The sequence below is a fragment of the Verrucosispora sp. ts21 genome, assembly GCF_002879555.1.
Classification (GTDB): domain Bacteria; phylum Actinomycetota; class Actinomycetes; order Mycobacteriales; family Micromonosporaceae; genus Micromonospora; species Micromonospora gifhornensis.
The window spans coordinates 1-56,512 of record NZ_PNOZ01000022.1 but is presented as its reverse complement, the minus strand read 5'-3'; the positions used below and the strand labels follow the sequence as shown (position 1 = coordinate 56,512).

Annotated in this window: 54 protein-coding genes and 1 tRNA gene (1 of these 55 cut by a window edge); 34 read left to right on the top strand and 21 right to left on the bottom strand. The window is 70.9% G+C overall.

All coding sequences use genetic code 11. The features are described from left to right. Positions 1-1,201: the 3' portion of an SseB family protein gene (locus tag C1A38_RS12190; RefSeq protein WP_233196784.1), read on the top strand. The gene continues 1,778 nt to the left of window position 1, outside the view; 1,201 of the gene's 2,979 nt are visible here — the last part of the coding sequence; its start codon lies beyond the left edge, outside the window; it ends in the stop codon at positions 1,199-1,201. Beyond that, entirely contained in the window at positions 1,198-1,563 is a 366-nt protein-coding gene (locus tag C1A38_RS12185; protein ID WP_102657949.1) for a UCP033725 family protein, read from the top strand. Before C1A38_RS12190 ends, C1A38_RS12185 begins: the two co-directional genes overlap by 4 nt. On the opposite strand, the gene C1A38_RS12180 is transcribed toward C1A38_RS12185, so the two are convergent. From C1A38_RS12180 to acs, 3 genes are all read right to left on the bottom strand, one after another. Next, a complete protein-coding gene (locus tag C1A38_RS12180; RefSeq protein WP_102657948.1) occupies positions 1,564-2,496 on the bottom strand; it encodes an alpha/beta fold hydrolase in 933 nt (310 codons plus the stop codon). 138 nt (positions 2,497-2,634) lie between these two features. After that, positions 2,635-5,040, bottom strand: coding sequence for an immune inhibitor A domain-containing protein (locus C1A38_RS12175; protein WP_102657947.1), 2,406 nt, complete (start codon positions 5,038-5,040; stop codon positions 2,635-2,637). 285 nt (positions 5,041-5,325) lie between these two features. Further along, entirely contained in the window at positions 5,326-7,320 is a 1,995-nt protein-coding gene (gene acs / locus C1A38_RS12170) for an acetate--CoA ligase (RefSeq protein ID WP_102657946.1), read from the bottom strand. A 426-nt stretch (positions 7,321-7,746) separates the two neighbouring features. Here acs and C1A38_RS12165 point away from each other — a divergent pair, with 426 nt between their 5' ends. Beyond that, positions 7,747-8,493 carry a Fic family protein gene (locus C1A38_RS12165; protein WP_102657945.1) on the top strand — a complete coding sequence of 249 codons (747 nt, stop codon included), beginning with the start codon at positions 7,747-7,749 and terminating at the stop codon, positions 8,491-8,493. Between the two features lie 142 nt (positions 8,494-8,635). Here C1A38_RS12165 and C1A38_RS12160 read toward each other — a convergent pair whose 3' ends face one another. The 3 genes from C1A38_RS12160 to C1A38_RS31755 form a co-directional block, all read right to left on the bottom strand. Then, complete coding sequence (locus C1A38_RS12160; protein WP_102657944.1) at positions 8,636-9,442, bottom strand: HAD family hydrolase; 807 nt, start codon at positions 9,440-9,442, stop codon at positions 8,636-8,638. Between the two features lie 464 nt (positions 9,443-9,906). Then, positions 9,907-10,110: a hypothetical protein gene (locus C1A38_RS30820; protein ID WP_146017526.1), complete on the bottom strand. Its 204-nt coding sequence runs from the start codon at positions 10,108-10,110 to the stop codon at positions 9,907-9,909. 180 nt (positions 10,111-10,290) lie between these two features. Beyond that, complete coding sequence (locus C1A38_RS31755) at positions 10,291-10,998, bottom strand: VHL beta domain-containing protein (RefSeq protein ID WP_233196783.1); 708 nt, start codon at positions 10,996-10,998, stop codon at positions 10,291-10,293. A gap of 449 nt (positions 10,999-11,447) precedes the next feature. Here C1A38_RS31755 and ssd point away from each other — a divergent pair, with 449 nt between their 5' ends. From ssd to C1A38_RS12120, 7 genes are read left to right on the top strand one after another with little or no spacing between them, the layout of a single operon-like run. Beyond that, positions 11,448-12,545, top strand: a complete 1,098-nt coding sequence (gene ssd / locus C1A38_RS12150; RefSeq protein ID WP_102657943.1) for a septum site-determining protein Ssd — start codon at positions 11,448-11,450, stop codon at positions 12,543-12,545. Beyond that, on the top strand, positions 12,542-13,792 hold the full coding sequence (locus C1A38_RS12145) for a TadA family conjugal transfer-associated ATPase (protein WP_102657942.1): 1,251 nt from the start codon (positions 12,542-12,544) through the stop codon (positions 13,790-13,792). The genes ssd and C1A38_RS12145 overlap by 4 nt, the downstream gene beginning before the upstream one ends. Beyond that, complete coding sequence (locus C1A38_RS31355) at positions 13,789-15,066, top strand: type II secretion system F family protein (RefSeq protein WP_199180184.1); 1,278 nt, start codon at positions 13,789-13,791, stop codon at positions 15,064-15,066. The genes C1A38_RS12145 and C1A38_RS31355 overlap by 4 nt, the downstream gene beginning before the upstream one ends. Continuing rightward, complete coding sequence (locus tag C1A38_RS12135; protein ID WP_102657941.1) at positions 15,066-15,818, top strand: type II secretion system F family protein; 753 nt, start codon at positions 15,066-15,068, stop codon at positions 15,816-15,818. The genes C1A38_RS31355 and C1A38_RS12135 overlap by 1 nt, the downstream gene beginning before the upstream one ends. Before the next feature lie 32 nt (positions 15,819-15,850). Continuing rightward, entirely contained in the window at positions 15,851-16,009 is a 159-nt protein-coding gene (locus tag C1A38_RS12130; RefSeq protein ID WP_013731057.1) for a DUF4244 domain-containing protein, read from the top strand. A 47-nt stretch (positions 16,010-16,056) separates the two neighbouring features. Then, the gene (locus tag C1A38_RS12125; RefSeq protein ID WP_486348001.1) at positions 16,057-16,374 is read left to right on the top strand and encodes a TadE family type IV pilus minor pilin; all 318 of its coding nucleotides are present in this window, start codon (positions 16,057-16,059) and stop codon (positions 16,372-16,374) included. Continuing rightward, positions 16,371-16,724: an Rv3654c family TadE-like protein gene (locus tag C1A38_RS12120; RefSeq protein WP_102657939.1), complete on the top strand. Its 354-nt coding sequence runs from the start codon at positions 16,371-16,373 to the stop codon at positions 16,722-16,724. Before C1A38_RS12125 ends, C1A38_RS12120 begins: the two co-directional genes overlap by 4 nt. Before the next feature lie 89 nt (positions 16,725-16,813). Here C1A38_RS12120 and C1A38_RS12115 read toward each other — a convergent pair whose 3' ends face one another. The 4 genes from C1A38_RS12115 to C1A38_RS12100 form a co-directional block, all read right to left on the bottom strand. Next, positions 16,814-17,230, bottom strand: coding sequence for a hypothetical protein (locus C1A38_RS12115; protein ID WP_233196782.1), 417 nt, complete (start codon positions 17,228-17,230; stop codon positions 16,814-16,816). 185 nt (positions 17,231-17,415) lie between these two features. Next, positions 17,416-17,994: an LURP-one-related family protein gene (locus C1A38_RS12110; RefSeq protein ID WP_013731061.1), complete on the bottom strand. Its 579-nt coding sequence runs from the start codon at positions 17,992-17,994 to the stop codon at positions 17,416-17,418. Between the two features lie 92 nt (positions 17,995-18,086). Beyond that, positions 18,087-18,293, bottom strand: a complete 207-nt coding sequence (locus C1A38_RS12105; RefSeq protein WP_013731062.1) for a hypothetical protein — start codon at positions 18,291-18,293, stop codon at positions 18,087-18,089. Between the two features lie 126 nt (positions 18,294-18,419). After that, entirely contained in the window at positions 18,420-20,867 is a 2,448-nt protein-coding gene (locus C1A38_RS12100; RefSeq protein WP_102657970.1) for a DEAD/DEAH box helicase, read from the bottom strand. A 142-nt stretch (positions 20,868-21,009) separates the two neighbouring features. Here C1A38_RS12100 and C1A38_RS12095 point away from each other — a divergent pair, with 142 nt between their 5' ends. From C1A38_RS12095 to topA, 6 genes are all read left to right on the top strand, one after another. Next, positions 21,010-21,351, top strand: coding sequence for an STAS domain-containing protein (locus C1A38_RS12095; RefSeq protein ID WP_013731064.1), 342 nt, complete (start codon positions 21,010-21,012; stop codon positions 21,349-21,351). Next, positions 21,351-21,785, top strand: a complete 435-nt coding sequence (locus C1A38_RS12090; RefSeq protein WP_013731065.1) for an ATP-binding protein — start codon at positions 21,351-21,353, stop codon at positions 21,783-21,785. The genes C1A38_RS12095 and C1A38_RS12090 overlap by 1 nt, the downstream gene beginning before the upstream one ends. A gap of 325 nt (positions 21,786-22,110) precedes the next feature. Next, complete coding sequence (locus tag C1A38_RS12085) at positions 22,111-24,492, top strand: sodium-translocating pyrophosphatase (protein ID WP_102657937.1); 2,382 nt, start codon at positions 22,111-22,113, stop codon at positions 24,490-24,492. Between the two features lie 120 nt (positions 24,493-24,612). Beyond that, on the top strand, positions 24,613-25,155 hold the full coding sequence (locus C1A38_RS12080) for a hypothetical protein (protein ID WP_043722676.1): 543 nt from the start codon (positions 24,613-24,615) through the stop codon (positions 25,153-25,155). Continuing rightward, on the top strand, positions 25,146-25,934 hold the full coding sequence (locus C1A38_RS12075; RefSeq protein ID WP_102657936.1) for a hypothetical protein: 789 nt from the start codon (positions 25,146-25,148) through the stop codon (positions 25,932-25,934). Before C1A38_RS12080 ends, C1A38_RS12075 begins: the two co-directional genes overlap by 10 nt. 376 nt (positions 25,935-26,310) lie before the next feature. Beyond that, positions 26,311-29,130, top strand: a complete 2,820-nt coding sequence (topA, locus tag C1A38_RS12070) for a type I DNA topoisomerase (RefSeq protein ID WP_102657935.1) — start codon at positions 26,311-26,313, stop codon at positions 29,128-29,130. A 60-nt stretch (positions 29,131-29,190) separates the two neighbouring features. Here the strand turns inward: topA and C1A38_RS12065 are convergent, their stop codons facing one another. After that, positions 29,191-30,504, bottom strand: a complete 1,314-nt coding sequence (locus tag C1A38_RS12065) for a D-arabinono-1,4-lactone oxidase (protein ID WP_102657934.1) — start codon at positions 30,502-30,504, stop codon at positions 29,191-29,193. Between the two features lie 222 nt (positions 30,505-30,726). Between C1A38_RS12065 and C1A38_RS12060 the strand changes: the two genes are divergently transcribed. Further along, a complete protein-coding gene (locus C1A38_RS12060; protein WP_013731073.1) occupies positions 30,727-31,371 on the top strand; it encodes a TetR/AcrR family transcriptional regulator in 645 nt (214 codons plus the stop codon). 91 nt (positions 31,372-31,462) lie between these two features. Here the strand turns inward: C1A38_RS12060 and C1A38_RS12055 are convergent, their stop codons facing one another. Beyond that, the gene (locus C1A38_RS12055; RefSeq protein ID WP_102657933.1) at positions 31,463-32,671 is read right to left on the bottom strand and encodes an amino acid deaminase/aldolase; all 1,209 of its coding nucleotides are present in this window, start codon (positions 32,669-32,671) and stop codon (positions 31,463-31,465) included. Positions 32,672-32,984: 313 nt separating this feature from the next. Between C1A38_RS12055 and tmk the strand changes: the two genes are divergently transcribed. The 7 genes from tmk to C1A38_RS12020 all read left to right on the top strand — a co-directional run bounded on the left by tmk (position 32,985) and on the right by C1A38_RS12020 (position 39,211). Continuing rightward, positions 32,985-35,081 (top strand): dTMP kinase, encoded by a 2,097-nt coding sequence (gene tmk / locus C1A38_RS12050; RefSeq protein ID WP_102657969.1) that lies wholly within the window; start codon positions 32,985-32,987, stop codon positions 35,079-35,081. Continuing rightward, positions 35,081-36,289 (top strand): DNA polymerase III subunit delta', encoded by a 1,209-nt coding sequence (locus C1A38_RS12045; protein ID WP_102657932.1) that lies wholly within the window; start codon positions 35,081-35,083, stop codon positions 36,287-36,289. The genes tmk and C1A38_RS12045 overlap by 1 nt, the downstream gene beginning before the upstream one ends. 132 nt (positions 36,290-36,421) lie before the next feature. Next, positions 36,422-36,751, top strand: coding sequence for a YbaB/EbfC family nucleoid-associated protein (locus C1A38_RS12040; protein ID WP_013731077.1), 330 nt, complete (start codon positions 36,422-36,424; stop codon positions 36,749-36,751). 1 nt (position 36,752) lies between these two features. Beyond that, complete coding sequence (locus C1A38_RS12035) at positions 36,753-37,055, top strand: hypothetical protein (protein WP_102657931.1); 303 nt, start codon at positions 36,753-36,755, stop codon at positions 37,053-37,055. Further along, complete coding sequence (locus C1A38_RS12030) at positions 37,055-37,750, top strand: hypothetical protein (RefSeq protein WP_102657930.1); 696 nt, start codon at positions 37,055-37,057, stop codon at positions 37,748-37,750. The genes C1A38_RS12035 and C1A38_RS12030 overlap by 1 nt, the downstream gene beginning before the upstream one ends. Before the next feature lie 105 nt (positions 37,751-37,855). Beyond that, positions 37,856-38,722 carry a PSP1 domain-containing protein gene (locus tag C1A38_RS12025; protein WP_102657929.1) on the top strand — a complete coding sequence of 289 codons (867 nt, stop codon included), beginning with the start codon at positions 37,856-37,858 and terminating at the stop codon, positions 38,720-38,722. A gap of 48 nt (positions 38,723-38,770) precedes the next feature. Beyond that, a complete protein-coding gene (locus tag C1A38_RS12020) occupies positions 38,771-39,211 on the top strand; it encodes an Rv0361 family membrane protein (protein ID WP_102657928.1) in 441 nt (146 codons plus the stop codon). A 57-nt stretch (positions 39,212-39,268) separates the two neighbouring features. On the opposite strand, the gene C1A38_RS12015 is transcribed toward C1A38_RS12020, so the two are convergent. Continuing rightward, positions 39,269-41,089 (bottom strand): metallophosphoesterase family protein, encoded by a 1,821-nt coding sequence (locus C1A38_RS12015; protein WP_233196781.1) that lies wholly within the window; start codon positions 41,087-41,089, stop codon positions 39,269-39,271. Positions 41,090-41,214: 125 nt separating this feature from the next. On the opposite strand from C1A38_RS12015, the gene C1A38_RS12010 reads away from it, so the two are divergent. Further along, positions 41,215-41,288 (top strand) — tRNA-Thr (locus C1A38_RS12010). Between the two features lie 17 nt (positions 41,289-41,305). Here C1A38_RS12010 and C1A38_RS31350 read toward each other — a convergent pair. Then, complete coding sequence (locus tag C1A38_RS31350) at positions 41,306-41,500, bottom strand: hypothetical protein (RefSeq protein ID WP_199180186.1); 195 nt, start codon at positions 41,498-41,500, stop codon at positions 41,306-41,308. Between the two features lie 360 nt (positions 41,501-41,860). Between C1A38_RS31350 and C1A38_RS12000 the strand changes: the two genes are divergently transcribed. Both C1A38_RS12000 and C1A38_RS11995 read left to right on the top strand, forming a co-directional pair. Then, a complete protein-coding gene (locus C1A38_RS12000) occupies positions 41,861-42,301 on the top strand; it encodes a DUF6228 family protein (RefSeq protein WP_146017525.1) in 441 nt (146 codons plus the stop codon). Positions 42,302-43,010: 709 nt separating this feature from the next. Continuing rightward, the gene (locus tag C1A38_RS11995; protein ID WP_146017524.1) at positions 43,011-43,976 is read left to right on the top strand and encodes a YxiH-YxzG fusion protein; all 966 of its coding nucleotides are present in this window, start codon (positions 43,011-43,013) and stop codon (positions 43,974-43,976) included. 197 nt (positions 43,977-44,173) lie between these two features. Here C1A38_RS11995 and C1A38_RS30815 read toward each other — a convergent pair whose 3' ends face one another. Then, on the bottom strand, positions 44,174-44,374 hold the full coding sequence (locus tag C1A38_RS30815) for a hypothetical protein (RefSeq protein WP_146017523.1): 201 nt from the start codon (positions 44,372-44,374) through the stop codon (positions 44,174-44,176). Positions 44,375-44,597: 223 nt separating this feature from the next. Here C1A38_RS30815 and C1A38_RS11990 point away from each other — a divergent pair, with 223 nt between their 5' ends. From C1A38_RS11990 to C1A38_RS11970, 5 genes are all read left to right on the top strand, one after another. Then, positions 44,598-45,245 (top strand): 2'-5' RNA ligase family protein, encoded by a 648-nt coding sequence (locus C1A38_RS11990; protein WP_158244891.1) that lies wholly within the window; start codon positions 44,598-44,600, stop codon positions 45,243-45,245. A 228-nt stretch (positions 45,246-45,473) separates the two neighbouring features. Next, positions 45,474-46,031: an MFS transporter gene (locus C1A38_RS11985; protein ID WP_102657924.1), complete on the top strand. Its 558-nt coding sequence runs from the start codon at positions 45,474-45,476 to the stop codon at positions 46,029-46,031. 165 nt (positions 46,032-46,196) lie between these two features. Further along, entirely contained in the window at positions 46,197-46,682 is a 486-nt protein-coding gene (locus tag C1A38_RS11980; protein ID WP_102657923.1) for a DUF2231 domain-containing protein, read from the top strand. A gap of 14 nt (positions 46,683-46,696) precedes the next feature. Next, complete coding sequence (locus C1A38_RS11975; RefSeq protein WP_102657922.1) at positions 46,697-47,215, top strand: Hsp20/alpha crystallin family protein; 519 nt, start codon at positions 46,697-46,699, stop codon at positions 47,213-47,215. A 6-nt stretch (positions 47,216-47,221) separates the two neighbouring features. Continuing rightward, entirely contained in the window at positions 47,222-48,331 is a 1,110-nt protein-coding gene (locus C1A38_RS11970; protein ID WP_102657921.1) for a glycosyltransferase family 9 protein, read from the top strand. A gap of 45 nt (positions 48,332-48,376) precedes the next feature. On the opposite strand, the gene C1A38_RS11965 is transcribed toward C1A38_RS11970, so the two are convergent. Together C1A38_RS11965 and rfaE2 are read right to left on the bottom strand one after the other, a co-directional pair. After that, positions 48,377-49,246, bottom strand: a complete 870-nt coding sequence (locus C1A38_RS11965) for a glycosyltransferase family 2 protein (RefSeq protein WP_102657920.1) — start codon at positions 49,244-49,246, stop codon at positions 48,377-48,379. Then, the gene (rfaE2, locus tag C1A38_RS11960; protein ID WP_102657919.1) at positions 49,243-51,129 is read right to left on the bottom strand and encodes a D-glycero-beta-D-manno-heptose 1-phosphate adenylyltransferase; all 1,887 of its coding nucleotides are present in this window, start codon (positions 51,127-51,129) and stop codon (positions 49,243-49,245) included. Before rfaE2 ends, C1A38_RS11965 begins: the two co-directional genes overlap by 4 nt. Before the next feature lie 155 nt (positions 51,130-51,284). Here rfaE2 and C1A38_RS11955 point away from each other — a divergent pair, with 155 nt between their 5' ends. Together C1A38_RS11955 and C1A38_RS11950 are read left to right on the top strand one after the other, a co-directional pair. After that, positions 51,285-51,833, top strand: a complete 549-nt coding sequence (locus C1A38_RS11955; protein ID WP_102657918.1) for a type 1 glutamine amidotransferase domain-containing protein — start codon at positions 51,285-51,287, stop codon at positions 51,831-51,833. A gap of 125 nt (positions 51,834-51,958) precedes the next feature. Next, positions 51,959-53,635 (top strand): MDR family MFS transporter, encoded by a 1,677-nt coding sequence (locus C1A38_RS11950; protein WP_102657917.1) that lies wholly within the window; start codon positions 51,959-51,961, stop codon positions 53,633-53,635. Positions 53,636-53,686: 51 nt separating this feature from the next. On the opposite strand, the gene C1A38_RS11945 is transcribed toward C1A38_RS11950, so the two are convergent. The 4 genes from C1A38_RS11945 to C1A38_RS30810 all read right to left on the bottom strand — a co-directional run. Further along, positions 53,687-54,178 carry an NUDIX domain-containing protein gene (locus C1A38_RS11945; RefSeq protein ID WP_102657916.1) on the bottom strand — a complete coding sequence of 164 codons (492 nt, stop codon included), beginning with the start codon at positions 54,176-54,178 and terminating at the stop codon, positions 53,687-53,689. A 284-nt stretch (positions 54,179-54,462) separates the two neighbouring features. Next, positions 54,463-55,473 (bottom strand): NADPH:quinone reductase, encoded by a 1,011-nt coding sequence (locus C1A38_RS11940; RefSeq protein ID WP_102657915.1) that lies wholly within the window; start codon positions 55,471-55,473, stop codon positions 54,463-54,465. 80 nt (positions 55,474-55,553) lie between these two features. Further along, a complete protein-coding gene (locus tag C1A38_RS11935) occupies positions 55,554-56,207 on the bottom strand; it encodes an HAD family hydrolase (RefSeq protein WP_102657914.1) in 654 nt (217 codons plus the stop codon). A 93-nt stretch (positions 56,208-56,300) separates the two neighbouring features. After that, the coding region (locus C1A38_RS30810) for a helix-turn-helix domain-containing protein (protein ID WP_502696932.1) at positions 56,301-56,512 on the bottom strand (212 nt) is incomplete at its 5' end.

The window sequence follows — 56,512 nt, the reverse complement described above, 5'->3', positions numbered from 1 at the left end:
TGCGTCGGAGTCGACCCACTCCGAGACGGTGCAGCCGCCGGCGACCGGGTCCTCGCTGTTCGACCCTTCACCGTCGCGTACGGACGCCGACGGACCGAGCGCCGTCGCCCCGGGCTTCGAGGACGCTGCGGCGACGACGCAGCGGATGGCCACCCCCGATGCGCCGGTGTCGTCGTCACCTGTCGATTCCGCCCCGGAGCCCACCGCCCCCGAGCCCATCGCACCGACGGCGGCCGGGTTCGAGCCGGCCAACGAGGTGGAGGAGAACCTGCTCGCCGCCGCCGGGACCGCGAACACCGACACGTTTCTGTCGACGCTGCTGCTGGCGTGGGTCCTCATGCCGGTCGCCGTCGACTCGGCCCCCGGCAGCCGGCCCGGTGATCCGGGGTACGTCTGGCCGACGGTGGACCTGGACGATCAGACGTTCGTGGTGGTCTACACCTCGTCGCAGCGACTCGCCGACCATGCCGACCCGACAGCCAAGACGATCAAGGTCCGCTTCGTCCAGCTGATCCGCTCCTGGCCCGACCTGTCGTGGTCGTTCGCGGTCAACCCGGGCACCCCGGTCGGCGCGAAGCTGCCCGGCGAGCAGATCGTCGGGCTGGCCAACTGGGCAGCGGAGCTGGGACTCGGTGACGAGAACGAGCCGGAACCGAGCGTCGACAAGCCCACGTCGACAAGCAGTCCACAGAAGACGACGTCCGCGGCCGACCCGACCCGTCCGATCGTGATGCAGAAGGCGATCGCGCCCAGTCAACTGGGCTACTACCTGGAACGCGGCTACGACCGGGTCTCCGGCTTCGTGCACCGGGCCACCGAACTGGCCCACCTCACCACGCCGGCACAGCTCTACCGCGCGCTCGGGCTCAGCCATCCGGAGTCGCCGTTCGCGCCGGACGCCGAGGAGATCTACGTGTTGCGGTGGCCGGCGTACCGGCCGAGTCTCTACCGCATTCCCTACGGTGGGCAGAGCGAAGCCGCGATGCGGGCGATGGAAGGCTGGGTCATCGAACGCGCCCCGTTCCGGGGCAACGGCTTCGCGCCCGGGGAGAGCAGTGAGGTGCTGGCCGAGTTCAAGGTGGACAGCGTCCGGCTGCCACACGGCGCACAGCTGCTCCGCCTCGGTGCGGACGGCACCGAGCGGCTGGTCGCCGTCTTCGACGCCGACACGCTCGGCTGGCGTGAGGTCGGTGAGCAGTGACCCGCGACGGTTACGTGGCCCGCTGGCACGGCCGGGAGTACCAGGCCAGCCCGGACGGCGGCGACGTGCGGCTGTACCAGGCGGAGCCGGGTGACGGCTTCGTCGAGGTGCGGCCCGGCCGGTACGTCCGGGTGGTGCCGGCCGCCGAGGTCGAGGAACTGGCCTACGTGCGTACGACGTGCACCTGGAAGGGGCAGCCGTTCATCGTGCTCGGTGAGCACGACGGATGGTTGCGGGTCGAGTACACGGGTGGGCGTTGGCCGGTGGCGCAGGCGATGCGGCTGGAGGCCTTCGACTTCGGCGTCTATCAGGGATGGGCGCCCGTCGGAGAGGTCACCGACCTGCGTGAGCAGCGGGTCTGATCACGACTTCGCCCAGCGTAGGATCTCGCCGAGCACCAGCTCCGTGGCCTCCAGGTGCGGGAAGTGGCCGACCTGGTCCAGCAGTCGCCACTCGTACGGCCCGCTGACGTAACGGCCCGAACCCTGGGCGGTACGCGGCAACGAGGCCACGTCCAGAGCGCCGTGCAGATGCAGGGTCGGTGCGACAAGCGGTCGTTGCATCAGCTTGACGAACCGGTAGCCGTGCAGCCGCAGCACCGACCGGAACGCCCAGCGATAGCCCTCCAGCGCGCAGAACGCCGCCTGCGGGATCCGCATGGCCTGCCGGTAGCGCCGCGCGTAGTCGGCGAATTCCGGGCCGGCGACCCAGCGGGGCCCACCCCAGCGGCGCAGGATCTCCTCCACCGCCCGGCCCTCGTCGCGGGTGAGGACATGCTCGTAGCGGGGCAGCTGGAACTTCAGCGTGGGGGTGGAGGCGGCGAACTGCCCACGAGGGTCGGCGAAGATGGCCGCCCGTAGCCGCAGCGGGTGTGGCGCACCGAGCACCACCAGCCGACGTACAAGCGTGGGATGGAACGACGCCACGGTCCAGGCCACCATGCCGCCGGCACCGGTGCCGACCACTGTCGCCGAGCGTTCACCAAGCGCCCGGATCATCCCGGCGACGTCGGCGGCGAGGGTGTATCCGTCGTACCCCCGGGGTGGTTTGTCGCTGGCGCCGTAGCCGCGCAGGTCGACGGCGACCGCGCGGAAACCGGCGTCGGCGATTTCGGGGAGCATCCGGTGCCAGGCCCACCAGTGCTCGGGGAAGCCGTGCAGGAAGAGCACCATCGGCCCGGTGCCCGCCTCCACGACGTGGAACCGGCTGCCGTTCGCGCCGACGAACCGGTGCGTCCACGGCCCCTCGGTGAGGACGCAGGACTCGTCGACGGCATCGCCGCGCTGCTCGGTCATGACGACAGCCTATGACCCCGCCGCCGGTCGCCCCGTCCGGCGGCGTCGGCGATGTGAGGTGGGCCGGGGAGAGCTGGGACAGGGCGATGCCCCGGGCAGGTCACCTGCCCGGGGCATCACCGGTGTCGCGTCGGTGGTTCAGGAGAAGCGGACCTTGGTGTTGAGGCCCTTCTGCTCCAGCACCTGGATCTTGGTGCCGGTGGCCGGGAGCTTCACACCGTGGTTCGGCAACTCGGGGAACCAGTACTGCTTGGTGTCGTCGAACAGGGGCTGCGCCGCCTGGCCGCGGATGTACTGCGGCTGGCTGTTGAGGTGCAGCGTGAACGAGTCCGCCTTCTTCAGGCTGAACGGCGCGTCGTAGACCTGGATCCGGGCCCGCCACGGCTGGCCGGTCAGGTTGTAGATCGGCCGGGGCCGGGAGTCGATGATCAGGTTCCGGCCCTCACCCGGGTGCGCGAACGTGTCGTTGTCCGCCCACCGGGTGTTCCAGTACGAGATCAGCAGACCCTCCTGGTACGCGTAGTGGTCCACGTAGTCCGGCTTGGTGTTGGCGTACCCGAAGAAGTACGGGCCGGTCTTGAGGTACTTGTCGTACGAGATGTACTGCCGCGTGCCCGCGATGTAGTAGTTCGCGAACTTGCGGGTGTAGCTCTCCTCGACCACCTCGAAACCACCGGCCAGCGTCCAACCGGCCCCGCCGTCCTCGGCACCGTCGGTGAAGACGGTGGCGCCGTCGGCGGTCAGCGTGACCGCGTCGCCGAAGAAACCGCCCTCGGAGACCGCACCGTCGGTCTGGTACCGCAGCCGGAAGCCGACCTGGTTGCCGACGACCCCGTCCAGCGGAATCGTGACGTCCACCCACTCGTCGTCGGAGCTGCCGTCCAGCGCGAAGCGTCCGGGGGAGATCTCCTTGAGCGGCTGGCCGCCTGCGGTGCCGGGCTGCGGCGTCCAGGTCTGTCCACCGTCGATCGAGGTCTCGAAGAACAGGTAGTCGTACTCCGCCTCAATGCTGTAGCGGCCCTTCATCGACAGCGTCGCCGACGACTTTCCGGTCAGGTCGAACGTCCTGGTCATGGTGCTGTTCAGGTCGTCCGCGTTGCCGGAGAAGAACTGCTTGCTGCCCTCGAACGGCGCACCGTTGTCGAAGGTGTACTCCCGCTCGGGCAACACCACCACGGCGGCCTGGGCCTCCTTGGTGTTGTATTCCTGCGGGCCGAGCACCAGGGTGCGCTTCTGACCGGCGACGATCACCTCGTAGTCGAGCCAGCCGAGCTGGAGCTTGTTCCAGGCACCCAGGTCACCGCCGCGCTCACCGATGCCGCCGTCGTTCTTGGCACCGAGTCGGCTCTGCGCCATCAACGTCCAGTGCTCGTTGTTGTTGTCGCCGCCGCTGATGACGTTGTAGTCGTCCGGCAGGCCGAGGTCGTGGGCGTACTCGTGGTAGAAGACGCTGCGACCGCCGTTCTCCGGCTGGATCGTGTAGTCGCCGATCCAGATGCCGGTGTCGCCGATCTGGGTGCCGCCGGCCGGGAAGTTCGGCGGGCCGGTACGTCCCTGGTCGGAGGCGTACGCGTACCAGCGGTGGCTCCAGATGGCGTCCTCGCCGTAGATCGGGTCACCGTCGGCCATGTCGCCGCCGGCGTGCACGATCTGGAAGTGGTCGATGTAGCCGTCGGGCTCGTTGAAGTCGCCGTCACCGTCGTGGTCGTAACGGTCCCACTGGTCCATCGCCCGGACGTCGGCGGCGATCTGCGCGTCGGTGCGGCCGGCGGCCTTCTGGTCGGCCACCCACTGGTTGGCGGCGTCGCGCACCAGCGCCCAGACGTTGGAGCAGACGATCGAGTCGCACGGGTAGCCGTTGGAGCGGCCGTACCGGGCCTGGTTGTAGTTGACCTTGACCCAGTTGCTGACCACGCCGTCGACGCTGTAGCGACCCGAGGACTGCGCCTCGTAGTACTGCTTCACGGACTCGTCGCCCGGGGCGGTGCCGAAGTAGAGCTTCCTGAAGTGATCGGCGTCGTAGTCCGGCTGCCAGACGGTCGAGTTGTCGACCCGCCGGTCCGGCTGCGGGATCTCGTTGTGCATCGGCCCGTCGAACCGGGCGGGCCCCGGAACGTCGGGGTCGGTGTCCTGGTCGGGGTAGTCCGGGTGCCGCTCGTTGCCGAACTCGGCCAGGATGACGAAGATCTGGTCGGTCTTCTCCCGGGAGAGCTCGACGTACTGCTTCTCGGTCGGACCCTTGCCGCCCTTGGGGGTCTTGGCGTTACGGCCGGCCTTGCCACCACGGACGGCCCGGTCGCCGACCTTGGCCACCGTGCTGCCGTTGATCCGCTCCGTCTTGACCCGGCCCGAGAGCACCTCGCTCAGGCCTTCCTGACGCAGTGCGCGACGCTTCTCTTCCAGCGGGTTCGGCAGGTCATGTTCGGCGTGGGCGGGCTCGGCGATCGACGGCGCGGCCGTCGGCGGCTCCGCGATCGGCGCGGCGGCGGCCGAAGCTCCGACCGTCAGCCCTGTCGCCGTCATCGAAAGCCCGAGCAGACCCACTGCGACTTTCCGCACGTGGTACCTCCGGATTGAGGGAACCGGCCCATCGGGGGTTGCAAGCCGGTGAGATCGGCCCCTACGGATATGGGGCCACTGGTGAACTTAGGCACTAGTGGGGCCCCTGGGAAGGGGTAGTCATCGATTTTATGGCAGTGAATTGCCTACAGGTCCCTTCACTGTCACAACCCGTGCCGGCCGCCACCCGCCATCCCCGCAGGTCCGGACAGACGACGACGGGTGGCGGTCCGCGCCGGACCACCACCCGTCGAGAGGTACGCCTGCCGGTCAGTCCTCGTCCGACTTGCCGCCACCCATGCCGGAGGCGATCAACTCCATCACCGAGGAGTCCTGCAACGTGGTCACGTCACCGAGCGACCGGTTCTCCGCCACGTCCCGCAGCAGCCGACGCATGATCTTGCCCGACCGGGTCTTCGGCAACTCCGGCACCAGCATGATCTGCCGGGGCTTGGCGATCGGCCCCAGCGTCTTCGCCACGTGGTTACGCAGATCGGCGATGAGCTGCTCACCTGCCTCACCGGAGATGTCGGTGCTGCTGCGCGGAATGGCGAACGCGACGATCGCCTGACCGGTGGTCGGATCGGTGGCACCCACCACCGCCGCCTCGGCCACCGACGGGTGCGAGACGAGCGCCGACTCGACCTCCGTGGTGGAGATGTTGTGCCCGGACACGAGCATCACGTCGTCCACCCGACCGAGCAGCCAGACGTGCCCGTCGTCGTCCTTCTTCGCCCCGTCACCGGCAAAGTAGATCCACTCGTCGCCGCCGGTGCCGCTCGCGCCCGCACCGAACCGGGACCAGTACGTCTCGATGAACCGGTTGTCGTCACCCCAGATGGTGCGCAGCATCGACGGCCACGGCTCCCGCAGCACCAGGTAGCCGCCGCCACCGTTGGGCACCGACTGGCCCTGGTCGTCGACCACGTCTGCGCTGATGCCGGGCAGCGGGGTCATCGCCGAACCTGGCTTGGCGGCGGTCACCCCCGGCAGCGGCGAGATCATGATGCTGCCGGTCTCGGTCTGCCACCAGGTGTCCACGATCGGCAGCTCGCCCCGCCCGACGTGCTGGCGGTACCACATCCACGCCTCGGGGTTGATCGGCTCACCGACGCTGCCGAGCAGCCGGAGCGTGGAGAGGTTGTACTCGGCGGGGATGTCGTCGCCCCACTTCATCATGGTGCGGATCAGCGTCGGCGCGGTGTAGAGGATGGTCACCCCGTACCGGTCGACGATCTCCCAGAACCGGCCCTTGTGCGGGGTGTCCGGGGTGCCCTCGTACATCACCTGGGTCGCGCCGTTGGAGAGCGGACCGTACACGATGTAGGAGTGGCCGGTCACCCAGCCGATGTCCGCGGTACACCAGTAGACGTCGGTCTCCGGCTTCAGATCAAAAACCGCATGCGAGGTGTACGACGTCTGGGTCAGGTAGCCACCGGTGGTGTGCAGGATGCCCTTCGGGCGGGCCGTCGTGCCGCTGGTGTAGAGGATGAACAGCGGGTGCTCGGCGTCGAACGCCTCGGCGGTGTGCTCGGTCGACGCCTGCTCCACCGTCTCGTGCCACCAGTGATCCCGCTGCGACCAGTCGACCGACTCGCCGGTCCGGCGGACCACAAGCACGTGCTCCACCGACGGGCAGTTCGCCACCGCCTCGTCGACTGTCGGCTTGAGCGCGGACGGCTTGCCCCGCCGGTAGCCGCCGTCGGCGGTGATGACGACCTTGGCAGAGGCGTCCTGGATCCGGTTGGTAAGCGACTCGGCGGAGAACCCGCCGAACACCACGCTGTGCGTGGCACCGATCCGGGCGCAGGCGAGCATCGCGACCGCCGCCTCCGGGACCATCGGCATGTAGATCGCCACCCGGTCACCGGCGACCACCCCGAGGTCGGTGAGCGCGTTCGCCGCCTGGCAGGTCATCCGGTGCAGGTCGGCGTAGGTGATGGTGCGGGTGTCGCCCGGCTCGCCCTCCCAGTGGATGGCCACCTTGTCGCCCCGACCGGCCTCGACATGCCGGTCGAGACAGTTGTACGCCACGTTCAGCTGCCCGCCGACGAACCACTTGGCGAACGGCGGATTCGACCAGTCCAGCACCTGGTCCCACTGCCTCGCCCAGGCCAGCCGCCCCGCCTGGCGCTCCCAGAAGGCCAGCCGGTCGGCCTCGGCCTCGGTGTACGCCTCAGCGGTGACGTTGGCACTGGCGGCGAGTTCCGCCGGCGGCGGGAACTGGCGCGTCTCGTTCAGCAGATTGGCCAACGCCTCGCTCATGCCAGCACTCCGCTTCGCTCCGTGCTGTCATGAGGCACCAGCGCGCTGTATCGATGATCCACTCGCTGCCGCTCGCTCATGCGGTGCTCCTCGTCGTCGGGGTGACCTGCGCCTCTTCGGGGCAGGTTAGCCGGGGCTGCCGACCATGGCGACGGAACCCACCCGCCTGCGTCGCCCAGTGGACCCTCTCGCGCGCCGAGGTGCACAACGCTCTCGATGAACGCCGCTGGTCCTCCCGGCGGCGGCTACCGCAGACAACCGCCCGGCGTCGGTCGGTCCACGCCGCGCGGTGTCGGTCGGTCCACGCCGCGCGGTGTCGGTCGGTCCACGCCGCGCGGTCGGTCCCGGCGCGGCAAGCGGGTGGTGCCCGTCGCGTTGCCGGTGACTGGGGCACGGGCCGACCAGCGGGCTCGATAGCGTGACGAGGTGACGACCGACCCGCTCGCACCGCTGCTCGCGCTCGCCGACGTCGCCGACGCCGTCGAGCAGGCCCGGATCCGCTTCGACACCGCGCTCGGCCACCGGGCGCTGCGCCGGCACGGCGGTCAGGTGGCCGCCGAAGTGAGCCTGCGATCTGCGGTCGCCAGCGCCGCCCTGGAGGGCCGGGTCCACGAGCGCGAGGCGGTCCGGGCCGGCACGGTGACAGACCCGGTGTTGCAGGGCGCGCTGCGGGTCGCCGGGGCACTTCCCGGGCTCAGCGACCGCTGGCCCAGAGCACCCCGGCAGGTGCTGGCGAAGCTGCACGTGCTCGCCAGCAGGGACGTGGTCGGCGCGGCCGAACTTGGCCGCCCCGTCGAGGACCCGGTGGTCTCCGCCCGGCTGGACGCCCTGGTCGGGCTCGTCGCCGGCGGCACGAAGGTCCCACCACTGGTGCTGGCCGCCGTCGTACACGGGGAACTGCTCAACCTGCGTCCGTTCGCCGGCCCGTCCGGCGTGGTGGCCCGCGGTGCCGCCCGCCTGGTGCTGCTCTCCAGCGGATTCGACCCGCGCGGCCTGCTCGCGATCGACGTCGGCCACCGCGAGCGCGAACCGGAGTACGTCGGGGGTGCCGGTGCCTTCGCCACCGGCACCCCCGACGGGCTACGGTCCTGGCTGCGGCACTACATGGCCGCCGTCGAGATGGGCGCCGACCAGTTGACCGAGATCGGCGACGAGGTCCTGGCCGCGAGCTGAACCCGGTAGCGGGCCCGGTGCGGCGGGCCGGACTGGCGGCGCGGGCTGTTGGCGTGGACCTGAATGCTGGCGTGTGCCGGACTGGCGGCGTGAGCCGGACTGGCGTCGTGGACCGGGCTGTTGGCGCGGATCGGCGACGGGGTCAGGCCGGGGTGGTCGAGGCGCGGGTGCGCCGGTGGCGGCCGTACCAGGCGATACCGATCGCCACCCCGACACCGACCCCGATCGCGGCAGCGGCGACCGGCACCGCCGGCCGCTCCCGCAGCCGGCGACCCAGCGGAATCGGGTGCCGGAACTCCAGCACCGGCCAGGCGTTCTCGACGGCCAGCCTGCGCAACTGCCGATCCGGATTGACCACGGTCGGGTGGCCCACACACTCCAACAACGGCCGATCACTGTACGAGTCGGAGTAGGCGTACGAGTCGTCCAGGTCGTACCCGCGCTCGGCGGCCAGCTCGCGGACCGCCTCCACCTTGCTGGGCCCGGCCGCATAGAACTCGACCTCGCCGCTGTACCGCCCGTCCACCACCGCCATCCGGGTGGCGATCACGTCGGTGACCCCGAGCAGCACCCCGATCGGGCGCACCATCTCCTCGCCGGAAGCCGAGACCAGCACGACGTCCCGGCCGGCTGCCTGGTGCTCCTCGATCAGGGCGGCAGCCTCGGCGTACACATAAGGGTTGATCAGCTCGTGCAGCGTCTCGGCGACGATCTGACGGACCTGCTCCACCTGCCAGCCCTTACAGAGCGTGGCAAGGTAGTCGCGGGTGCGGGCCATGGTCTGCTCGTCGGTGCCGCCCAGCCGGAACATCAGCTGCGCGTACGCCGACTTGACGACATCGCGTCGAGTGATCAGGCCATCCCGGTAGAACGGCCGACCGAACGCCAAGGCGCTCGACTTGGCAATGACGGTCTTGTCGAGATCGAAGAAAGCGGCACTTCGGCCCACGGCGCGAAAGTCTAGCCCGATGGTCTATGGTCGGCGGGTGCCCGGGGGCCGAACGCCCCTCGGACCTGCGGGACAGCCCCCACCACGCTTGCAGACAGTGATCGCGGTCACACTCTGCGAACAGGTTTTCGCGGGGAGTGGAGGCTACACCACTCGACGTACACAGGTTCACTCAGGCAGACTTGTCCACAAGGCGAGTATTCATATCGCGAACGACCGGCAGACTCTCGGCGGTTGCACCCCCCCCGTGACCGCTGAGCAGGTTCGGCTCGACCCCCCCGGAGCCGAACCTCCGACGACCCCCGTCTCCCCCCGACGGGGGTCGTCCCTTTGGCAGGTAAGCGCTGCCACGCAGGTCTCGCACCGTCCCCGACAGGTTCTGGTCACCGGCGCCCTCGACCCAGCCCTACCGCTCCCGCTCGGTCCGGCATCGGTCGGCGCGGCGGGCCAGGAGACAGCGGCGGTCAGGCGTCATCGGTGTCGTCGTCACCGTCTTCGTCGCGTAGCAGGCGATCGAGATCCTCCGGTCTCATCCGCTTGATCTCGGCTTCGAGTTTGCGGCTGTAGCGACGGTCGTTGGGGTCGCTGCCGTTGCTGGCCGCCACACGTCCGTACGCCTTCATGAACGACCCGATTTCACGTCGAATTCGATCCTGACGACGCCCCATGGTGCGACGGTAGGAGGCTGCCATCGCCTTCTCACAGCGATTTACGCGTCGACGAGGTGGCTCAGGTCGACGCTGGTGTCGTCGCGATCGCGACGATCATGAAGGACCGGGCAGTTGGACGATCGGCTATCCCCGTGGTCATCCTGACATGCCGGGTTTCCCGTGGGAGGGGCTTCCCGGTCAGCGGATCACGGCGCGGGCGGGGGCGGCGGTGGGCTCGAAGCAGACCAGTGACCTGCCTCGGCGGTCGGTCACCACCCACGGATGCCCGACGTAGGTGTGCTGCTGGTACGACTCGGACGGCTCAAGTACCGCGTACTGCTGTCTGTGGCCCTGGTGGTCCAGCCAGTACACGATCACCGACCGTGACCTGTGGTTGACGAACTCGATGCTGGTCTCCCGGCCACCGCTCACCGAGCGCAGATTCCGCTCCCGCCAGGGTGGCAACGGCGTCAGTTCTCGCGGTTCGGCGGGTCGAGGGCTCGGGGTCGGTCGTACCGTCCGGCTTGGTGACGCACCGGGTGCGGTTGGGCTGTCGGTGCGGGTGGCGGTCGGGCTGGTTCTGGTCGCCACCGTCGACGGCGATCGGGTGGGTGACGACACCTGGCTGGGTGCGACCGGGCGGGTGGAGGAAACGCCGCCCACGGACGACGAGGCCTGCGGGGCGGAGGGTGTCAGGGTGCCGGAGGGTGGCAACGGCAGGTCGGGGGCATGGGGCCAGCCGAACCGGCCGGACGGAGTCGGCGGTTCGGCGACCGGGGACGGCGGGGTGGTCGGCCAGAGTGCGGTCAGCAGGAGGCCGAGCACGGCGGTACCCACACCCGCCAGGATGAGCCGGTGGGAGCGGCGTTCGGTGGGGTGCGGTGTCGAATCGATCGGTACGACCATCGGCTCGGATGGTGATGCCTGGTGGCCGGGGAGGTCCGGGTACGTCGACAGTGCGGGCCTGACCGGTGTCGCCGAGATGGCGAGGCGCGTCAGCGGCATGGTGTCCGAGTCGGGGTCGGGCAGCCACGGGCCGATCCGAAGACGCGGTTGCCTGCTTGCGTGGTCGTGATCTGGCGGCTGAGTCATGACCCCGATCCGGCGAGGGTTTGCCGTCTCGCCGACGACAGAGGAAGTCGATTATGCGTGGTGGGCATCACTCCCGTCACGGGGGTATGACCGAAGTGGACGGTCTGTGAGCATCCGCGTACGCATAGCAGATCAACGAGCGTTGCGGGCGTTGTCCACAGAAGCGTTTGTTGTCCACAGGGCAGGCGTTCGGGGCGGCGTTCGTCGCACCACGGGAGGCAAGGTTCGGCCCAGCGAACCCGCGCCGACCGTTGGAGGCCGCGATGCCGTCCCGTACCTCCGTTCCACCGCACCGGCGACCACCACTGGTGGTCACCGCCGACGGTGACCTGCTCGACGACCTGCTCCGGCTCGCTGCCGCGGGTGACGTCGAGGTGGAGGTCGCCGCCGATCCGGCAGCCGCCCGTACCCGATGGCAGCCGGCCCCGCTGGTGCTTGTCGGTGCCGACCAGGCGCAGCCCTGCCTGCGGGCGCGGCTGCCCCGACGCTCCCGGCTGGTGCTCGTCGGTCGGGCCGAGGACCTTGATCCCGGGTGGCAGGTCGCCGACCTGCTCGGCGCGGAGCATGTGGCCGTGCTGCCGGCGGCCGAGCCGTGGCTTGTCGACCGGTTCGCCGAATGCGGCACCGACGGCACTGCTCAAGCCCGGGTCGTCGCCGTGGTGGGTGGGCGCGGCGGAGGTGGAGCAAGCATCCTGGCGGCCGGGCTCGCGGTTACCGCCGCCCGGGGGCGGCTGCGGACCCTGCTGCTCGATGCCGATCCACTCGGCGGCGGCCTCGATCTGGTGCTCGGCTGGGAGCAGTTGGAAGGGCTGCGGTGGCCGGCGCTGTCGGGCGCCGACGGGCGGGTCGATCCACCGGCACTGGTGCGGGCGCTGCCGAGCCGAGGTGACCTGGTGGTCCTCTCCTGGGACCGGGGTGATCCGGTGGCCGTGCCGGCCGAGGCGATGGCCTCCACCCTGACTGCTGCTCGGCGTGGTCGGGATTTCGTCGTCGTCGACCTGCCCCGACAGTTCGATGATGCGGCCGTCACCGCCATGCAGGCGGCCGATCGGGTGTTCGTGGTGGTGCCGGCCGAGCTTCGGGCGACGGCCGCCGCGGCGCGGGTGGTGGCGGTGGCCGCGCCGAACTGTCAGGACCTGTCGGTCATCGTCCGTGGGCCTGCTCCCGGGCGACTTCGTGCAGCGGAGGTGGCTCGGGCACTCGGGCTGCCACTGGCCGGGACGCTCCGTCCGGAGCCGGGACTGTGCCGCGGGCTTGAGCGGGGCGAGGCCCCGGCGGCTGACGGACGCGGCCCGCTCGCGGAACTCTGCCAGCGGATCGTCGCCGACCTGACCGGCCGAACGGTTGCGGGTGCGGCATGACCGGGCAACCGTTGGCGGCCCGGGTCCGGCAGCGAATCGCCGCAGCCGCGACGCCGGTCACCCCGGCCACGATCGTCTCGGCGGTACGCGCCGAGGCCGACACTGCCGTCCTCGGTGACACCGCGCTGCTGCGGATGGCCGACCAGGTGCGCGACGACCTGGTGGGTGCGGGCCCGCTGGCCCCGCTGCTGGCCGACCCTGAGGTCACCGACGTGCTGGTCAACGGCGTTCGGGTGTGGGTCGACCGAGGGCAGGGGCTGCATCAGGTTCCGGTGCCGGTGGGCACCGTGGACGACGTCCGTCGGCTCGCCCAGCGCCTCACCGCCGGTGCCGGTCGCCGCCTCGACGACGGCTCGCCCTGCGCCGACGCGCGGCTGGCTGATGGCACCCGGCTGCACGCCGTACTGCCGCCGGTGGCCACCGACGGCCCCTACCTGTCGCTGCGCACCTTCCGGCAACGGCCGTTCAACCTGGATGAGCTTGTCGCTCAGGGAGCTGTTCCTCGTCCGGCTGCCGCGGTGCTCGCCGCCGTCGTCGCGGCCCGGCTCGCCTACCTGGTGATCGGTGGAACCGGGTCCGGCAAGACGACCCTGCTGAACACGCTGCTCGGCCTGGTGCCGAGCACCGAGCGGATCGTGCTGGTCGAGGACGCCGCGGAGCTGCGGCCGTTGCATCCGCACGTGGTGGGGTTGCAGGCCCGTACCGCGAACGTCGAGGGGCAGGGCACGATCGGCCTCAGTGAGCTGGTCCGGCAGGCGTTGCGGATGCGGCCGGACCGCCTGGTGGTCGGTGAGTGTCGCGGTGCCGAGGTGGTCGACCTCCTCGCGGCACTGAACACGGGCCACGACGGTGGTGCCGGGACACTGCACGCCAACGCTCCGTCGGACGTACCGGCCCGGTTGGAGGCGCTCGGGTTGCTCGGCGGGTTACCCCGTCCGGCGTTGCATGCCCAGCTGGCGGCAGCCCTGCAGGTGGTGGTCCAGATCCGGCGTACTGCGCAGGGGCGAGCCCTGGAGTCGATCTGCCTGCTGCTGCCCGAGGGGCCTGAGCGGCTGGTCAGGGCGGTACCGGCCTGGGTTCGGGGCCGCGGTGTCGGCCCGGCGGGACCGGCGTTGGCCGCCCTGATTCGCAGCCGGGACGTGCCGGTGCCGCCGATCCTGAACGAGCCCTGGCCCGGATCAGCGGGGCCGGACGAGCACCTCGCGGCGACGCCGCGGGACGACACGCAGCCCGGAGCGTCGAGATGAGCGGCCTGTCCTGGTGGATGCCGGCGCTGCTGGGCCTGATCACCGTCGTGGCGCTACCGGTTCGCAAGGTGGTGGTCCGGAAGCTTCGCTCGCGCCGGGTGGACGGCGACGAGGCGCTCGTCGACTGGATCGTCGCCCTGCGCAAGGCCGACGACGCGCCGATCACACAGCCATCCGTGGTGCGACCCGCCGGTCTCGACTGCGCCGTACGCGAGCGGGCCGTTGCCCGCGCATCGACCACCGGACCATCGGCCTCGACCCGGCCGCCGCAATGGCGTGGAAGCCGGCGTCCGTCGACCTCAAGCCGTACGCCCTTCGTGCCGAACGGCTCCGGCCTGGAATCTGCTGGCCCGACGGACGATGGCTCCGAGCGCGGGTTGCGGCCGGGGTCGAGCCCGCCGATCTGGCCGGTGTCGAATCCGCCGACGCGGCCGGTGTCGGGCCCGCCGAGCCGGTCGAGCCCGCCGAGCCGGGCGGCGGCGATGCGGGCGGACACCACCGGAGTGTCCCGCTGGTCGACCTTGCAGCCGCGCTATCTGCTCCTTCTTCTGCTGCTCGGCTCCGGGGTCGCCGGACTGCTCGCCGGGCCGGTGGCGGCGGTCGCCTGCGGCGGGTACGGGGCGCTGGGCTTGCGGGCGTGGCACCGGCGTGGCGCGACGGTGCTCCGGGTTCGGGTACGGCGGGAACGACTGGACCAGCTGTGCGCACTCGCGGCGGACCTGAGGGCCGGGCTGCCGGTGCCGGTTGCGGCAGAGGCATTGGGGCTCGTCCGCCCGGTGTCGACAGTCCGTCGGGAGTTGGCGGCATCGGCGACCGGGCAGACGGCAAGGGCACAGCGCCTGGACAAGCCGGCGTTGCCTGACCCGGTGCTGCCTGGAAGCAGCACCTCGACGGGTGATCTCTCCGAGTCGGCTGGCCGCCTCGCTGCGCCGGACCGTCCTGGGCAGTTGGCCCAGGCGGCGGTGCGGCTCGCGGATCGTACGGGGGCACCGCTGGCCGACCTGATCGAGCGGATCGAAGCCGACGCCCGCTCGGCCGACCGGGCAGTGGCCGCCGCTGCCGCGCAAGCGGCCGGAGCTCGCGCGACGGCCTGGCTGTTGGCTGCCCTGCCGTTGGGCGGCATCGCCCTGGGCTACGGCATCGGAGCTGACCCGCTTCAGGTTCTGCTGCACACCCCGATCGGTGGCGCGTGCGCGGTCACTGCCATCGCCTTACAGGTGGTCGGGCTGCTCTGGGCGGACCGCCTCGGCACGGTGCCGGACGGAGGAAGCTGATGTCAGGTACCGCCCTGGCAGCAGGTTGCCTGGCCTGCGCCGCGTTGCTCGCCGTGATGGCCGTCAGCCGACGCCGACCCCGGCGACGACTACGCCGGTTGACCGGTCACGACCCCGCCACCGTCGACCGGGCACCCGCCCGTACACCCACCAGCCGCCGACTGGACCGCATCCGCCTGGCCGCTGCCCTGGCCGGGGTGGCCGTGGCGGTACTGGTCGAGGGATGGCCGGGCGTGGTGGCGGCGCTGGTCACCGCGGTGCTGCTGGATCGGCAGCTGCGGCGGATCGAGCCGCCCGCCGTCCGGAACCGGCGGCTGCGGGCCGCCGCGGATCTGCCGTTGGCCGCCGATCTGATGGCGGCGACCCTGCGGGCCGGCGCACCGGTGGAGCGTTCGGTGATCGCGGTGGCCGACGCGCTCGGCGGCCCGTTGGCCGACCGACTCCGGCGGGTCGGTCGGACGCTGCAACTCGGCGGGCTGCCGCAGGAGGCCTGGGCGCATCTGGCGGAGGTGCCGGGCGGGCAGCGGATCGCCACCGCCGCCGTTCGCTCGGCAAGCAGCGGGGCCGCCCTGGCCGGGGCCCTGGTGCGACTCGCCGATGACCTGCGCGCCGACCGGGTCACCACGATCGAGGCGGCCGCGCGCCGCTCGGGTGTGCTGATCGTGCTGCCCCTGGGCCTGTGCTTCCTGCCCGCCTTCATTCTCGCCGGCCTGGTGCCGGTGATCGTCGCCGTGCTCGGCGACGTGCTGTGAATCCATAGAGAAGGGACGACCAAGTGCGCAAAATGCTCGCCCGCCTGCGCGGGGACGCCGGCATGAACACCGCCGAGTACGCCGTCGGGACGCTCGCGGCAGTGGCCTTCGGCGGCATCCTGCTCAAGGTACTGACCTCCGACAGCGTCCAGTCGGCGTTGGCGGCCGTCATCGACCGGGCGCTGAAGTGACCGGGCGCCGGCTGGCCGGTCGTGACCGAGGCTCGTTCACCGCCGAGATGGCGGCCGGTCTGCCGGCGCTGCTGCTGTTCCTGCTCACCGGCCTGACCGCCGTCAACGCGGTCGGCACCAGGTCGGCCTGTCTGGATGCGGCCCGGGAGGCGGCGCTGGCCGCCTCCCGGGGCGAGGACGGCACACGCGCCGGCAACCGGTACGCACCACCGGGTGCGTCGGTCACCGTGGTGGTGGAGGGCGATCTGATCCGTACGACGGTCCGCGCCCCGGTACGGGTTCTCGGCGGTGACCTTCCGGTGATCACCGTGGTGGGTGGGGCCGTGGCGGTCGCCGAGCCGGGCGTACCGGAGCCGCAGTCGTGAGGACCGACCGGGATCGTGGCGGGGCCACCATCTGCCTCTTGGCGGCGGGGCTGGTGTTCGTCCTGGCCGGCCTGTTCGGTGCCGGCGTCGGTGCCGCCCGGATGGCTCGCCAACAGGCCCGGGTGGCCGCCGACTTCGGTGCCTTGGCCGGTGCCGCCCGGGCCCTGCAGGACGAGCCGACGGTGTGCAGCCGGGCTGCCGAGATCGTCGCCGCGAACGGTGCCCGGTTGGTGCGGTGTCACCTCGACGGGCTGGACGTCCTGGTCACCGCCGAGTTGACCGTGGAGCCGCTGCCCGGGCTGCGCCGGGTCGCCACGGTGACCTCCCGAGCCGGGCCGCTGCGCGGCTGATCACCAACACGCCGACGACCATCCTGCTGCCAGGCCAGCCGCCAACGCGAACAGCCTGCGGAAGCCACGATCGCAGGCTGGGGAAGGGGTCAGCTCAACCGGCTGAGAGCGTCGGTGATGGCCGTACGGAGTTGGTTGCCGTACTCGTCTGCCGGTAACGCGACGACGTGTTCGGCCGCTCGCTCGAAGGCGGCGCGTGCGGCACCGGGATCGCCCAACCGTTCGTGCGCCATTGCCACGCTCACGTGCAGCGACGGGTACAGGGCGCTGACTGCGGTATCACCGACCGCATCGGCCTGCCGCAGGGCCTCCTGGTTCCAGCGCAGGACCTCCTCGGGGTCGTCCTGTTGCCGGGCCAGGTAGTGCGCCGCCACGCAGGCGTCGTAGCTGTCGGTACGCCTGGACCAGGCCTGCTCGAACAACGCCCGCGCGTCGGCCGGTCGGCCCTCCGCCTCCGCCCGCATCCCGTCCTGGCACAGCTTGAGCACCGGATTGTCGAGGTCCATCATCGCTCCCGTTGATCGTCACCTGGCTGACGCGACGATCCTCAGGTCTCAACCAACATGAGAATCAAGCGGCAGCGTCCCCGAGGCACGACGGGGCGGGTGCCGGGGCGACTCCTTCGGCGCGCAGCCGCGACCGGGCAATTCGCCCGGGACTGTGCGCGGCGAAGGAGTCGCCCCGGGAACGGTCAGCGGCTCTGGAGGGCGTCCAGCGCGATCGCCATGGCGATCACCAGGCGACGGTCGATCTGCGGGTGCTGGATCTGGACCACGTAACGGTCGCGCAGACCCCACTTCTTGATCACCGAGAAGACCGGCTGACCGCCGGCGACGAAGTCGAAGTGGTACGGCAGCCAGGACAACGAGTCGACGAAGCGGCGCAGCAGGGCCACCGGCATGCTGCGTTCCTGGCCGGTGACGGCGGGCAGGCCCGCCTGCTCGACATGCCAGGTGGACCGGAGCAGCGACTGCGCGAAGTCCTTGCGGAACAGGCCGATCGGGTTGCCGGCGTGGTCGGTGACGTCGTACGTGGCGGCGAGGTCGAGGCGCTGTCGGGCCTTGAACCCGAGCAGCGGATGCTGCTTCGAGTCGTCGGTGTAGATCGTCACCTGCTCCTTGAAGGCGAGCCGCTTCTGCTGGGCGAACGCCAGCAGGCCGCCCTCGGTGCCGTCCGGGGCCACGCTGTGGACCTCGTACTGGTTGACCATGAGACGGATGCGTTGGCGGACGTGGAACTGGTGCTGCGACTGCAGGCTGTCGAGCTGCATGAAGTCTCCTCAACTCTGATGCGCCGGAGTGTCGCACAGCCCGGCAACGGCGGCACTGAGCGGGCACGACGCGGGCGGCGCTGAGGGGCGGCTCAGCGAATCCCGTCGACGGTCGACCGGTGCGTCGCGTTGGTGAGCAGCTGCTGGATGCTGCGCAGCCGTTCGTTGATCTGATCCAGCCGTTCGGCCTGCGCCAGGGTGGCGAGCGCCGTGCTCAGGGCGATCTGCTGATCGACGCTGAGCTTCTCCTGGTCGATGGTGTAGAGCAGGTCGACGGTCTCGGCGATGGTGTCGGCCACGGCCCCTCCTCACGTACGCGGGCGAACAGCGAACAGCGAACAGTGAACAGCGAGCGCAGCCCAACGAGCATCGATGGAAGCGCTCCCACCGTTCTTGCCCGTACGCCCGGGGTTTTATGCCTGGTGTCAGTGCGGCAGGTTGTTCAGCACCACGTCGAGCACCCGGACGGCGCCCGGCTTGGACAGCGGGTTGTTGCCGTTGCCGCACTTGGGTGACTGCACGCATGACGGGCAGCCGGCTTCGCAGCCGCACTCGTCGATGGCGTCACGGGTGGCCTTGAGCCAGGCGGCGGCGGTGCCGTACGCCCGCTCCGCGAAACCCGCCCCGCCCGGGTGACCGTCGTAGACGAAGACCGTCGGCGCCTCGGTGTCCGGGTGCACCGCGGTGGACAGCCCACCGATGTCCCAGCGGTCACAGGTGGCCAGCAGCGGCAGCAGCCCGATCGCGGCGTGCTCGGCGGCGTGCAACGCCCCCGGCACGTCGGCCGGATCCACGCCCGCCTCGGCCAGCGACTCCGGCGAGAGGGTGAACCAGACCGCGACGGTACGCAACTCCCGGGTCGGCAGGTCCAGCGGCCGGGTGTCGATCACCTCGCCGGTGGCGATGCGTCGCCGCTGGTACGACACCACCTGGCTGGTCACGTCCACCTCGCCGAGGAACAGCCCGACCGGCCCGGCGTCGACGTACGAGCGCACCGACACCACCGACAGCGAGGTGACGTCCCGCGCGTGGGTGGACCAGTCCGGCTCCTCGGGGTGGACCAGCGCGCAACTGTCCTCCAGGTCGAGGGAGTCGACCACGTAGGACACCCCCTGGTGCAGGTAGACCGCGCCGGGGTGCAGCAGGAAGTGCGACGAGCCGCCGTCGACGGTGCCGAGCAGCCGGCCGGTCGCCGCCTCCACCACGCAGACCGGGGCACCCCCCTCGCCGCGCAGATCCACCTCGGGCCGTTCCCGGTGCCGCCAGTACCAGCCGGTCGGCCGCTGCCGCAGCGCACCCGCCTCGACCAGCGCCTCGACCGTTTCCTTCGCGCTGTCGCCGAAGAGTTCCAGATCGGCGGCGGTCAGCGGGGCCTCGGCCGCCGCGCAGGCCAACTGCGGCCCGAGCACGTACGGATTGGCCGGGTCGAGCACGGTGGCCTCCACCGGCGTCCCGAAGAGCGCCTCCGGATGGTGCACCAGATAGGTGTCCAGCGGGTCGTCCCGCGCGACAAGCACCGCGAGGGCTTCCTGCCCGGAGCGTCCGGCCCGGCCGGCCTGCTGCCACAGCGACGCCCGGGTGCCCGGGTACCCGCAGATCAACACCGCGTCCAAGCCGACCAGGTCGACGCCCAGCTCCAAGGCATTTGTCGAGGCGAGGCCGAGCAGGTCGCCGTGCAGCAGCGCCCGTTCCAGCGCCCGCCGTTCCTCGCGCAGGTAGCCGCCGCGGTAGGCGGCCACCCGGTCGCCGAGCCCGGGCACCGCCTCGTCGAGGCTGCGCCGGGCGCTGGTCGCCACCACCTCGGCGCCCCGCCGGGACCGGACGAACGCCAGCGTCCGTACGCCGGCAGCGACGCTGTCCGCGAGCAGGTCGGCGGTCTCCCGCAGCGCCGACCGACGGACCTGGGTGAGGTCGCCCGGCTCGGCGTCGGGACCGGGCGGCGCGGTAGGTCGGGGGGCGTCCGGAGCACGGCGCGGCGCGGGCGCGGCGGTGGTGGGTGACGACGCGGACGCCTCGGCGGGCAGCAGCGGCGGTTCCCAGAGCGCGAAGGTCACCCCGGCCCGGGGCGAGGTGTCCTCGGTGACCGCCGTCACCGGCAGGCCGACCAGTCGACCGGCCGTCGCCGCCGGATCGCCCGAGGTCGCCGAGGCCAGCACGAACGTGGGGCCGGCGGTGTTGCCGTACCGGGCGCACTGGCGGCGCAGCCGACGCAGCACGTGGGAGACGTGCGAGCCGAACACGCCCCGGTAGACGTGACACTCGTCGATCACCACGTACCGCAGCCGGCGCAGGAATCCCGACCACTGCGCGTGGCCGGGCAGGATGCCGTGGTGCAGCATGTCCGGGTTGGTCAGCACGAACCGGGAATGCCGTCGGATCCACTCCCGCTCGGCGCGGGGGGTGTCACCGTCGTAGCAGGCCGGGCGTACGCCCTCGATCTCCAACTCGGCGACGGCGCGCAACTGGTCGGCGGCGAGCGCCTTTGTCGGCGCCAGGTAGAGCACGGTGGCGCGGGCATCGGCGAGCAGGGTGGCCAGCGCGGGCAGTTGGTACGCCAGCGACTTGCCGGAGGCGGTGCCGGTGGCGACGACGACGTGTCGCCGGTCGTGGGCCAGCTCGGCCGCCTCGGCCTGGTGCCGCCAGGGCGCGCTCACCCCGCGTCGGGCGTACGCGGTGCGCAGTTCCTCAGGGGCCCAGCCCGGCCACGGTGCCGGCGTCCCGGCCCGGGACGGCACCCGTTCGACATGGGTGACCGGATCGGTGGCGTGCCGTCGCCGCAGCTGGCGTAGCAGGTCGCCGGGCGCGGTGGCCGGAATCGGGGCGGGGCCCGGCTCACGGTCCCGGCCGGCGGATACGCTGGCTGCCGAGGTCACGTCCTGCACTCTCGCACTGGTGTTCGGAAATGGGAAATTGACCCACCGGTGCGGCGAGTCCGGCCCCCGGTGAGTCGTCGGGAGGCCTCGGGGGTAGTGGTTAGATGCCCAATGAGCTTACGGCCGCGTCGAGGGAGGACCGATGGAGCTGTCGCTGGCGACCCGCACCGTGGGCGAGCACACGGTGCTCGAGGTCGGCGGTGAGGTGGATGTCTACACCGCCCCTCGGCTGCGCGAGCGGCTGCTGGAGTTGATCGACTCCGGTGCCCGGCACGTGGTGGTCGACCTGGGGCGGGTCGACTTTCTCGACTCCACCGGGCTGGGCGTGCTGGTCGGCGCGCTGAAGCGACTGCGGACCGCCGACGGCACCTTCTCCCTGGTCTGCGACAAGGAGCCGCTGCTCAAGATCTTCCGGATCACCGCGTTGGACCAGGTGTTCCCACTGCATCCCACGGTCGAAGCAGCGACCGGCGCCGGCGCGTGATGGCGACGGTACGGCTCTCCTTCTCCCCGGCGCCGGTGCACGTGCGTACCGCTCGCCTGGTCGGGGTGGCGGTCGCCCGGCGGGCCGGGGTCCGCGAGGATCTGCTCGACGAGGTACGCCTGGCCATCGGTGAGGCGTGCACCCGCGCGGTCGCCCTGCACCGCCAGTACGGAGTGGCCGAACCGGTGCTTGTGGAGATGTCCGACTCCGGGACGTACGCGGTGCGGGTGGTCGACCGGGCGCCGATCGAGGCGAGCATCGGCCTGGCCGCGCTCGATGCCGACCAGTTGGCAAACGAGTCGCTCAACGAGGACGACCTCACCACCGGGGTGGGCTTCGCCCTGCTCGCCGGTTTCGTCGAGGACCTCCAGGTGCGCCCGGTCGACGACGGCATCGGCACCGAAGTCCGGATGGTCTGGCCGCTGAACCGCTAGCCGAACTGATTCGCTGACGCCGCCGCCTTCCCTGAGCAGGGAATGCGGCGGCTTCGTCATGGATCCGGCCCTATATCAGATTCCGCCCCATAACACAGCGACGAAGATCATCGCGGCGCGCCGCCACCTCGCTGTGACCTCGGACACTGCGGAGGGCTAGAGTACGCGGGTTGTCAGCAAGTGATCCCTCGGACAACCAGCGCGGCTGGGCCTGGCGGCGCGGGTCCACCGGGGGTGGCTCAGCGCGCACTTGCGAAATTCGCATCCAGGCGCAGGTCGGTGCGTCTCCACCGGCCGGCGCGTTGTTCGGCACAGGAGGACACAGATGTCCGACAGCTTGGCCGCCGAGGGCGGCGGCGCGATCTCCCTCACCGGAGCCAATGTCACGTACGTCGTCATCGCTGCGGTGATCGCGCTGGTAGCGCTCGCCTTCGCCGCCGCGTTGACGAAGGCCGTGCTGGCCGCCGGCAAGGGCACCGAGAAAATGCAGGAAATCTCCGGGGCCGTGCAGGAGGGCGCTTCGGCCTACCTGATCCGGCAGTTCCGGACCCTGGCGATCTTCGTGGTGATCGCCGTAGTACTGCTCTTCCTGCTGCCGGTGCACCAGACCGACGGCAGCGAGACCGCGGTGAAGATCGGCCGTTCGCTCTTCTTCGTGGTCGGTGCGCTGTTCAGCGCCTTCATCGGCGGCGCCGGCATGTGGCTGGCCACCCGGGCCAACCTGCGGGTGGCCGCCGCCGCCCGGGAGCGGGAGGGCGGCCGGGAAGCGGCCATGAAGATCGCCTTCCGGACCGGTGGTGTGGTCGGCTTCCTCACCGTCGGGCTCGGCCTCTTCGGTGCCGCGCTGGTGGTGCTGATCTTCCGGGGTGACGCGCCGACGGTGCTGGAGGGCTTCGGCTTCGGCGCCGCGCTGCTGGCCATGTTCATGCGGGTCGGCGGCGGCATCTTCACCAAGGCCGCCGACGTCGGCGCCGACCTGGTCGGCAAGGTCGAGCAGGGCATCCCCGAGGACGACCCGCGCAACGCGGCCACCATCGCCGACAACGTCGGTGACAACGTCGGTGACTGCGCCGGCATGGCCGCCGACCTGTTCGAGTCGTACGCGGTCACGCTCGTCGCCGCGCTGATCCTGGGTCGCGCCGCCTTCGGCACTGACGGCCTGGTGCTGCCGCTGATCATCTCCACCATCGGTGTGCTGGTCGCCATCATCGGCGTCTTCATCACCAAGCTGCGGGCCTCCGACCGCAACGGTCTGACCGCCATCAACCGGGCCTTCTACCTCTCCGCGCTGATCTCGGCGGTGCTGGTCGGGGTGGCCACCTTCGCCTACCTCCAGCCGTCCTGGGCCGCGCAGCTCGGCGACGACTGGCGGACCGCGCTCGGCGTGGACGGCGGCGACCCGCCGTTCGGCCCGCGTGGTGTGGTCATCGGCGCGGTCGTCATCGGCATCGTGCTGGCCGCCGCCATCCAGGCGCTGACCGGCTACTTCACCGAGACCAACCGCCGTCCGGTGCAGGACATCGGCAAGAGCTCGCAGACCGGCGCGGCCACCGTCATCCTCGCCGGCATCAGCGTCGGCCTGGAGTCGGCGGTCTACTCGGCGCTGCTCATCGCCGCCGGTGTCTTCGGTGCCTTCCTGCTCGGTGGCGGCTCCATCACCCTGTCGCTGTTCGCCGTGGCGCTGGCCGGTACCGGTCTGCTCACCACCGTCGGCGTGATCGTGGCGATGGACACCTTCGGACCGATCTCCGACAACGCCCAGGGCGTGGCCGAGATGTCCGGCGACATCGACGAGCACGGCGCCCGCACGCTCACCGAGCTGGACGCGGTGGGCAACACCACCAAGGCGATCACCAAGGGCATCGCGATCGCCACGGCGGTGCTGGCCGCGACCGCGCTGTTCGGCTCGTACACCGACACCCTGCGCATCGCGTACGCCGACGCCGGGGTGACCGACGTCGGTGCCGAGATCCTGAACGCGCTGAACGTGTCCAACCCGCAGAACCTGGTCGGTCTGATCATCGGTGCGGCGGTGGTGTTCCTCTTCTCCGGCCTGGCCATCAACGCGGTCTCCCGCTCGGCCGGTGCCGTGGTGATGGAGGTCCGCCGGCAGTTCCGTGAGCTGCCCGGCATCATGGACGGCACGCAGCGCCCGGAGTACGGCAAGGTCGTCGACATCTGCACGCGGGACGCGCAGCGCGAGCTGATGACCCCCGGTCTGCTGGCGATCATGGCACCGATCGCGGTCGGCTTCGGCCTCGGGCCCGGCGCGCTGGCGTCGTACCTGGCCGGTGCGATCGGGGCGGGCACGCTGATGGCGGTCTTCCTGGCCAACTCCGGTGGCGCCTGGGACAACAGCAAGAAGATGGTCGAGGACGGCGCGTACGGCGGCAAGGGCTCCGACGCGCACGCCGCCACGGTCATCGGCGACACCGTCGGTGACCCGTTCAAGGACACCGCCGGCCCGGCCATCAACCCGCTGCTGAAGGTGATGAACCTGGTGTCGCTGCTGATCGCGCCGGCCGTGGTGGCCTGGAGCATCGGCGACGACCGCAACGTCGGTCTGCGGGTCACCATCGCGGTGGTGGCGACGCTGATCGTGGTCGCGGCGGTGGTGTTCAGCAAGCGCAAGAGCATCGCGCTCGACGAGGGCTCCGACAGCGGATCCGGCACCGCGGACCCGCGCCCGGCGGAGATCAAGGCCTGACCCTGCGGTCGGCATCACCGGTCCCCGGGCGGCGACACCGTCGCCCGGGGACCGGTCGTCGCTGCGGGGCGGTCCGCCTGACCGGTGCCGACCGGCAGCGGAGGCCGTACGCTGCAACGCATGCGTACGTGCCGGGCGGACGCCGCCAGAATGCTGACGGTGGTCCTGGCTACGTCGGTTCTGTTGGCGGGCTGTGGGTCCAGCGGTCCCAGTCCCCGGGCGTGGGCCGCCTCGGTGTGTTCGGCGTTGACCCCGTGGCGGGCCGAGATCAGCAAACTGACCAGCAGCACCGACCAGCAGATGACCGCGCAGACCACTCCCGCGCAGGCAAAGGAGAACCTGGTCCGGCTCTTCGGCGGTGCCGAACAGGCCAGTGAGGACGCTCGCCGCAAGGTGGAGCAGGCCGGGGTACCCACGGTCGAGAACGGCGCGGAGATCTCCGAGGGCTTCCGGGCCTCCCTCGCGTCCATGCGCGACGCCTACGGCCGGGCCCGGGCCACGATCGACGGGCTGAGCACCGGTGAGCCCCGCGTCTTCTACGACGGCGTGCAGACGGCGGTGGAGACACTGCAACAGGACTACGACGCCAGCGCGCTGGACACCAGCCGGCTGAACTCGGAGGAGTTGAAGCGCGCTTTCGACGAGGTGCCCGAATGCCATTGAGCGGCTCCGGTGAGACATCGGCGGCGCAACCGCTGCCGATGTCCTTCCCGCTGCCTGCTGCGGCACCACCGACCGCCCGACGCCCCCGCGCACGGGCGGTCGCTTCCGATCCGACCGAGGAGACAACCGCCGGGGAGGCACCGGACGAGGAAACACGGGCCGGGGAGGCGCGGACCCGGGAGACACGGACGCCGGTCGGGGACCGGCAACTGGTCTTCTTCGGCGCGGAGACCGCCGAACCCTCGGTCGCCGACCTCGCCGGCCTGCTCGCCGGGCCCGGCGAGGTGCACCGGATGGGCGGTACCGCCCGGTTGTCGGTGGTGGTGGACGCCGGGTGGCGGGTGCACGTGCTCGTCGCCGAACTGGCCCAGCGCGGGGTCCGGGCCACCTGGACGCCGACCGAGGACCAGCGCTACGCCGTGCGGACCGCGTACACCCGGGCGATCGTGCCGCTCGCGGCCGCGTGGCTGCGCGGCCCGACGCAGCAGCCACCGGCCGGCTTCCAGTTGGACGGCCGGCGGCTGCGGCTCTGGCTCGCCGCGGCCGGGGTGGTCGACCCGCCGGAGATCCTGCTGCACCTCGGGGGCGTCGATCCGGGCCGCTGGTCGGTGGTCGGGGCGGCCCTGATCGCGGCCGGGCTGGTCGGCGAACTTGTCGAACCGGGCGCGGGCGGTCCCGCGTACCGGATCAGCGGTCGACGCCGGGTGTCGCGGCTGGCGGAACTGGTCGGCGAACCGCCACCCGCCGCGCCGCCCGGCGCCTGGCCGGTCCGCGACTGACCGTCCGTGGGTCCCGGCCGGGCCCCAACGTCCCGGGCCTGACCGGCTCCTCGAAGTCCGCCCGGTCCGGACCGGGCGTGCGACAGCTGTCCGATCTGGGACAGCCGGGCGTCAGCGCACACCGGGAGAAACGGCCGGGTTCCACCTCCACCGAGGGGCTGCCATGGTCACAGTGGCACGCTTTAGACCCTACCCAGGGTGTACGGTGACGCCGTTCGGCGTGAGCATGGATCGTCCGTAGCGGATTGCCGCCCGCGAAACCCGAAACACGGACGGCGCGTTACGTTGGACATCCGGACCGCCGGGTATCGGGGGGTCGAGCGTGCCCCGAACCGGACAGGCGCGGCCATCGAGTGGGAATGAGGTCGAAACCGAAGTGCCGAGCAACGCTGGAACCACCCGTCTGGTCATCGTCGAGTCGCCGGCGAAGGCCAAGACGATCTCGGGCTACCTGGGCCCGGGGTACGTCGTGGAGGCCAGCTTCGGGCACGTCCGCGACCTGCCGCGCAACGCCGCCGATGTGCCCGCGAAGTACAAGGGCGAGCCGTGGGCCCGGCTCGGCGTCGACGTGGACAACGGCTTCCACGCCCTCTACGTCGTCTCCGCCGACCGCAAGCAGCAGATCAGCAAGCTGACCAAGCTGGCCAAGGAGGTCGACGAGATCTTCCTGGCCACGGATGAGGACCGCGAGGGCGAGGCGATCGCCTGGCACCTGGTGGAGACCCTCAAGCCGAAGGTGCCGGTCCGGCGGATGGTCTTCCACGAGATCACCAAGCCGGCCATCCAGGCGGCCGTGGCCAACCCGCGCGAGATCGACCGCAGCCTGGTCGACGCCCAGGAGGCCCGCCGCATCCTCGACCGGCTCTACGGCTACGAGGTCTCCCCGGTGCTGTGGAAGAAGGTCATGCCGAAGCTGTCGGCGGGCCGGGTGCAGTCCGTGGCGACCCGGATCGTGGTCGAGCGTGAGCGGCAGCGGATGGCCTTCCGCACCGCCGAGTACTGGGACATCCTGGCCACCCTGGCGGTGGCGAACGCGGGCGAGGGCCCGCGTACCTTCAACGCCACCCTGGTCGCGCTCAACGGCGACCGGATCGCCACCGGCAAGGACTTCGAGCCCACCACCGGCAAGGTGCGCGCCGGGGCGGGCGTCGTCCACCTGGACTCCAGCGGAGCGCGAGGGCTGGCCGCCCGCCTCGAAGGGCGACCGTTCACCGTCACCCGGGTCGAGGAGAAGCCCTACCGGCGCCGCCCGTACGCGCCGTTCATCACCTCCACGCTCCAGCAGGAGGCGGCCCGCAAGCTGCGGTTCTCGTCGCAGCAGACGATGCGCACCGCGCAGCGGCTCTACGAGAACGGCTACATCACCTACATGCGTACCGACTCGGTGAACCTGTCGGAGACCGCCATCGCGGCGGCCCGCCGGCAGATCGTCGAGCTGTACGGCGAGCGCAGCGTGCCGCCGGAGCCGCGCCGCTACACCGGCAAGGTGAAGAACGCCCAGGAGGCGCACGAGGCGATCCGCCCGGCCGGGGACAACTTCCGCACCCCGGGCGACGTGGCCAAGGAACTCTCCGCCGAGGAGTACAAGCTCTACGAGCTGATCTGGCGGCGCACCATCGCCTCGCAGATGACCGACGCGGTCGGCTCCAGCGTCTCGGTGCGGATCCGGGCGACCACCAACGCCGGTGAGGAGGCCGACTTCGGCGCCACCGGCAAGACCATCACCGACCCGGGCTTCCTGCGGGCGTACGTCGAGTCCAGCGACGACGAGAACGCCGAGGCCGAGGACGCCGAGCGTCGACTGCCCAACCTGGTCAAGGACCAGCCGCTGACCGCCGACGAGCTGGCCGCCCAGGGCCACCACACCCAGCCGCCCTCCCGCTACACGGAGGCGTCGCTGGTCAAGGCCCTGGAGGAGCTGGGCATCGGGCGTCCGTCCACGTACGCCTCGATCATGCAGACCATCCAGGACCGCGGGTACGTCTTCAAGCGCGGCCAGGCGATGATCCCGTCGTTCCTGGCGTTCGCGGTGATCGGGCTGATGGAGCGGCACTACCCGCGCCTGATCGACTACGACTTCACGGCCAGCATGGAGAACGAGCTGGACGAGATCGCCGGTGGGGATCACGCGGCTGTCGACTTCCTCACCGCGTTCTACTTCGGCACCACGAACGGTGCCGGCGACCAGGACATCGCCCGCTCCGGTGGGCTGAAGAAACTGGTCACCGAGAACCTCAGCGACATCGACGCGCGCAGCGTCAACTCGATCCCGCTGTTCACCGACGACGAAGGTCGTGAGGTGGTGGTGCGGGTCGGCCGGTTCGGGCCGTACCTGCAGCGGGCGCTGCCCGGCGAGCAGCCCGCCCCGAAGGCGGAGGGCGAGGAGGGCGGCACCCCGGGCGACCGGGCGCCGATCCCCGAGGGCCTCGCGCCGGACGAGCTGACCCCGGAGAAGGTGCACGAGCTGTTCCTCGGCGGTGGGGGCGAGCGCAAGCTCGGCGACGACCCGGCGACCGGCGAGCCGATCCTGCTCAAGTCCGGCCGCTTCGGCCCGTACGTGGCCAGCGGGGACCGCAAGTCGTCCCTGCTGCGCTCGCAGTCACCTGATTCGCTCACCCTCGACGAGGCGCTCAAGCTGCTCAGCCTGCCGCGCCTGATCGGCGTGGCACCGGACGGTGCCGAGGTGTTCGCCAACAACGGCCGCTACGGCCCGTACGTCAAGCGGGGCGACGAGTTCCGTTCGCTGGACTCGGAAGACAAGATGTTCACCGTCACCCTCGACGAGGCGCTGGCCCTGCTGGCCGCCCCGAAGACCCGTCAGCGTCGGGCCGCCGCCCCACCGCTGCGGGAGATGGGTGCCGACCCGCTGACCGAGAAGCCGCTCGTCATCAAGGACGGCCGGTTCGGCCCGTACGTCACCGACGGGGAGACCAACGCCTCCCTGCGGCGAGGCCAGACTCCGGAGGAACTGACCCTGGAGGAGGCCTCCGAGATGCTCGCCGAGAAGCGAGCCAAGGGCCCCGCCCCCAAGAAGACCGCAGCAAAGAAGACCGCAGCCAAGAAAACCACCGCGAAGAAGACCACAGCCAAGGCCACCGCGACCAAGGCCACCAAGGCCACCGCAGCGAAGGCCGCAAAGGCCACCCCCGCCAAGAAGGCCGCCCCCAAGAAGGCCACCTCCGCGCGCTCGGAGTAACCACTGGCGATCTTGGTACGAAAGTGCCCCTCCAAGGGCCGTTTCGTACCAAGATCGGATTCAGCCGAGGAGTGTGGTGAGGTGGGGGGTGGTGAAGGTGTGGTGGGGGTCCAGATGGGTGCGGATGCGCTGGAAGTCCTGCCAGCGGGGGTAGGCGTCGGCCAGGGAGGCGGCGTCGCGCCAGTGGAGCTTGCCCCAGTGGGGGCGGCCGCCCAGCTCGGTCGCCACCTGCTCGAAGGCGCGGAAGTACGGCTCGTAGGGCATGCCGACGTACTGGTGCAGGGCGACGTACGCCGACTCGCGCCCGTACGAGTGGGACAGCCAGATCTGGTCGGCGGCGGTGAAGCGCACCTCGACCGGAAAGAGCACCCGGAACGGCAGGCGGTCGATGATCCGGCGCAGGGCGTCCAGCGCCTCGGGCAGGGCGTCGCGCGGTAGCGCGTACTCCATCTCCACGAAGCGGACCCGGCGCGGGGTGCAGAAAACCGTGTCGGAGCGGCCGGTGTAGATGCGTTCGCTGAGCGCGCGGGCGGAGACGGCACTGATCGTCGGGACCAGGGCCGGCATCGCCCGGCCGAGCCGGCAGGCGCCGGCGAAGACGGTGTTGGCCAGGAAGTCGTCGTCGAGCCAGCCGCGCCAGCGGGGCAGCGGGCGATCGTCGTCGGGCACCCGGTCGTTGACCTTCAGCTGGGCCTGGCTGCTGTACGGGAACCAGAAGAACTCGACGTGATCATGGGTGCCGATCAGGTCGGGCAGGTCGGCCAGTACGGCGTCCAGGGCGGCCGGGCGTTCGTGGGCCCGCAGCACGAAGGCGTCCACGCAGCGCAGCGTCACCTCGACCAGTACGCCGAGCGCGCCGAGCGAGATCCGGGCCGCGTCGAACACGTCGGGGTGCTCGTCGGCGGAGCAGTGCAGCACCTCGCCGGTGCCGGTGACCAGGGTGAGCGCGGCGACGAAGGTGGCCAGCCCGCCGTACGCCGCGCCGGTGCCGTGGGTGCCGGTGGAGATCGCCCCGGCCACCGTCTGCGCGTCGATGTCACCGAGGTTGGGCAGCGCCAACCCGTGACTCGCCAGTAGCGCGTTGAGCTGCCGCAGAGTCATCCCGGCCGGTACGGTGACAAGGCGCCTATCGACGTCCACCTGTACGTCGATGGCGAGTCCGGCCAGGTCCATCCGGCTACCGTCGCCGACCGCGACGGGCGTGAAGGAGTGGCCGCTGCCGACCGGGCGAATCCGGGCACCGGCCTCGGCGGCGGAGCGGACCTGCTCGACGACTTCGGTGACGGTGGTGGGGCGCAGAACCGTCGCCGTGCTGTGCTGGTTGCCGGCCCAGTTCGACCAGGCGATGGCGTCGCTGACGCTGCTTCCCCGCATCGGCGCTCCTTCAGATGGATATGAACCGAGTTCATATCAGGAACGTTGTTCCTGGTAAACACCGCAATCGAGATTCGCTCGTTGTACCGGTAGTCACGAACCGGTGACTTGTAGATATGTTCATCCGTCGAGAGGGGGTGGCGAGTGTCCACTTCAGCCGCCACGACTGGGCCGCTGCGCCGGGTTCCGGTGCAGGGTCGTAGTGTCGCGCGGGTCCAGCGGATGCTGGACGCTTGCGCCGAACTCGTCGACGAGGTGGGGTACGAAGGGCTGACCACCACCCTGCTCGCCGAGCGGGCAGAGGTGGCGATCGGGTCGGTCTATCAGTTCTTTCCGGACAAGCGGGCGATCGTGCAGGCGTTGACGCTGCGCACGATGGAGGCGTACCTCCAGCGGCTCGACGAGCGCTTCGCCTCGGACGACCTGACCCACTGGTGGGACGGGGTCGACGCGGGCATCGACGAGTACATCACCATGCACCGCACCGTTCCCGGATTCCGTACCTTGCACTTCGGCGACGTGGTCGACCTGCATCTGCTCGATGAGCAGCGCGACAACAACGGGGTGATCGCGGACCAATTGGCACGCGTGCTCACCGAGCGCTTCGGCCTCGCCGACGTGCCCGACCTGCAATTCCATCTGGAAATCGCGGTGGAGGTGGCCGACGCGCTGATCAAGCTCGCGTTCCGGCGTACGTCCGACGGCGACGAGCGGGTGCTGGTCGAGGCGAAGGCGCTCATCCGCGACTACCTGCACCGCCAGGTGGACGCTCGGGGCGATGCCGGGCACCGGCCGGTCGTGCAGCCCGCGAAGCCGGCCGACGATCAGATCATCGATTCCGCGGAACCCGCGGCCCAGCCCGCCTGACACCCGCCCTCCCGCCCGGCGCGGCCCTGCGGTCACCCCGCTCCGCCCGCCGAACCCGTCAGGTGCGTACCCCAGCGGCTGGCGGCGGGTTTCACAGGAAGGCGTGGCCCTCGCCCCGGTAGGTCGGCACGGTGGCCACCACCTCGTCGCCGTCCACCAGGTGCAGTTCGTTGACGTGTTCGCACAGCTCGCCCGACTTCGCGTGGCGGAACCAGACCCGGTCGCCGATGCGCAGCGTGGCGGCCGTGCGGCCGGCCAGCGGGGTCTGCACCTCGCCGGCCCCCTCGGTGCCGACCAGCTTGAGTCCGGCGGGCAGCCACGGTCGGGGCAGCCGGCTGCGGCTGGCCGATCCGGAGGCGATCCAGCCGCCGCCGAGCACGGTGGCGAGCCCGGGTGCCGGCCGGCGGACCACCGCACAGGCGAAGAAGGCCGCCGGGGTGGGACGCCAGTCGCGATAGGCGTCGAACAGCGTCGGCCCGTACAGCCCCGATCCCGCGGTGACCTCGGTGACCGCGGGATCGGCGCTTGTCGCGGCCACGCTGCCGGTGCCGCCGCCGTTGACGAATTCCAGGTCGGCGTGGTCGCGCACGGCGGCCACCGCCGCGGCGCGGCGCGCCAGCAGTTCGCGGTACGACCCGCGCTGGGCCAGCCGGATCACCGCGCCGAGCGCCGTCTGTCCGGGTGGCGCGTCGCCGACCCCGGCGATCTGTGCCTCGTACGACATCAGGCCGACCAGCCGGAAGCCGGGCCGGGCGGTGATCGCGGCGGCCAACCGGCCGGCGGCCTGGGCGCTGTGCACCGGTGAGCGGCGGACGCCGACGTGCATCCGGCCGCCCAACAGTCGCCACGAGGCGTCCAGGTCGAGACAGATCCGCAGCTCAGCCCGGCTCCCCGGCGACTGCACTGTGTCGTGGAAGTCCAGCTGATCGGGGTCGTCGACCATCAGGGTGACGGCGGCGGCCAGAGCCGGATCGGCGCCGAGCTCGGCAATCGCGCCCCGGTCGACGGTGGGGTACGCCACCAGCACGTCGTCCGTGACACCGGTACGCACCAGCCAGATCGCCTCGGGCAGGGTGAACGCCATCACCCCGTGCCAACCGGGGCGGGCCAGCGCCCGGGCGATCAGCTCGCGGCTGCGCAGCGACTTGCTGGCGACCCGCAGGGGCTTTCCGCCGGCCCGGTCGACGAGCGCGGCGGAGTTCGCATCGAAGGCGGTCAGGTCGACCACGGCGTACGGGGGATCGAGATGCCGGGTCGCCCGGTCCAGCCGGTGGCGCAGATTCTCGCTGTCGGTGGCCACGTGTGCACGCTAACTGTGAAACGGTGAATGCGAAACACCCTCGCGTCCGGCCTGCGCACCATGAGTTGGCCACAGCGGCCTAGGCTCGGCGGGCAAGGCGAGGCGTGACGGGGGTAGGTCCCCGCAGGTCTAGAGTGTTCCACCGGGGGTGCCCAGTGATGGGCCGGCACGTGGAGGTACGGCCATCGAAAGCCAATTCAACGGCGAGTCGTCCGGCGTGTCGCCGTCCACGAACCAGCCCACCGGCCAGGCCGGCCGATCCGGCGGCACGACCGGCCAGGCTGACCTGACCGGTTACCCCGCCATCCGCTCGGTGCTGCGCATCCGCCCCTTCCGCCGGCTCTGGATCGTGCTCAGCGCTGCCTCCTTCGGTGACTGGCTCGGCCTGCTCGCCACAAGCATCTTCGCCGCCGCCCAGGTGGAGGGCAGCACCGCCAAGGGCGCCGCCTTCGGTGGCGTGATCGCCATCCGGCTGCTGCCCGCGTTGCTGCTCGGGCCGATCGCCGGCGTGTTCGCCGACCGGTTCGACAGGCGCTGGACCATGGTCATCTGCGACCTGCTGCGGTTCGTGCTGTTCGCCTCCATCCCGCTGTACGCGCTGACCGGCGCCAGCGGTGCCCGGGTGGTCAGTTGGGCGGCCATCGCCACCTTCCTGATCGAGACGGTCACGCTGCTCTGGATCCCGGCCAAGGAAGCGGCGGTACCGAACCTCATCCCGCGCGCCCGGCTGGAGACCGCCAACCAGCTCACCCTGATCACCACGTACGGCCTGACGCCGATCTTCGCCGCGATCGTGCTCGCCTCGCTCGACGGCATCGTCCGGGGTGCCACCGGCGGTGAGATGCCGTCCTGGGCCGAGCCGGCCCAACTCGCGCTCTGGTTCAACGCGTTCTCCCGGCTCGCCACCGCCCTGGTCGTCGCCTTCGGCATCAAGGAGATCAGCCAGGGGCAGCGCCAGCGGCAGGAACAGTCCGAGCAGAGCATGCTGCGCCAGTTCAACGAGGGCTGGCGGTACATCGGGAAGACGCCACTGGTCCGTGGCCTGGTGCTGGGCATCTTCGGTGCCTTCGCCGGCGGCGGCATCGTGATCGGCACTTCCCGGTTCTTCGCCAACTCGCTCGGTGCCGGTGACGCCGCCTTCTCCCTGCTCTTCGGGGCGATCTTCTTCGGCCTGGCGATCGGCATCGGGCTCGGCCCGATGATCGTGCGGGACATGTCCCGGCGTCGCTGGTTCGGCATGAGCATCGTGCTGGCCAGCGCCTCGGTGATGACCCTGGCCTTCGCCATCCACCTGTCCATGGCGCTGGTCGGCGCGGTCCTGGTCGGCGCCGGCGCCGGAATGGCCTTCCTCTCCGGCACCACCCTGCTCGGCGGCGAGGTCGCCGACGAGGTACGCGGCCGGGTCTTCGCCGTGGTGCAGATCGGCACCCGGCTGGTGCTGATCCTGGCGATCGCGCTGGGCAGCCTGCTCGCCGGTGTCGGTGGCTCCCGGAAGCTGGAGATCGCCGACCTGGGAATCTCGATCTCCGCCACCCGCCTGCTGCTGCTCGTCGCCGGCGCGGCCGGGATCTTCGCCGGAATCAGCGCGTTCGGCCAGATGGACGACAAGAAGGGCGTCCCGGTCCTGGCCGACCTGTGGGGATCGATCCGGGGCCGTCCGCTGATGCCGGCGGAACCGTTCGTCTCGGCGGGACTCTTCGTGGTCTTCGAGGGCGGCGAAGGCGCCGGCAAGTCGACCCAGCTGGCCCAGCTCGCCGAACGGCTGCGCGCCGAAGGACGGGACGTGGTGGTCACCCGCGAGCCGGGCGCAACCGGCGTCGGCACCCGCATCCGGTCCCTGGTGCTGGACAACAACACCGACGACGAGGCGCCCTCGCCACGCGCCGAGGCCCTGCTCTACGCCGCCGACCGGGCGCATCACGTGGCCACCGTGGTCCGGCCCGCCCTGTCCCGGGGTGCCGTCGTGATCAGTGACCGGTACGTCGACTCCTCCCTGGCCTACCAGGGCGCCGGTCGTACCCTGCCGGTCGACGAGCTTTCCTGGCTCTCCTCCTGGGCCACCGGCGGGCTCAAGCCCGACCTGGTGGTGCTGCTGGACATCGACCCGCGTGCGGGGCTGACCCGGGTGGCCGAGCGCAGCCGGGCCGCCGACCGGTTGGAAGCCGAGTCGCTGGCCTTCCACGAGCGGGTTCGGTACGCCTTCCTCGACCTCGCCGCCGCCGACCCGAAGCGCTACCTGGTCCTCGACGCCGGCCACCCGGTCGACCAGATCGCCGAGCGGGTCGCCGACCGGGTGACGGAACTGCTCGCCCCCGGCGGTGCCGACCACCCGGGGCCGGCAAGTGGCCCGGACACCTCGGTGCAGCCTGAGTTATCCCCAACAGAGCTGGTGACGACGGAGCGGACTTGATGCCGGACGCCTTCGCCGACCTGGTCGGCCAGGACGAGGCGGTGGACACGTTACGTCGGGCTGCGGCCGCCGCAGCCGCCGTGCTGCGCACGCCACAGGAAGCGGTGGGCGGAGCAGATCCGGGTGCCGGGATGACGCACGCCTGGATCTTCACCGGGCCACCCGGCTCGGGACGGTCGGTGGCGGCGCGGGCCTTCGCCGCCGCGTTGCAGTGCGTGCACGGCACCGGGTGCGGGCAGTGCCCCGGTTGTCACACCACCCTGGCCGGCACCCACGCCGACGTACGACTGGTGGTCCCCGACGGGCTCTCCATCGGGGTCAACGAGATGCGGGCGCTGGTGCTGCGCGCGGCCAGCACACCGTCCGGCGGCCGATGGCAGGTCGTGATCATCGAGGATGCCGACCGGTTGACCGAGGCGGCCGGTAACGCACTGCTCAAGGCGGTCGAGGAGCCCCCACCCCGAACGGTCTTCATGCTCTGCACGCCCTCCACCCACCCGGACGACATCTCGGTGACCATCCGGTCGCGCTGTCGGGTCGTACCCCTGGTGCAGCCGGCAGCGGACGCGGTGGCCGAGGTGCTGGTCCGGCGGGACGGGATCGCGCCCGATGTGGCCCGATGGGCGGCGGCGGCCACGCAGGGTCACGTCGGACGGGCCCGGCGGCTGGCCGGCGACCCCCAGGCCCGGGCCCGGCGGGAGGCGGTGCTCGCCGTACCGCGCCGACTGACAAGCGTGGGTGCCGCCTTCGACGCGGCCTCCGCGCTGATCGAGGCGGCCGAGGCCGAAGCCGAGGCGGCGGTCGTGGAGATCGACGCGGCGGAACGCGCGGCGCTGGAGACGGCGCTCGGCGCGGGCGGTACCGGTCGGGGCGCGGCAAGCGCCGCCCGGGGTTCCGCCGGCCAGCTCAAGGACCTGGAGCGGCGGCAGAAGTCCCGGGCCACCCGGGCCCAGCGGGACGCGTTGGACCGGGCGCTCGTCGACCTGGCCGCCTTCTACCGGGACGCGCTGACCATGGCGATGGGCGCACCGGTGCCGCCGGTGCACACCGACACCGCCGAACTGGCTGACGCCGGCGCGCGCAGCTGGCAGGCGGAGGGAGCGCTGCGGCGGCTGGAGGCCGTACTGGCCTGCCGCACCGCCATCGAGGCGAACGTCAAGCCCCGGATCGCCGTCGAAGCCATGATGCTCGCCCTCTGGAAGGGCTGACCGCGGCAGGTCTTGTCGGCCGGACCGTTATCCACAGGCATCGACACGCGCAATTCACGTGCGGTACGGTCCGGTGTGCCGTGGTGACGGCGGCGGCACGCAGAGTGAGGGCAGCCGGGGAGGAGTCCGCTGATGCCGCGGGGCGAGATCGACGAGGCATGGATCGAGGAGGCGGTCCGGCGTTACCGCCGGATCGAGTCGCTCCAGGCCGAGTTCGACCAGGCCGTGGCGACGGTCGAGGTCACCGTCCGGTCGCCGGACGGCCTGGTGGAGGTGGTCGTCACCGCCAGCGGCCGGATCACCGACGTACGCTTCCTCGGCCCGCTGCACAACCGTGCGCCGCGTGACGTGGCCGGCTCGGTGCGGGCTGCGGTCACCGCCGCAGCGGACGCCGCCCAGTGGGCCCGGGAGAAGCTGCACAACGAGACCTTCACCGCCTACCGGCCACTGACGGGGGCCTGAAATGGACCTGCGTACCCTGGCCAGCCGGCTCGACGACGCGAGCGCCACCCTCACCGCGCTCTCCCGTTCGGTCACCGCCAGTGACCCTGCCCAGGGGGCCTTCGGGGCTGACGCCCCGGGCCGACCCGGCGAGATCGGCCGGGCACTGCTGCGGCAGTGGACGACGGCCACGGGCGACCGGGCCCGGGAGGCGTACGCCGCCGCCGGTCACCTGGCGGCCACCGCGGACGCCCTACGCCGGGCTGCGGACCAGTACGCCGACACCGACGTCGCGGTGAGCCGCCGGCTGGCCGGAGAGTCCTGATGGACGCCCTCGACCGGCTCGCCGAACCGGGCCTCGACCTGCTGCGCCGGGTCGACACCCTGCTCGCCGCAGGCGCACCCGAGGGGCACCGGGTCTGGCCGCTGCTGCGGCGGATGCAGGTGCTGCCGGGCGAGGCGCTGCGGCACTTCCTCGACCTGCGTCCCGGGCCGCTGGCCGCTGCCGGGCAGGCGGTGCGCCGGCACGTCCACGGGTACGACCGGGCGTGCGCCGCGCTGACCGACCCGCTGCTCTGGTCCGGGCCGGCCGCGGCGGCGTACGGCGAGACCCGGGCGGTGCTGCTGCGCCACCTCGACGAAGGCCCCGAAAGTCTGGTGGGAAGGCTGGAGGCTACCGCTGGTTACGCCGAGGCGCTCGCCGACTGGGTGGAGGGCAGCCGGTTGGCCGTCGCCCGGGCCCTGGCCGAGGTGATCGGCTCGGCCGAGGCGGTAACGGTCGTCACGGCCACCTCGGTCACCCGGGCGGTGAGCCACTCCGGGCCGTCGTCGCCGGGTGCCGTCGCCGCTGCCGAGATCGCCGCCCGCCTGCTGGCGGTGCTCGGTGTGGCATACGACGGGGCGGAGACCCTGGTACGCCAGTGGGGGCCGAGCATGGCCGAGTCGGTGCTGCGCCCGCCGGCCGCCCGGGCCCGCCCCGACTTCCACGACGGCACCCGCACGATCCGTGCCAGTTGGTAGGCGGGGCGCGTCGGCCGGGTTCGGCCGGACATGGATGGTCGTACCGGGTGGTCGAACGCGACTCCGAACCGGCACGGTCCCGCCGAAGCGTCGTAGGGTGATGACATGGGGATGCTCTGTGCGGTCAGCTTCCAGCGCTACGGGCGCCTCTACTACCTCGATCCGGGCGAGTTGCGCCCCCAGGTGGGCGACAAGGTGTTGGTGCCCACCGACGACGGGCCCGAGGTGGCGGAGTGCGTGTGGGCGGCGCAGTGGGTCACCGAGGACACCGACGGTTTCCCCAAGCTCGCCGGGCTGGCACAGGATGAGGACCTGCGCCGCGACGAGGACCTGCGCCGCCGCAAGGCCGAGGCGAAGGTCGCGGCCAAGCGGCTGATCCGTGCCCACGGGCTGCCGATGAAGGTGGTGGCGGTCGACCACGTGCTCAGCAGGGGCGACGACGGCGGGGAGCGGAGCACCATCTACTTCACCGCCCCGCACCGGGTGGACTTCCGCTCACTCGTCCGCGACCTCGGCGCGACCCTGCACTGCCGGGTGGAGTTGCGGCAACTCTCCGCGCGCGACTCGGCACGGGTGCAGGGCGGCATCGGCTCCTGCGGGCGCGACCTGTGCTGCGCCACCTTCCTGAACGACTTCGAGCCGGTGACCATCCGGATGGCCAAGGAGCAGGACCTGCCCCTCAATCCGCTGCGCATCTCCGGCGCCTGCGGTCGACTGATGTGCTGCCTGAAGTACGAGCACCCGCTGTACGCCTCAAGCGGCACGTACCCCGCGACCGGGCAGCGCGTCGAGACCCCCTCCGGCCTGGGCAAAGTCGTGTCACGGCATCCGCCGAGCGAGACCGTCACCGTCCGACAGCTCAGTGACGGGGCGGTCAAACGTTGCTCGCTGGCCGATGTCTGTGGCCCTCGCATCGCACACGACGAAAGGCACTCCTCCGCCGAGCCGGGTCTGTCGCCGCAAGGGGAGTGACCGGGCCGCTGCGATCTTGGGCTTGTCCGGGGCTCCTACCCTGCCCGCATGGCATATCAGCCGGCCATGGTGCCGCCGAAGAAGTCCAAGCGGGTTCTGTTCATCGTGTTGGGTGTGGTGCTCGCACTCTGCTGCTCAGGTGGGGCGGTCGGTGCCTACCTGATCTACCGGGTGGCGATGGACGCCACCGGACCGGTCCGCTCCACAGTGAACACATTCGCCGGCGCGCTCGTGGAACGCGACTATCCGACCGCCTATCAGCAACTCTGCACCCGGATCCGGGACCGGGTCAGCGAGGCGGACTTCACGCAGCAGCAGGAAAACCAGCCGGACCTCACCGGACACAAGATCGTCGGGCTGAACCTCTCCAACCAGAACGGCCATGTCAGTGGCAGTGCGACCGTCCGCTACACCAAGAGCGAGGGCGGCGCCACCAACCAGGTCTACCCGCTGATCAAGGAGGAGGGCAACTGGCGGATCTGCGAGTGAGTCGCCCGCCGGCAGGCCCCGGATGAGCTGTCGGCCCGCCGTCGCGGTCGCCCGAGGTCAGGTGAGAGAGACGGGCGGCTCGGCCAGCCGGGGAGTCAGGGGCGTGGTGGGGGCCAGCCAGGAGGCTTCCGGTGTGTGGTCGGGGTTGACCTGCCAACGGCGGGCCACCCGGTCGACCACGACGGGGTAGAGCGTGAGGGTGCCGTCCGGGTCGATACGCATCCGGACGAAACCCTTGGCATCCTCGATGCCCTGACCGGCGAACAGTTCGTTGACGTTCACCCCGAACGCGCTGGCGATCAGCAGGTACCCGGCCACCAGTTGACTGGCCACCAGCCCGATCACCGGCAGGTAGAGCACCGCCGCCGCAGCCGCCGGCAGCGGCCAGGACCAGTTGTGGAAGGGCAGGGCCAACCAGACCCAGGTGCCGGCCGCGCCCAGCCCGACGTGGGCCAGACCGTGCATGACGCCGAGAACCCAATGTCGCACGTTGCGTTTCCCGGTGGTGCTGGGTGGCTTGGCGAACAGGGCCGCCGCGAGCACGGTCACCAGCACCATCAACACCAGCGGAACGCTGAACAGGCGCTGCTCGGACGCCTCGATCCGGAAGTCGGCCACGCCGGCGATGGAGAGCATCAACAGGGTGTGCAGGACGCCGAGCAGGGTGGCGAACCCCGGATTGCGGCGAGGCAGCCGGCCGAAGATCCCCCAGCCGTACCGGCGGGAGCGGGCCGCGTCGGGGTAGCGGGCGGCCAGCGCGTACGACCGGGACGGGCTGGACCGCCGGGCCAGGGTGTCGCGCGGCGGCACCTCGATCTGCTCGGGCAGCTTGTGCGTGGGGTAGAGGTACGCGCCCCCGCTGCCGCAGGTGACCAGCTGGCGGTCGTCCGGGCCGGTGTACCGGGCGTAATGGTGCAGGTCGCCGGAGATCAACACCCGCACCCGGGCCCCGGTGGGCGCGATGATGGTCCGGATGAAGTAGTCGATCGAGTCGTACGCCGAAGGGTTGTCGACGGTCTTGACCCAGGCGGGTGCCGGCACCGCCAGGATCACCTTGCTCTGCGGCCCCAGCTTCTTGGCGACCGTGTCGAAGTAGGTCAACTGCGGATCGTCGACGTACGAGCCGGACTGGTCGTCGAGGCCGAGCAGCCACCAGTCGGCGGGCAGCTCGGCGGCGAAGTACGAGCGTGACTGCCCGGTACGCCAACCGCCGAAGTGCCGGTCCCGAGTCCGCACGAACAGCCGCAGGAACGCGGTGAGTCCGTCGTACCAGTCATGGTTGCCGGGGACCGCGAAGACACTGGGCTGCTCCGGCGGGGTGGCCGGCAACGCAGCCTGGTACGGCCCCTTGCACCGGTCCTCGTACGCCTCGTAGGCGGCCGACGGGTACACCTGGTCGCCGCCCATCACCAGGGTCTGCGCCCGCGGCAGCCGATGCCCGTCCACCGTCAACTCCGGCTGGGCGAGCAGGTAGGCGACCGAGTACGTGGCATTGAACCCGTCACCCAGGTCGGCGACATAATCCAGCCAGAGCCCGCCGTCCGGCCCGACCTGCCTGGCGATCTCCGAGTCGAGAGCCTTCTGCAGCTCCCGTTTGTCCAGGTACGCCCCGAACAACATCGCCAGCAGCGTACGCAGACCGGTGCTGATCAGCAGCAGCGGCGCGAGCCACGGCACCGGCTTGCGCGGCGTGAACCCCAACTCCAGCGGATCGGTGCTACGCGGTCGCCGCGCCGCCCGCCCACCGGCCGCCTCCTCGGCGTACGGACCCAGGGGCGCGGCTCGCCCGGTGGCGGCGGCCGGGTCGGCCGGAGGTTGCGGGATACCGCCCGGCGGGCTGTCGACCGGTTCGTCGCGGGGGATGTGATCGTCGGCCATCCATCGCAGCGTAGCGGGCGATGATTCGCACCTGCCGAGCCGCAAGGGCCGCGCTGTCCGGTATGCCGACTCGGGTACTCCCGCTCCGCTGGGCATCGGCGCGTGCCGTACACTAGGCGATCGTTGCCGCCTTAGCTCAGTCGGCTAGAGCGACGCACTCGTAATGCGTAGGTCGACGGTTCGATTCCGTCAGGCGGCTCGGTGAAGAAGCCCAGGTCATTGGCCTGGGCTTCGCCGTTTCCCAAGGTCGACAACCTCACCGCCAGCCTGTCGAGTCCTTGAATAGTCCTTGTCCCGCGCCGCGACCGCCTCGTCCAGCCGGGTGGCGACGGCGTCCAGGTCGTCACCGAACAGGCCCGCGTACACGTTCAACGTCATCGACGCCGAGGCGTGCCCGAGCGACCGCTGCACCGCCTTCCACGTTCGCCCCGGCTGCCACGGCCAGACTCGCCGCCGTGTGTCGCAGGTCGTGAGGCGTGAGCCCGGCCAGCCCGACCGATGCCGCCGCCGGTCCGAAGACCCGCGTCCGGAAGTTCGTGTTGCGTAGCGGACCGCCGTTGGGGGCGGTGAACACCAGTTCGTCGCGGCGCTTCCCGGCGACGTGGTTGTGATCAAGGCGGCCCGCAAGCGGGCCGCGCCGGCCCGGCCCCGGCCTGCTGGCGACCTCCGGCCGGCTGGCCACGCTTGGGGGCGACCAGGTCTACGGAGACCTCGGGGCTCTGCCGCGGACCCCGGCCCTCCTCAGAGATCCGCCAGCCATAATGCGGCGTCATGAACGACGCACTGATCATCGGCTCTCCACCCGCAGGGAGCATGTGGGTGCTTCATCCACCGAAAGATCCTTGGGGTGACGGTTACGTCGTCGTGTTGCAGGTGGAGATGCATGACCAAGGACTCGACGCCCGGCGCGGAGTAGAGCTTGCATGGCCTACTCATGCCCAAGAGCCGGACCTCGTGGACTTCTTCCAGCATCTGGCCAACGACTGGCGCGGCTGGGACGGTGAACGTAGTTGGCGATCATTGGACGCCACCATGCGGATCACCGCCCGTCACGACGGCAAGGGGCACGTCACTCTAGGCGGCACCCTTCAACAGGACTCTTACTCACCTGACGGATGGCTCGCCCGAGTCTTCATCACCGTCGAGGCGGGAGAACAGATGATGTCGCTTGTTGCCGATCTTCGTGCCCACTTTGAGGGACTGGCGAGGTGACGCGTACATCAATCCGTACAGCCAAGCCCGCCCGCTGACACTGACGCCGGCCGACAGCGACGGACCGACTGACCAGGTGTGCAGTCACCTGACCAGCCATCCGCGATCTTCTTCCAACCCAGGTTCACCGCCCCAGTTAGGGTCCTCCGTGTGGCAGCAGGTGGCGACTCCGGCATGAACCAAAGAATTGACGTGAGGTAAGTGATCCGTGAAATGAATGGAAAGGTCAGCGTATTCCAGCGTGACGACGGCAGGATTTATGTGGCTAGCTATTCTCGTGTCGCTCAGGGTCCGACGGTCCTAAACGGATGGTGCGACGCGGTCTCCGCTGACGTTGCTGACAACCACCTTGGCGTGCTCGTTCAAGAAGGGCTCCGTATCGGTCAGGAGCCAGAGCGGGACATTTCACCGGAGAATGGGGAGGAACACTTGCGTGGGCTCCTGAAGCTGGCGAAAGTCAGGTCCTTTGCGGCGTTCGCGCGGGGTAGCCGGGCAGTGGGCGTCAGGCGTGATGACTCCGGTGCCTACTTCGTCTTCTACACGGAGAACAGTGGTGTTCGCACGGGGTTCTCGTACACGGGAAACAAGACCGTCGTGCCGTCAGAATCCAGCGCTGACGAGATAGGTAGGGCTGTTCGGGCCGGGCTGGCATCCTCTTCCACATAGTTCAGGCTGCTCGCCCGCGCCTGCCGGCGCTGGGCCGCGGCGAATGAACGACAGCGGCGACGCGTGCCCGCGGAGCCCTGGTTATCGTCTGACGATGACGATCTCCGCAGGGCACAGCGGTCCGCCGTTGGTCCAGTTACGTGCGCACGGGCGGTTGGCGTCCCCGGTCGCTGACGACGTCCTGGTGACGGCATCGGTGGGCCCATCCGGCGAGGTGATCTCGCTGTGGGCTGATCCCGCCAGCCGGAAGGCGCTGCTGGCCGGTGCAGGCTTGGCCGAGTCCTGCGCCCGACAACCCGTCTCCGCCCGGGTGGTCGTCCAAGGCGCGAGCACGACGACGGTCACCACCATCGCCGCTCTGGACCTCCCGTTCTGCAAGCTCCAGCCGCTACCCGACGGACGGATTGTGGCGGTGGCGGGCAGGGGTGGCAAGGCCGTGGTCTTCGACGCTGACGGCACGCCTGTGCTCCAAGGCGATGTCGGCGACGGCATCGAGCATGCGCTGACCACGCCGACCGGGCAGCTGTGGATCGGGTACTTCGACGAAGGCGTCTACGGCGGCGGCTCCCCGCACGGCATCGTCCGCCTCACCGCCGGCCTCGAACCAAATTGGGGATACCCCTTCGGGGTTGAGTTCGGGCCGATCGACGACTGCTACAGCCTGAACGTCGAGGGGGAAACCGCTTGGGCGTGCTACTACAGCAGCTTCCCGATCGTGCGGATTTCCGACGGGACGGTGACCGGCTGGCACAACAAGATCAGGGGAGCAAAGGCGCTTGTCGCCCACGGCGACACCTGCGCCTTGTTCGGCGGCTACAGCGGCGAGCGCAGCCGAGTGGTGATCGGCCGTCTCGCTGACACTCAGCACGAGCCGGTCAGCGAAGGATTGCTTGTCCTACCCGGCGATCGGCCCCTCCCCGACCGAGTCCAAATGGTCGGACGAGGCCCGGAGCTGCACGTCTTCGCGAACACGGAGTGGTACCGAATCAGCCTCGACGATCTGCCCTGACCTCGTCCGGCGTTGCCGCGATGCGCGCTCCTGAGAACCTGGATGGCCTCCGTCTGACATTGACGCCCGCCGCCATCCGTACAGCCAGGGCTACCGTGAGACGCCGACGCAGCCCGACAACGACGGACGGGCTGATCAGGCGTGCGGATACCTGACCAGCCATCCGTGATCTTCCAGCCCCAGCCCCAGGCCGTGGCTCAGTCGAGCAGTCCCGGAACCCGCTCCTGAAGCTCGGCCAGCACCCGTGACAACCCGGCGTTCAGGTCGTCGCCGTCCCACCGTACGGATTCCCCGCCGAGCGGACTGCCTGACACCAGCACCGTCCAGCGGCCCCGTTGGCGAATCTCCCGGTCGTCGGGACTTGTCGCTTGGCGGAATCGAGCCGATGCTGTGGTCATGGGCACAGCCAGGAAGCGGCGGCCGGTCCACCGTGAGCAGGCTGACCGCCTCACGCTTGTCGATCAATGGCATCACTTCGTCCTGGTTCTGGTGCATAGGAGCCTGGGGGTAGTTGATGCCTGTCCCGGCTTCATGAACCGCTGACCACCGGCTCGTCGTTGCCCAGCGACAGCAAGGATGAGGGAAGTAGCCGAAGACGCCGACAGGCATCCAGGGAGCCACATGTCCGACCTGGTCGAGCACGCCGACAACATGCAGGACCACTGGTGGTGGCGGCCGGGGTGGCGGGTTGGCCGCCATTTCCACGCCTGCCACTTCACCATGAGTTCGCACACCGAGTTGGTGAAGCTGGCGCAGCTCTACCAGCAGGCATTGCGGCCGTTCTCCGGCCTCGACCTCATTCCGACGCCCTGGTTGCACCTGACCATGCAAGGCGTCGGCTTCCTGGACGTTCTCACTGAGGACCAGGTCGCCGATCTGGAGCATGCCATCCGACAGCGGCTTGCCCGCGTGCCTACGCCGATCGTCACGTTTCACCGAGCTGTGGTGCGCCGGGAAGCCGTATACCTGCCAGCGACGCCATCTGAGCCCATCGCCTCCGTGCGGAACCAGGTCAGGGCCGCCATCGCAGAAGTCCTCGGGCAGGACCATGTCGAGTTGGCACCCGGGCAGGTGGGGGCGTACCGACCGCATGTGAGCGTCGCCTATTCCAACTCGACACAAGCCGCAGGGCCGATCGTCGACGCGGTGACCCAGGTGGACGCGCCAGCGGTCACGGTGGTCCTCGATCATGTCGGCCTGATCGAGTTCCACCGTGACAACCGCATGTACGAGTGGACTCGCGACGTGCAGATCCCGATCGGTCACTGAGACCTGACAGCTCGGAGCGACGAGGCCGGCCTGCTGGCGACGGGCCGCTACGAGCGGCTGGCCAGCGGCAGCGCCCTGCGGCTGGTTTCGGACGGTACGAACCCGGACATCATCACCCCGTGACCGTACGGTGTCTCCGCCACTGATCCGGGAGGGCGGGCAGGTGAACGTCGCTGGTGGCAACCGGGCGGCGCTGGTGCGCTGTCCTGGATCGCCGGGGCGTACCCGTTGTTCTTCGGTGGTCTGCTCATCGCTGGCGGGCGGGTGGTCGACACGTTCGGGCGACGGCGGGTGTTCCTGGCCGGCACGCTCGTGGTGACCGCGGCGTCGGTGGTGTGCGCGCTCGGCCTGTGGACGCTGTGCGGCGCGTTGGGTGGTGCCGGCGGGTTCGTGCTCGGTGGGCTGGTCACCCAGGCGGTGGGCTGGCGGTGGCTCTTTGCCGCGTTGGTGCCGGTCGGTGTCGCGGTGGTGATCCTGGCGCGCCAGGTGATCGATGCGGGACGGGGCACGACCGCCCGCCCGGATGTCCTCGGCACGATCCTGGTGACCGGCGCGACGGTGCTGCTGGTGCTGTTCCTGGTCGGCCTGTTCGTCTCCGGGTCCGCTCTGGGTGTGGCATCGGTCGCGTTGACCGCCCACGGCACCAGCACCACGGCCGACGACAACGCCGGCCTGTTCGCCCTGCTCACTGCGGCACTCGTCGCGTTGCTCGCGTGGCGGTGGCCGGACGGGGCGGCCAGCCGGCCGGCTTCGTCCGCCCGACCGGAACACGCCCAGGCACCGTGACACCCGCCGTCACCGTCACTGCGCGCTACCGGTGACGTTGACCATGACGGCGGCTGCCACGGTCGGTGCATCGTGCCTGTCGTCAGGTTTGTCCCATGGTGACCGGGGTACCGCCCACGGATGCGGCGACGGTGCGTCGACTAGTGGAAGCAGTGGAGGCCGGAGATGGAGAGTCGACTCAAGGTGTTGGGTCACCCCGTCCATCCGATGCTTGTGATGTTCCCGGCAGCGCTGCTCATCACGGCGGTGCTGTTCGACATCATCGACACCGTCGGCGGGCCGGACTTCCTCGGCGAGGTGGCGTACTGGAACATCACCGTCGGGCTGATCGGTGGCCTGCTGGCCGCGGCGGCGGGCCTGTTCGACCTGCTGGCCATCCCGGCCGGTACGCGGGCAAAGCGGGTGGCGCTCACCCACGCCGCCGCCAACGTGGCGGTGATCCTGCTCTTCGCCGCGGTCTGGGTGGTACGCCTCAACGCCGACTCGCGGGCCGCCGGTGGCGCACTGATCGCCATCGAGGTGGTGGCGCTCGGCATCCTCAGTGTCAGCGCCTGGCTCGGCGGGGAACTGGTCGACCGGCTCGGTGTCGGCGTCGACCGCGACGCCCACCTGGACGCGCCGAGTTCCCTGCGTACATCTGGCAGCCAGTGAATGGGAGATCAGCGATGACCGGACCAGGGCGTGGTTGGCGTGCGGGCCAGCAGGGTTGGGACCCGCTGGGCGAGTTGCAGTCCCTGCGTACCGAGCTGAGGCGGTTGGTCGGTGGTCGGCCGGGGCCGCCCGAGGTGGAGTTGGGGGAGACCACCGACGGCTGGGAGGTGATCGTCCGGCTGCCCGGCGTCGCTCCCGAGGAGGTCGCGGTGGAGGTGGACGACCGTGAGCTGTGCGTACGCGCCCGGACCGAGGCCGAGGTCAACGCCGACCACGGAATCACCGGTGGCTTCGAGACCCGAGGCTTCGACTACCGGGTGCAGTTGCCGGCACGGGTGGACCCGGACGCGATCGACGCGGTGATGGATCACGGCCTGCTCCGGGTGCGGTTGCCGCGACCGAACCGCCCCAGCCCTCGCACCATCCCCGTCGGCCGGGGCGGGCCGTACAGCGGCACGTCCAGCAACATCGACCCGGCCGCCGACCGGGAACTGCACCATCCGGACGTCGCCACCGGCGAAGCCGACCGGTAGCCGAGGATGAGCGACCCGGCCCTGCTCACGTCGGCCGCCGGGCTGGTACCGGACGTGGCCCGGATCGCCGTGCTGCGCGCCAACGCGCTCGGCGACTTCATCTTCATCCTGCCGGCGCTGGACGCGCTGCGGTCGGCGTACCCGCAGGCGGAGATCGTGTTGCTCGGTGCGCCGTGGCACGCGCAGCTGTGGCGCGACCGCCCCGGCCCGGTGGATCGGGTGCTTGTGGTGCCGCCCGCGCCGGGGATCCGCACGGCGGGCCCCGGTGAGGGCGAGGCCAGCATGGTCGACTTCCTGGCCGCCGCCCGCACCGAGCGTTTCGACCTGGCACTGCAACTGCACGGTGGCGGCGCCAACTCCAACCCGCTGGTGGCCGCGCTCGGTGCCCGGGTCAGCGCCGGTCTGCGGGCCGAGGACGCCCCGCCGCTGGACCGCTGGCTGCGCTACGTCTACTACCAGCCCGAGGTGATCCGCTACCTGGAGGCGGTGGCGCTTGTCGGTGCCCCGGCGACCACGATCACCCCGATGTTGACTGTCACCGACGCGGACCGGGCCGAGGCCCGGTCGGTGCTCGGCGCGGCGGAACGGCCCCGGGTGGTGTTGCATCCGGGGGCCACCGACACCCGCCGTCGCTGGCCCGCCGAGCGGTTCGCCGAGGTGGCCCGGACGCTGCATGCGGACGGGTACGAGGTGCTGGTCACCGGCACCCCCGCCGAGCAGGACGTGGTCGACCAGGTGGTCGCGGCGGCCCGGGTGCCCCTCCGGCCGCAGGTCGGCACGTTGAGCCTCGGTGGGTTGGCCGGCTGCTACGCCGACTGCGAGCTGGTGGTCTCCAACGACACCGGCCCGCTGCACCTGGCCGCCGCCGTGGGCACCCCGACGGTCGGCATCTTCTGGGTCGGGAACCTGATCACCACGGCCACCCCGCTGCGTGCCCGGCACCGGCCGATCACCTCGTGGACGGTGCACTGCCCGGTCTGCGGGGTGGACTGCACTCCGGGCATCTACCCGCATCGCCCGGGCGACGGTGAGTGCCCGCACCGGGATTCGTTCGTAACCGACGTGCCGGTGGCCGAGGTTGTCGAAGCCGCGCGCGAGTTGCTGTTCCGGTCGTAAGGAAGGGCACCTTCTTAACGTCTGCGGTAGAGCAGGGGCCCCTTGTTAACAACCAAGGTCGTCGGCGAGGACGACCTCCCACGCCTCCACGTCCCGGTCGGTAACCGTGGTCGGTGACTCCAGGTGGTAGGCGCCGCTGGGCAGGACGCCGGCGCCGCCGTGGCGCGCCAGCACGGCGAGTTGGGCGGCGACATCCTCGCCCTGGTGGCGTGGCGGCACCCGACGCCAGAAATCGAAACCGCCGGAGTCGACGAGTTTCGCCCGGTCGTACAGCACGCAGCCGCCGATCCAGGAGATCCGGTACGCCCGCCAACTGCCCTCCGGCAGCGCCAGCGCCTCGGTCACGTGCAGCAGGTTCGCCGCCGAGTGGATCTGCGCCCGGTCCCACTCGGGGGTGTCCGGCCCGATTCGCTCCGGCACCGGTCGGCCGCGCCACTCCTGGTAGTGCCGGTGGGTATCCGGCCGTACGTCGTGCAGATAGGACAGTCCGTGCACCGCGTTGCCGACGAACCCGCAGCCCAGCTCCTCGATGGCGGTCACCAGCCGACGCAACGTGCCCGGTTCCAGCCAGACGTCGTCGTCGAGGCAGAGCACGTACCGGGCGGCGGAGGCGGCGAGCAGCGAAGCACGGTGTTCGGCCAGGCCACGGCGGGGCAGCCGGCGGGTCAGCAGCACCGGATGCCCCCGGTGGCGCAGCGCCCGGACCATTGTGGCCGCTGCCGGGTGGGCGTACCCGGGCTCGTGGTCGGACTGGTCGCTGACCGCCACACCGAACCCCGGCACCCCCTCCTGAGCGGCGAGCCCGGAGAGGGTGACGGCCAGTTCGGCAGGCCGGTCGCGGGTCGGGATCAGCACGTCGAGCAGCCGTTCGGCGCGGAAGTCGGCGTGCGTACCGGTGTCGAGCGGTCGGTTCACGGTGCCTGACCGGTCATCGGCGGCGCGGTCGACCCGGTCATGTCGTCCGTCGGGTCGGGCAGCGTCACCCCGAGCGCCCGGTCCGCGTCGACGGCCTGATCAACGTCGGGGTCGGGTCGCGTCGGTGGGCCGCCGGCCACCACCTCCGGCGAGCCTTCCTGGCCGTACGCCCGGATCCGGTCGATGATCGCGGAGGTGGACCGGTCCGGTACGTAGCCGAGGGTGCGTACCTGCCCGCCCAGCCGCTGCACCAGCGGTGCCTCCGGCACCATGTCGGGCGGGTAGTCGCCACCCTTGACGTAGACGTCGGGCCGGATCGCCTCGATCAGCGCGGTCGGCGAGTCCTCCTCGAAGACCACCACATGGTCCACGCAGGACAGCGCGGCGAGCAGCGCGGTCCGGTCCTCGACCGGGTTGACCGGGCGGTCGGGCCCCTTCAACCGCCGGACGCTGCCGTCGGAGTTGACCGCCACCACCAGCAGGTCACCGAGCGCGCGGGCCTGCTCCAGATAGCGCACATGGCCCCGGTGCAGCACGTCGAAGCAGCCGTTCGTGAAGACCACCGACCGGCCGGCGCGACGGTGCTCGGCGACGAGGGCGTCCAGCCCTTCGGTGCCGATCAGCACCTGCCGGGCGTCTGCGCTCAGCGCCGGTTGTCCGAGCGCGGTCAGCAGATCCTCGCGGCGGCACACGCAGGTGCCGGTGCCGGCGACGGTGCTGGTGGCGGCGAGCTGCGCCAGGTGGGCCGCGGTGGACAGCGGGGCGTCGGCGGCCAGCGCGAGCGTCATGGCCGCCAGGTACGCGTCCCCGGCACCGACCGCGTGACTGGCCGGTACGGGCGTGCTGTGGCTGCGGCTGGGCTGCCCGTCCGCGCCGCCGACCACCGCACCGTCGGTGTCCAGCGTCACCGCGACCACGTCCGCGCCGGTGTGTGCCCGCAGCTCGGCCAGCCGGGACTCGGCAAGCACCGCCCGGTCCACACCGGCCCCCGCGTCGGCGTTCACGGTCACCCCGGTGCCGGTGACGCTGAGCCCGTCATGGGTCATCGCCACCCGGTCCTCGCTCGGCGTCGGCTCCCCGGTCGGCCCGCCGGCACGCTGTCCCGCCCCGCCCGGCGCGGCACCGACGGTCAGCTCGGACGGGCCGTCGCCCGCGTCGACCTCGGGATGTTCCAGTTGGAGTTCACCACTGCCGCGACCGGCGCGGGCGAGCAGGCGGGTGGCCTCCGCGAAGCTCGGGGTCACCACGGTCGGGGCGAGGCCGCGCCAGTCGGCGAGGTCGTGCGCGTCGAGGGCGACGGTGGCGTACCGGTCCCGTTGGGCGACCAGCCAGGCCCGTACCCGGGCCGGCAGCGCGCCCAGGCCGTAGTCGCAGATCACCAGGGTCGGTGCCACGCCGTCGGCAGCGGCCTGCAACTCGCGGGTCGCGCAGTCCAGGGCGGTGAGCAGCCGGTCCACCCCGTCCTCGCTGAGCGGGTCGTCGGGGTCGCCGGAGTCCTCCCGCAGCAGGATCTGGTCACCGGCGAGCATCCGGCGCTTGACCGGGGTGTGCCGGCCCGGCTGGCTGACCGTACGGTCCCAGACACCGGCCCGATCCAGGCAGTCGTGCAGTTCGTCGCCGGCCACGTCCGCGCCGACGGGTGCCACCAGCACCGACCGGCCGCCCAGCGCGGCGATGTTGACTGCCGTGTTGGCCGCCCCACCCGCTGCGGAGATCCGACGGCGCAGAGTGAGTACGGGTGCCGGGGCTTCCCGGCACAGCCGGTCCGAGTCGGCGAACCGCCATTCGTCGAGCATGGCGTCGCCGAGTACCAGGACGGGGCGTCCGAGCCAGCTCTGCACGACCTCGGCGAGCCGGAGCTGTTCCGCTGCTGCTCGTGCCATGCCGGCGGATCCCCCTGCCCGACGGGGTCAAACCTGCCGCGTGGAGCAGGTGCGGATGCGGCGTGCGCCACCACAGGCGCGCGTTTCGGTGCTCCCGGGTCGGGAAGGGTTTCTTCGTACCCCCGGATTTCGAACCCCCGGAGAGGAGTAGCAGCATGGCAGCCACATTGCAGGGCAAGCGAGTCGCGTTCCTGGCCACCGATGGCGTGGAGGAGGTCGAGTACGTCCAGCCGCGCCAGGCGGTCGAGCAGGCCGGTGCCACCGCCGAACTGGTGTCGATCAAGCCCGGGAAGATCACGTCCTTCCAGCACCTGGACCCGTCGCAGACGTACGAGGTCGATGTGAGCGCCGCCGACGCGGACCCCGACCGGTACGACGCCCTGGTGTTGCCGGGTGGGGTGGCCAACCCGGACTTCCTGCGGACCGACCCGGACGCGGTGCGTTTCGTCAGGTCGTTCTTCGACGCGGGTAAGCCGGTGGGAGTGATCTGTCACGGCCCGTGGACGCTCGTCGAGGCGGACGTGGTGCGGGGTCGCCGGATCACGAGTTGGCCGAGCCTGCGTACGGACCTGGTCAACGCCGGAGCGAACTGGGTCGACGAGCAGGTCGTCACCGACAACGGTCTGGTCAGCAGCCGTAAGCCGGACGACCTGCCGGCGTTCTGCGTCAAGATCGTCGAGGAGTTCGCCGAGGGTCGGCACTGAGCCGACAGCCGACGCCGAAGCGGTGGTGGCCCGTCCGGGCTGTCACCGCTTCGGCGTGTGCGCCGGGTCCGCCACCGCGTACGAGACGTGCGGCATGTTTTCGGTGATCGGGGAAAGCAGGCGTAATGACCACGGAGGGCCGTTCCGAGCCGGTACTGAACAAGAGGCAGCTTCGCCTGCTGATGTTCGGCCTGATGACCGGCATGCTGCTGGCCGCACTCGATCAGACCATCGTCGGGACCGCCCTGCCGACCATCGTCGGTGAGCTGGGCGGCATCAGCCACTACTCGTGGGTGGTGACCGCGTACCTGCTCGCCTCGACGGCGTCGACGCCGCTGTACGGCAAGATGGCCGACCTGTACGGCCGCCGGCCGGTGTTCCTCTTCTCCATCGGGACCTTCCTGCTCGGCTCGCTGCTGGCCGGACTGTCCCAGGACATGACCCAGTTGATCGTCACCCGCGGGGTGCAGGGCATCGGCGCGGGTGGCTTGATCACGCTGGCCTTCACCATCATCTCGGACGTGGTCTCGCCCCGCGAGCGTGGCCGGTACCAGGGCGTTTTCGGTGCCGTCTTCGGCATCTCCTCGGTGGCCGGCCCGCTGGTCGGTGGCTACTTCGCGGAGACCAACTGGCGTTGGATCTTCTACGTCAACGTGCCGCTGGCGATCCTCGCCATTCTGGTCTGTTCCCGGGTGCTGCGGCTGGTGCCGTTCACCCGGCGCAAGCACGCGATCGACTGGCTCGGCGCGTTGCTGCTGGTCGCCGGGGTGAGCTGCCTGCTGCTCGCGCTGAGCTGGGGTGGCGAGACCTACCCGTGGGGTTCGGCACTGATCATCGGGCTGTTCGTCGCCGGGGCGGTGCTGGGGCTGCTCTTCGTACTGCAGGAGGCTCGGGTCGCCGAGCCGATCCTGCCGTTGCGGTTGTTCCGCAGCGCCACCTTCGCCCTGGCCAACGGTGCCGGGTTCGTCATCGGCCTGGTGATGTTCGGGTCGATCATCTTCATCCCGCTCTACCTTCAGATCGTCAAGGGTGCCTCGCCGACGCGCAGCGGTCTGCTGATGTTGCCGATGATGGCGGGTGTCATCGTCACGTCGGTGCTCACCGGCCGGGCCATGAGCCGACTCGGGCGGTACAAGTGGTTCCCGGTGGCCGGGGCGGCGTTGCTGCTGGTCGGGATGCTGCTGTTCACCCGGCTGCGGGTGGAGACCTCGCTCTGGGTGGCGTTCGGTTTCATGGTGGTGATCGGCGTGGGGCTGGGGCTGTGCATGCAGTCGCTGGTCCTGGCCGTGCAGAACGCCGTCTCCATGCGGGACCTGGGTGCGGGCACCTCCTCGGCGACCTTCTTCCGGTCGCTCGGCGGCTCCTTCGGGGTGGCCATCCTCGGCGCGGTGCTCTCCTGGCGACTCACCGCCGAGTTGGCCGACCGGTTGCCCGGCGCGATCGCCCAGTTGACACCCGAGGAGCAGGCTGCGGCCGGTGCCACCGGCGGTGCGGGCGTCTCGATCAACGACCCGGCGGCCATCCTGGCGCTACCCGCCCCGGTCCGGGCGGCCGTCCAGGCGGCGTTCGTCGAGTCGCTGCACCTGGTGTTCCTGACCACCGGACTGATCGCGATCGTGGCGCTGCTGGTCACCCTGGCGCTGCCCAACGAGCAACTGCGGGGTGCCGGCCCGCAGGGCGCCACCGGCGGGACGGACGGGCTCGGTGGGGAAGGCCCGGCACCGGGCGGCAAGCCGCTGGACAAGGGGTCCAAATCGGAGGCCGCCGCCGACATGGAGGCGAAGTCCCAGACGATGCTCTGACCCGCTACGGCGTCCGGCCCCGGCGGTACGTGACTCGTCCGGTCCAGCGCGTCACTTGAGGATCAGGCGGTTGGTCTGCTCGAAGACATCCAGGTCGGCGAGGGTCTCCGTAACGCTGGCGGAGAGCGGGTGCGGCATCGCCTCGCGGTGGAAGAAACCCGCGTCGGTGGTCTCGTCGGTGACCCGGGCGAGCTGGCCGTCCCACTCCTCGACCCGGAACGCGGTGGTGAAGATCTGGTACGTGTGGCCGTACATGTTGGTGTGGGTGCGGTCCGCGCCGGTGTAGAGGGCGAAGGCGCTGACCCGCAGGGCGCGCAGGCCGGTCTCCTCACGGACCTCCCGTACGGCGCAGTCGGCGATCGACTCGCCCAACTCCATCGCCCCGGCCGGCAGCGCCCACTGCCCGTTGTCGGACCGGCGGATCAGCAGGATCCGCGCCGAGCTGTCGCGAACCACGGCGCGGGCGCCCACGAACATCAGCGTCCGGTCGCCGGCGAGCGCGCGCAGCTGTCCGACGTACGAATCAGCCCAGGAAATGCTCACCCGGCGACTGTACGCAGGGATGTCGGGGGTGTCCGGGAGACCGGCTTGTTACCCACTCGTAGGGGCGATGTGCGGGAACTGGCACCGCCGTAACACTTCTCGGCGCATCTTCGCCGTTAGGGATAGCGGGCTCGCGCAGACCTCTACTCCCGGAGGGCGGCCCCGGCGTTCGCACCGCGCCGGGGCCGCCCGTTTTTGCGGGGGTTACCCGCAACGCCAGTATTGCGAGAGTTGTTCGCATCTGTCCCGCCGATGGGGAAATCCGCCCGGAACAGGCCCCCGCACTAGTCGGCGGCGCTGATCAACACCTTCCCCACGACCGCGTCCTCGACCGCCTGATGCGCGGCGGCGGCCGCCGACAGGGGATAGCGGTGCAGCGGCAGCCCCGCCTCCTCGCCCACCCGGATACCGCCCTGCGCGGCAGCCGCCGCGACATCCATCACCGCCTGCCCCTTCGCCGCCTTCGGCAGCGTGTAGACGAGCACGAACTGCCAGCGCGCGTTCGGTGCCATCAGCGGCCGGATCGGCAGGGTCACCTCGTCGCCGCCGTCGTCGGCGTAGACACAGACCACCCCGCCGGGATGCAACAGTTGGACGTCGGTGGCGGCGTTGCTGGCGGCGGCGACCTCGACGATCCCGTGCACCCCGTCGGGCGCGACCTTGCGTACCTCGGCAACCACGTCCTGCTCCCGATAGTTGATCACGAAGGAGGCGCCGGCTGCCGCCGCCAACTGGGCCTTCTCGGCGCTGCTCACCGTGGCGATGACGCAGGCGTCCGCCCAGGCCGCCAGCTGGATCGCCGCGTTGCCGACCGCGCCCGCACCGCCCTGGACCAGCACCGCGTGGTCGCTCAGCGCACCGGGGCGCAGACTGTCCGGCAGGTACTCCCCGGCGGTCAGGCACCGGTGTGCGGTCAGGAACGGGATGCCCAGGCTGGCCCCCAGCTCGAAGGAGGCGTCGCCGAGGCGTACCACCTGGCGGACCGGGACCACGGTGTACTCGGCGGCGGTGCCCCAGGGCCGCTGCCAGGCAGCCTCCCAGATCCACACCCGCTCACCGATCAGATCCTGGGCGACGCCCGCGCCGACCGCCTCGATGATCCCGGCGCCGTCCTGACCGGGCGTCTGCCAACCGGCCGGCAGCGGCCACTGCCGGCGGGCCTTCCAGTCCGTCGGGTTCACCCCGGAGAACACGATCCGCACCAGCACCTCGCCCGCACCGGGCTCCGGCAGCGGCCTGTCGACCAGTTGCAGCACCGAGGGATCGCCGGTGCGCTCGTACACGATGGCCTTCATCGCCGTCCCCTCCCGCCCAACCCACTGGCGGGCGTCCTTGTCACCGACCGTAGGCGGGCCGGGGGTCGGGCGGTGGCCGTTCAGGCCAGCCGGTCCACGACCTGCGGGGTCAATTCGTCGATCGAATCCAGCACCGTCGCCGCCAGCTGTTGCGCGTCCGGATCCAGCGGGTACGACAGGTGTGGCACCGCCACCACGGTCATTCCCGCGGCGGCGGCCGACCGAACCCCGTTTGAGGAGTCCTCCACCGCCACGCACCGCGTCGGGTCCACCCCGAGTTGCCGGGCGACCGCCAGGTAGACGTCCGGGGCTGGCTTGCCGCGTTCGGTCTGCTCGGTCGACAACGTGGCCTGGAACTGGTCGGTCAGGTCGGTGGCGGCCAGCGCCGCCGCGATCAGCCGGGTCGGGGACGAACTCGCCAGCCCCAGCGGCCACCGCGCGGCCAGCCGGCGTACCACCTGGTCGGCCCCGTCGATCACCGGTACGCGCTGCGCGTACCGCTGGGCCATCTCCTCGACCACCTCGGCGGCGACCTGCTCGGCGCTCCGCCGTACGCCCAGTTCGCCGCTGAGGTACCGGGCCCACTCCCCGGTGCTCATCCCCATCAACCGCCGCTGGGTGTCCGCCTGCCACGTCCCACCGTGCGCCGCGATGTACGCCCGCCGCACCTCCTCCCAGACCGGCTCGGAATCCACGATCACGCCGTCAAGGTCGAAAACCACCGCTCCCACCATCACCCCCTCATCCTCCCCCAACCAGTCGCAGACCCAAGTTGACCAAGAAGTTCTGGTCGGCGGGGACGCCAGATCTCGACCGGAACCTCTTGATCAACCCTGTTGGGGGGTGGGGAGGCCGATGGGGTTGGTGGAGGGGATCACCTGGTGGGCGGCCTGGGCGATGGGGAGGAGGAGGGTGTGGAGGCGGGTGAGGGTGTCGGGGGTGAGGGAGTGCCAGGGGCGGGCGGCGGCGCTGTCGGTGGCGGTCTCGATTGCCTGGAAGGCGGCTCGGCCCTCCACGGTGGGGGTGGCAGAGGGCAGGG

Excerpts from the sequence above, each read along its gene's own strand:
- C1A38_RS12080 (WP_043722676.1), top strand. The coding sequence starts at position 24,613 with ATGCGTACGTGCCGGGCGGACGCCGCCAGAATGCTGACGGTGGTCCTG.
- C1A38_RS12020 (WP_102657928.1), top strand. The coding sequence starts at position 38,771 with ATGGCATATCAGCCGGCCATGGTGCCGCCGAAGAAGTCCAAGCGGGTT.
- C1A38_RS12085 (WP_102657937.1), top strand. The coding sequence starts at position 22,111 with ATGTCCGACAGCTTGGCCGCCGAGGGCGGCGGCGCGATCTCCCTCACC.
- C1A38_RS12115 (WP_233196782.1), bottom strand. The coding sequence starts at position 17,230 with ATGGACCTCGACAATCCGGTGCTCAAGCTGTGCCAGGACGGGATGCGG.
- C1A38_RS30815 (WP_146017523.1), bottom strand. The coding sequence starts at position 44,374 with ATGACCACAGCATCGGCTCGATTCCGCCAAGCGACAAGTCCCGACGAC.
- C1A38_RS12135 (WP_102657941.1), top strand. The coding sequence starts at position 15,066 with ATGTCAGGTACCGCCCTGGCAGCAGGTTGCCTGGCCTGCGCCGCGTTG.
- C1A38_RS11980 (WP_102657923.1), top strand. The coding sequence starts at position 46,197 with ATGGAGAGTCGACTCAAGGTGTTGGGTCACCCCGTCCATCCGATGCTT.
- C1A38_RS12130 (WP_013731057.1), top strand. The coding sequence starts at position 15,851 with ATGCTCGCCCGCCTGCGCGGGGACGCCGGCATGAACACCGCCGAGTAC.
- C1A38_RS12065 (WP_102657934.1), bottom strand. The coding sequence starts at position 30,504 with ATGCGGGGAAGCAGCGTCAGCGACGCCATCGCCTGGTCGAACTGGGCC.
- C1A38_RS12125 (WP_486348001.1), top strand. The coding sequence starts at position 16,057 with ATGGCGGCCGGTCTGCCGGCGCTGCTGCTGTTCCTGCTCACCGGCCTG.
- C1A38_RS30820 (WP_146017526.1), bottom strand. The coding sequence starts at position 10,110 with ATGGGGCGTCGTCAGGATCGAATTCGACGTGAAATCGGGTCGTTCATG.
- ssd (WP_102657943.1), top strand. The coding sequence starts at position 11,448 with ATGCCGTCCCGTACCTCCGTTCCACCGCACCGGCGACCACCACTGGTG.
- C1A38_RS12090 (WP_013731065.1), top strand. The coding sequence starts at position 21,351 with ATGGCGACGGTACGGCTCTCCTTCTCCCCGGCGCCGGTGCACGTGCGT.
- C1A38_RS12040 (WP_013731077.1), top strand. The coding sequence starts at position 36,422 with ATGCCGCGGGGCGAGATCGACGAGGCATGGATCGAGGAGGCGGTCCGG.
- C1A38_RS31755 (WP_233196783.1), bottom strand. The coding sequence starts at position 10,998 with ATGGTCGTACCGATCGATTCGACACCGCACCCCACCGAACGCCGCTCC.
- C1A38_RS11935 (WP_102657914.1), bottom strand. The coding sequence starts at position 56,207 with ATGGTGGGAGCGGTGGTTTTCGACCTTGACGGCGTGATCGTGGATTCC.
- C1A38_RS12035 (WP_102657931.1), top strand. The coding sequence starts at position 36,753 with ATGGACCTGCGTACCCTGGCCAGCCGGCTCGACGACGCGAGCGCCACC.
- C1A38_RS12180 (WP_102657948.1), bottom strand. The coding sequence starts at position 2,496 with ATGACCGAGCAGCGCGGCGATGCCGTCGACGAGTCCTGCGTCCTCACC.
- C1A38_RS12000 (WP_146017525.1), top strand. The coding sequence starts at position 41,861 with ATGAACGACGCACTGATCATCGGCTCTCCACCCGCAGGGAGCATGTGG.
- C1A38_RS12025 (WP_102657929.1), top strand. The coding sequence starts at position 37,856 with ATGGGGATGCTCTGTGCGGTCAGCTTCCAGCGCTACGGGCGCCTCTAC.
- C1A38_RS11950 (WP_102657917.1), top strand. The coding sequence starts at position 51,959 with ATGACCACGGAGGGCCGTTCCGAGCCGGTACTGAACAAGAGGCAGCTT.
- C1A38_RS12045 (WP_102657932.1), top strand. The coding sequence starts at position 35,081 with ATGCCGGACGCCTTCGCCGACCTGGTCGGCCAGGACGAGGCGGTGGAC.
- acs (WP_102657946.1), bottom strand. The coding sequence starts at position 7,320 with ATGAGCGAGGCGTTGGCCAATCTGCTGAACGAGACGCGCCAGTTCCCG.
- C1A38_RS11940 (WP_102657915.1), bottom strand. The coding sequence starts at position 55,473 with ATGAAGGCCATCGTGTACGAGCGCACCGGCGATCCCTCGGTGCTGCAA.
- C1A38_RS31355 (WP_199180184.1), top strand. The coding sequence starts at position 13,789 with ATGAGCGGCCTGTCCTGGTGGATGCCGGCGCTGCTGGGCCTGATCACC.
- C1A38_RS12060 (WP_013731073.1), top strand. The coding sequence starts at position 30,727 with ATGCTGGACGCTTGCGCCGAACTCGTCGACGAGGTGGGGTACGAAGGG.
- C1A38_RS12110 (WP_013731061.1), bottom strand. The coding sequence starts at position 17,994 with ATGCAGCTCGACAGCCTGCAGTCGCAGCACCAGTTCCACGTCCGCCAA.
- C1A38_RS11995 (WP_146017524.1), top strand. The coding sequence starts at position 43,011 with ATGAACGACAGCGGCGACGCGTGCCCGCGGAGCCCTGGTTATCGTCTG.
- C1A38_RS12075 (WP_102657936.1), top strand. The coding sequence starts at position 25,146 with ATGCCATTGAGCGGCTCCGGTGAGACATCGGCGGCGCAACCGCTGCCG.
- C1A38_RS12030 (WP_102657930.1), top strand. The coding sequence starts at position 37,055 with ATGGACGCCCTCGACCGGCTCGCCGAACCGGGCCTCGACCTGCTGCGC.
- C1A38_RS12145 (WP_102657942.1), top strand. The coding sequence starts at position 12,542 with ATGACCGGGCAACCGTTGGCGGCCCGGGTCCGGCAGCGAATCGCCGCA.
- rfaE2 (WP_102657919.1), bottom strand. The coding sequence starts at position 51,129 with ATGGCACGAGCAGCAGCGGAACAGCTCCGGCTCGCCGAGGTCGTGCAG.
- C1A38_RS12095 (WP_013731064.1), top strand. The coding sequence starts at position 21,010 with ATGGAGCTGTCGCTGGCGACCCGCACCGTGGGCGAGCACACGGTGCTC.
- C1A38_RS11970 (WP_102657921.1), top strand. The coding sequence starts at position 47,222 with ATGAGCGACCCGGCCCTGCTCACGTCGGCCGCCGGGCTGGTACCGGAC.
- C1A38_RS11990 (WP_158244891.1), top strand. The coding sequence starts at position 44,598 with ATGTCCGACCTGGTCGAGCACGCCGACAACATGCAGGACCACTGGTGG.
- C1A38_RS12015 (WP_233196781.1), bottom strand. The coding sequence starts at position 41,089 with ATGGCCGACGATCACATCCCCCGCGACGAACCGGTCGACAGCCCGCCG.
- C1A38_RS11975 (WP_102657922.1), top strand. The coding sequence starts at position 46,697 with ATGACCGGACCAGGGCGTGGTTGGCGTGCGGGCCAGCAGGGTTGGGAC.
- C1A38_RS11955 (WP_102657918.1), top strand. The coding sequence starts at position 51,285 with ATGGCAGCCACATTGCAGGGCAAGCGAGTCGCGTTCCTGGCCACCGAT.